We start from the raw sequence: 57,671 nt of genomic DNA on the forward strand, positions 1-57,671 counted from the left end.
TCGGTTTCAGCCGCAGCTGTGGCTATTATTGTTTTGCTGATTTCAAATTACATTATTGCCCATCGCCGGGTGATTGTGCCGCTCAATACACTGAAAACCCATATGTCAGTGCTTGGACAGGGGGATTTACACACCGCATTTCCACTGTCTGAATTTAATGAAGATGAGCTGGGTCAGGCTGCACAGGCTTTTCAGGAGATGAAACAAAATCTGACGCAATTAATCGTTGCTGTGAAAAGCAGTGTTGATAATCTGGAGCAAACTTCCGGGATGCTGGAAGAGAAAGTGAATTTTACGCATCAAAGCGTTGAAGTCCAGCAAGCTGAAATCAGCCAGATTGTTTCTGACGCGCAAAATCTGTCACTCAACACCCAAATGATTAATGAAGTCAGCGAACAAGCGCTGCAAAACAGTGAATTAACGAAAGAACAGGCTCAGCAGGGTGAAAAAAGTATTCTGGCTTCGGTTTCTGCGACCGATGAGATGTCACAACTGATTACGCAAACCAGCGCAGTGATTCACACTTTGTATAACCACAGCTCAGATATCGGCGTTATTTCTGATGTGATCAGTGATGTGACAAGGCAGACAAACCTGCTGGCGCTCAACGCTGCGATCGAAGCGGCCAGGGCCGGAGAAGCGGGGCGTGGTTTTGCTGTTGTTGCAGAGCAGGTTCGGGAACTTGCTCAGAAAACCCAGAGTTCAATTGAAGAAATTGGTGAGATTATTGATGGGTTACAATCGCAGGTGGCGGATGCCCAGACAATGATGTCTGACTGTCAAAATCACATTGAGACCAATCTGGTGCAGGTGACAAAAGCCGGGGAATCTTATCATCATATTGTCGATGCCTCAGAGTCTGTTGCTGAAATGGACGGAAAGATTGCAGCGCTGGTTCATGAACAAAACGGTTTATCGGTGCATGTGTCACAAAGTACCGCACGTATTTCTTCATCCTCAGTTCAGATTGAGCAGATTGCCGGTGAAACGGCACAGGCTTACCAGTCTTTGCGGGCTCAGACTGATGTGCTGAAAGACTATATCAATACATTTCATATTGCGCCTACAGCCTGACAGAAAACCGACCGGATTTGATGACCGGTAAACAGGATGAGTACCTCCCGTTCGCCGGGAGGTTTTTTTCGTCTGGCCAGCGGTGAATTCTGTATGATTGGCTATCATTATAAAATAAATGATAATTATGTTATTTTCTGCGGCGCAGCACCGACCACAAACATATAGCGAATCCGAATGTCTCGAAAGTTGACTCTTCCTGTTGCCATTGGATGGCTTTTAGCCAGTCGTATGGTTGTAGCCAGCAGCGAAACTATACCCAATCAGCGGGCTGCAACCGGACAGGCTGAAGCTCCGAAACCGTTTGTCATGGCAGCAACCCAGCCAGATCATACCCGGCAGGGGAAACTGATGAGCCTGATTTATCATGACCTGTTTCACCGGATAGGGGTTCCGCTCCGGCTGGTTCATTTACCACTGAAAAGGGCTTCACAAGAGGCAAATCAGGGTAAAATTGACGGTGAAGTTGGCCGGATTTATGAGTACAGCCAGATATACACGAATATGAGGCGGGTTGAATTTCCTGTCGTGCAGGTCTCTGCGGGGGCCTTTGCCCGGCGGATGGATAAAATCAAGCTCAATGATGGATGGGACAGCTTATATGGTACACCCTACAGTATTGGCTATCAGCGGGGCATTGTGTCCAGTGAAGTGAATCTGAAGAAGCGGGTTCCACCGGGGCGGTTAAGCCCGGCAACCAGTGTTCAGCAGGGGATTTTAAAACTGAAATACGGACGAACGGACCTGTTTGTTCACTCGCATGGCATTGTCGCCGATAACTATCTGACTCAGGAGGAGTTTAAAGATATTGAAGTGATTGCGATTATGCAGGTGGTTCCGATATACCCTTATGTCTATAAGAAACATCAGGCAATGGCTGCGGTGATGGCTGATACGCTGCAACAGATGAAACGTGAGGGGGTTTTATATCAGTTTTGTATGCAGGCATACGCTGAGTTGGCGGCCAATCATTGTTATCAGGAAGGCGGAAAATATTCTCAGCTCCAGTGGTGATCTGTTTTGTGATCCCTTTGGGTGTCAGCCGGAGAGCACTGCCTTCAGACTTAATCACTGAAATAGTCCGGATATTTTTGTGAAAACAATCAATTTTTTGCATGTGATATTGGTGTTGTATGTAAACCTGAAGTAACTTTATTGATATTAAGGTTAATTTTTTGTTGAGCAGAAAACAGTTCAGGTCGAGGGTGCGTATGGATATAAGCAGTATAGAACAACTGATTGGAAGACAGCCTTCGGATATAAAACCTCAGACAGCAGGACAAAGCAGCCGGATTTCTCCGGAGCGTGCGACCCCCCGTTCAGACTCCCGTAAGGAAGCACCGGCGGAATTACAGCCAGAGACGCATCCATCATTTCTGACGGAATGGGACCCGGCTGATCCCTCCGTACAAAAATCGACCCTGGAGATTGTCGATTCATTACTCAAATATCACAATATTGGTTTGCAGGCATCCCTGCACCACCGGGGACAGGAAGCTTATATCGCCCTGCATGATACGGAGAGCGGTCTTGAAATTAAGCGGATGAAAATTGAGGAAGTCCTGCGGGTCCTGGCCCGGACAAATCATCATATAGTGGATGATTCTGTATGATTTACAGCCGGAAATACCATGATTGAAATTCTCCCGAACTGGCATCCGATGCTGATACATTTTGCAATTTCGCTACTGTTTTTTACCGGTGCGGCACAGATTTTTATATGTATCCGTTCCCCCGGAGAACAACATCCGATCCATTTTGTGATGAAATGGCTTGTGGTGGGAGGTGCCATTTCAGTAATTGCAGCTGTGGGTTCCGGATTTCATGCCTATGAGAGCCTGTCGCTCGATGGGCCGGCACAGGCAGAAATGATGATGCACCGGAATTATGCACTCGGTACGACATGTGTTTTTCTGGCAGGTGCCATCATCTATCTGTTTTTCTCCTCATCTTTACGTTCTCTGGCCTGTCTTTGTTTTATTCTGGCATTGCTGCTGGTCACGATTACAGGGTTTCATGGCGGGGAACTGGTCTTCCGTCATGGTTTAGGCGTGATGCCACAAACAGACCTTTTACCGGAAAGTGATGCCGTAAAGTGGTGAGACATCAGCGCGTGTTTATCTTTCACCGCAAAGGTTATCTGTTTGATTATACCTGACAGTTTTCATTCAGACGCCTGAGCAATTTGGCTGGTGTTCCGCCATATAAACAATCGGGTGGCACATCATCATTGACCACGGAGCCGGCGGCAATCACGGATCGGGCGCCAATGGTCACCCCCTGATTGATCACTACATTGCCGCCAATCCAGACATCATCTTCGACCACGATCGGTTTACAAAGCGTTTCCCAGCCCCGGCGCTGACGATAATCCAGCGAGTGTCCGGCAGTATAAAACTGTGCACTGGGCCCAATCAGGACATCATTGCCAATGGTAATCGGTGCGCCATCCAGCATGACGGCATTGATGTTGATGAAACTATGGCTGCCAAGGGAAATAGTTTGGCCAAATTCACAGAAGAAAGGAGAGCGAATCATACTGTCCTGGCCTATCTCTTTGAGTAAATCCCTGAGAATGGTGATGCGTGTCGGGTCATCTGTTGTCTGATTCAGCTGGCCTAATACGGCAGTCACGCCGCTGCGGAGTTGTCTGAGATGAATGTCGTTGCCATCGAATCTCTGGCCAGACATCATTTTTTCAATTTCTGTCATCATATTTTCCTCAAAATCACGGTTTACATTGATCTGAAAAAGGGATATTTGTACCAAAGCATACCTTGCTGCCCAACCTGAAATAATGAGATCTATCGCATATTTTATTCGTGTTGTCTGCAACAGGTTAATCACGACAGCAATATACAGGAGCTGAACAATGATCTTCAGAGAAATGGTGATTGCGGATTACCCGCAGGTGATGACGTTATGGTCAGCCACCGAGTCGATGTCACTGCGTGATGCCGATTCCAGAGAAAATATCGGTGCTTATTTATCCCGTAATCCGGGGCTGAGTTTTGTTGCCTGCCAGGGCTCTAAAATTGTCGGTGCAGTCCTGACCGGAACAGATGGTCGCCGGGGGTATCTGCAGCATCTGGCTGTTGATCAAACGCTGCGTGGCCAGGGTGTCGGTAAACAGCTGGTGAGATGCTGCGTTTCTGCGCTTGAACAGCAGGGGATTGCAAAAACACATTTGTTTGTTGCAAATGAAAATCTTTGTGCGCAGACGTTTTATGAACGATTGGGCTGGTACCCGCGGGATGAGGTCCGGATGTATTCGTTTAATGCATCGGAGCATCAGAATGTTTAACCGCATCACAAGCATACTCAGTGGCAAAGATAACGTGCTATACTCCGCTGCTGTTATCCCCGGCGCCTTCAGGTGATTTGGGGATAAATTATTTATCGTCAGTTTGATTGATATTGAGCTTTTCACTCACTAACCGGGGCCAACATGCCATTTTCCAGACTCGGGCTTTGCCAGCCAATTGTTCAGGCATTATCTGCATTGAATTACACCAAACCAACCACGATTCAGAGTAAAGCGATTCCAGTCATTCTGGAAGGGCGGGATTTAATTGCAGCGGCACAGACCGGCACCGGTAAAACAGCTGGGTTTATGCTGCCAATACTGGAGAAGCTTCGTCATGCTCAGGCACAGAAGAAAAAGCGGGTACGGGCTTTGGTATTGGTGCCTACCCGTGAGCTGGCGATTCAGGTTGCGGAAAATACGGCTGCATTTGCAAAAAATCTGCCACTCACTTGCCTTGCCATGTATGGCGGTGTTGATGAGCAAACCCAGAAAAACGCGTTGATTGAAGGTGTCGATATTTTGATTGCGACGCCGGGGCGTTTGCTGGATATGTACCGCCAGCGCGCTGTTTACTTCGAAGAGATTGAAGTTCTGGTCCTGGATGAAGCGGACCGGATGCTGGACATGGGATTCATTGACGACATTAATCAGGTATTTGACCGGTTGCCCGGAGACATCCAGCATGTATTATTTTCTGCAACCTTATCTCACCGGGTCCGTGATTTGGCAAAAACCGTGATTCAGGATCCGGATGAAATCAGTATTGCAGCCAGACAAGCTTCCAAGAAAAATATCGAACAGTGGCTGATCACTGTCGACAAAGATAAAAAATCAGCCTTACTCAGTCATCTGATTCTGGAAAATCACTGGGATCAGACACTGATTTTTATTGAGACTAAACATGGTGCGGCCAAACTGGTCTCTCAGCTGGAAAAAAGAGGCATTGCCGCCGAAGCATTTCATAGTGGCCGAAGTCAGGCCGTGCGGGCCAAACTGTTAGCAGATTTCAAATCAGGGGCTGTGAAATATCTCGTTTCGACCGGTGTTGCTGCCCGCGGGATTGACATTGAAGCGCTGCCAAGAGTGGTGAATTATGATTTGCCATTCCCGGCCGATGAATATGTTCACCGGATTGGCCGGACCGGGCGGGCAGGGGTTGCCGGAGAAGCGATTTCTCTGGTTTCAAAAGACAACTTTAAAAACCTTTGTATGATCGAAAGTCGTTTGGGACATTTGATTGAGCGGCGGGTGATTGAAGGCTTTGAACCGAAAAAGCCGGTGCCCCTGAATAAAAGACTGAATCCGTCCTCCTGAGCCTTTTTGGGCGGGTCACAGGGGACCGTTGAGACTCAGCGGTCCCGCATGCCGATGGTTCAATACCGGATAATCTGAACAAAAGCGAAATATTCGTTTCATTTACTCTTGATTATCCTTGTTTTGTGCCCGGCTCAGACCCCATTATAACATTCCCCGTTTTTTACTTTTTTCCTCAGATGATACCTGAATGATGCGCTCTTCCTTCCTTTCAAAGCAAGGGATAGCTCTGTTTTTACGCTTTGAATGCTGTGTATATCCGGATATTCAGAAAAGTGTGATGCGTCACAAAATAAACTCAATAATTCGTTTTAAATTGATTATGAAATATTTATTTCGTATAAAGAGTTTATCCGTTTCAGCATAATAACCGGAGTGTTAAGCAGGTGTGCTGCCGGGCGGCTCTTGTAAGACTGACGGTGAAACATTTACCGTCTCAGTTAAAGAGAGAATGATCACAACCTGATCCGCGGGTGTTGCTGCTACCCCGGGAATTGGTTTGATTCACACAATATAACAAATAAGGATGAGAGAAATGAAAGTGCTTCAGAATTTTATCAATGGTCAGATTTCTGAGAGCCAGAGTCATCGCTTTGGTGCCATTTATAATCCGGCTAATGGTGAGCAGATTCGTCAGGTTGTGTTGAGCTCTGCCAAAGAAACAGAAGCTGCAGTGGCAGCGGCTGAGCAGGCTTTTCCTGCCTGGTCCAAAACATCGCCGCTGAAACGGGCGCGTGTCATGTTTCGTTTTAAAGCATTGCTGGAACAGAATATGGATCGTCTGGCAAAAACTATCTCTGAAGAACACGGCAAGGTGTATTCAGATGCTGTGGGAGAAATTACCCGTGGCCTGGAAGTGGTTGAATTTGCCTGTGGTATTCCACACCTGCAGAAGGGAGAGCATTCTGCGAATGTCGGGACGGGTGTTGACAGCCATTCTCTGATGCAGCCTTTGGGCGTTTGTGCCGGAATTACGCCATTTAATTTCCCGGCAATGGTGCCGATGTGGATGTTCCCGATCTCGCTTGCAACAGGCAATACTTTTGTTTTGAAACCTTCCGAAAAAGATCCCAGCCTTGGATTAATTATGGCTGAGCTGTTGAAAGAAGCTGGTTTGCCTGACGGCGTTTTTAACGTGGTAAACGGTGATAAAGAAGCGGTCGATGTGTTATTAACTGATCCGCGGGTCCAGGCTGTGAGCTTTGTTGGCTCGACACCCATCGCCGAATATATTTACAGTACAGCTTCAGCCCATGGCAAGCGTTGTCAGGCACTTGGCGGCGCTAAAAATCATTGTATCCTGATGCCGGATGCTGACATGGATATGGCTGCAAATGCGATTATGGGGGCAGGTTTTGGTGCGGCCGGTGAGCGTTGTATGGCATTGTCTGTGGTGGTTGCTGTCGGTGATGATACGGCGGATACCCTGATTGCCAAACTGGAAGAGAAAATTGCGCAGATGCGGGTTGGACCCGGTTTAACCGACGGACCAGAAAACGACATGGGCCCGGTGATTTCAGCTCAGCATCAGGAAAAAATTTGCGGATATATCGATTCCGGTGAAGCGCAGGGTGCGAAAATTGTTGTGGATGGACGTGGTTATCAGGTGCCGGGACATGAAGCCGGTTATTTTGTCGGGCCGACTCTGATTGATCAGGTATCGCCTGAGATGACTATCTATAAAGAAGAAATCTTTGGCCCGGTACTTTCAGTGGTCCGGGTGAGCGATTATGAGACTGGATTAGCCTTGGTCAATCACCATGAATACGGTAACGGTACGGCTATTTTTACCCGTGATGGCGAAACGGCGCGCCAGTTTAGTGAAGATGTGATTGCAGGAATGGTTGGCGTGAATGTGCCGATTCCTGTCCCTATGGCATTTCATAGCTTTGGCGGATGGAAACGTTCCATTTTCGGGCCACTGAATGTACACGGTAATGATGGTGTTCGTTTTTATACCCGTATGAAGACCGTCACCAGTCGCTGGCCGGCCAGTGTGCGTCTGGAAAAACACACCAGCGCATTTGTGATGCCGACCATGGATTAAGAGCGTGGAATAAACGCTTTACTGATTTCCAGAGATCAATTTTTCAGACGTCAATGCCCGGATAAGCTCCGGGCATTGTTTCAAATCATTATTTCAGCTAAGCGCTTATTGTAGCTGGCTGAGCCATTGATTGGACTTAAACCACTTGTTGTAAATACGATCATAAGTCCCGTCACCTTTGATCTGTTTCAGGTAGTTATTCAGCAGGTTGACAAAATCACTGTCTCCCTGACGCACAGCCCATCCCAGAGGTTCAAATGTGAAAGGCTGGTCCAGATGAATCACTTTACCCGGATTTCTGGCAGAGTAGACGGCGTTATAAGAACCATCGTAGACAAAAGCATCGGCTTTATTATTTGCAACCTGAAGGGCAGCATCTGCGGAGGTTTCGAAGAGATTCAGTTTCGCTTTGGACAGATATTTCTTTGCAGCTTCGGCGCCAGTCGTTCCCAGTTGAGCTGAAATTGTATATTCAGGGGCGTTTAAGTCACGGTAAGATTTGATTTTTCCTTTGAGAGACGGAGAAATCAGGACGGTCTGACCCGCCTGAAAGTAGGCGTCAGCAAACGCAACACTCATATTGCGTTTCGGTGTGATGGTCATCCCGCCAATAAAGTCACAGCGATTGGTTTGCAGTGCCGGAATAATGCCGTCCCACCCGGTGTTCACCGGGACAAATTTGACACCCATTGAGCGTGCCATGTGTTTTGCAATATCAATGTCGAAACCAATAAAACGACCGTTTTTACTGGTCATTTCAAACGGAAGGTAGCCAGCTTCAAAGCAAAACTTAAGTTCGCCGGATTTAAGAATGCCTGAAATCGTTGATTCACTGGCTGTGGCAGGTAAAGCTGATAATGTTGCACTACTGATAGCCAGCAGTACGAGAGAATGACGAATTCCTTTTTTTAATTGGTCGGATTTCATTGTTTTTATACTTCCATAGATATGCAGATAATGAGAAAACATGGCGTCACATCATCATCCCGTTGTGTTTACTGGTATCACAGATGATTCACGGACATCTGGTGATCATACCGGCAGTATGAGCCGGGTATGCATCATCGAAGAAAAAAGCCGAAAGTTCAATTCTTTATTTTTATATCTTATCTGTTTATTGACTGAACTATTGATTGAAATGTGTTTTGATAAGTTTACATATTTCGCACTTAATTAATTTTTAAATTAACAGTAATTCCTCTATACAAGCACTGCGATTGATGGCATAATTCGTCTCACAAAATGATTGAATATTCAATCTTCTGAAAATAAAAAAACATCAAAAAAATTATATACTAACAACGTCAGATTGGCTTACCCTCCGGGGTAAGCCTTTTCATTTTCCGGATACCGGCAGGTATAAAAAATGCCCTCTCAAGCCGGGCATTTCATCATCATTGTGTCAATGATTCAGTCTTCAAAATTATGCAGCAGTTTGTATTTTAATTGTTTCTTACCCGCTTCCAGCACTTGAATTTTAACACCTCTGAAGGTAATGATATCCGACTTGGCGAGATCAAAAGTAATGCTGTTTGCTGCGGTGGGTACGGCTGTGCTGTTGATATATTCGCGGTATCTGATGCTGATTTTTTTGCCGTCTTTATGCCCGTTATAGGTCAGGGTCCGGACAATATTTTCTCCGCGGTCTGAGCCCACATCTTTTTTGGTATAGTCACCCCGGGCGCAGCTTTTCTTCCCGTGTCTGGTGATGAGACAAATATCTGCCCCTGCTTTTTTCTCAACCGATATCGCTTCTACTTCATCTGCAGATTTGGCTTTAGTGATGCCATAAGGCAGGAAAAAGGTGTGTGCTTTATCGTAGCCCATTTGTTTATATGCTGTCGCAATGACTTTATAGTTTGAGATCTGAATATCTTTGTTGACGATCAGCATTTTTTCCATCGCAACTTTCCCTTTTTCGACCAGTGTCTGCCCCAGAGTCGCGGTACTGATAGTCCCGATAGCCGGTGACTCTGGATTTCTGATCAATAACTCGGGGCCATTATATGGCACGGATGCCCATGCAGCATTCCCGATAAGAAAGAAAATACAACCTGATAATGATAATACGAGATTCTTTTTCATATTTGTTCTGTTTTATTGTGGTTTGACGTTGTTGTTCAATTTTAAGCATATGCAGAAAAAATAACAGCTTCCGCTTTCGGTTAAGTGATATTGGTGGAATAGTTCGGCAAATATTGGGTGATTTGATTTATTGAGTCATTTGATAATTGCTGGTTTGTTGTCTATAAAAAAATGAGGCCCGAGACTATATTGGGCGGCGCTTCCAGCTCACATCCTTTGGAGTCACAGATGATATCACTGACGAAACGTTTGATTCATTTCTTCTTCATCCCTTTTTTACTTGTCATATTGATATCGACGGCTGCTTTTGCATCAACTTACCGGTTTGCCTTGTTCGCTCCGAGAAATGATCCTTTCTGGCTGGGAATGGAAGCGATGATGCAGGCTACCTGTGCGGATTTGAAAGTCGAGTGTGAAGTGTATTATTCCTATGATAATCAATATGAAATGCTGAGGCAGATGGAAAGAGCAATGACAGGTAAAAATAAAGTTGATGCGATTATATTCCAGAACTTTAAGTTGCTCGGCGCTCAGTTTATTAAGCTGGCAGAGAAACACAAGGTTGCTGCTTTTTTACTGAATGCCCCATTATCAGCAGCAGATTATCAGGTGATGGGCAAACCCAGAGAGAAATATAAATTCTGGTTGGGAGAAATGCTGCCGGATGATGAGTGGGCGGGAGAAGAAGTGGCCAATATTTTAATTGATGCTGCAATTCAAAAAGGAAAGCTGGAAAAAGAAGGGAAAATTGGTTTAATTGCGATTAATGGTATTACCTCAGACGGTGCGGCAATTGAGCGGATGAAAGGCCTGAATAATGCACTGCGTAAGCGCAATGATGTTATTTTGTATCAGGCGTTCAATGGGTACTGGGAGTCAGAGCAGGGCAGAAGTAAGTTTTTGCATGCTTATGGCCGTTATCCGCAGACCGATGTGGTGTGGGCAGCCAGTGACAATATTGCAATTGGGGTGGTGCAGGGAATTGAAGCGTTAGGCATGACGCCCGGTGTTGATGTGTTGACCGGAGGGATTAACTGGTCAGCTCAGGGAATTCAGGCGGTTGAAAGTGGTGTTTTTGAAATGAGTATCGGTGGTCACCTGATGGAAGCTTCCTGGAGTGTTATCATGCTATATGATTATTTTCAGGGGATTGATTTTAATTCTGAAGGTGTGAGCTTCAAATCGGGTATGTATGCAATACGTCACGATGAAGGACAAAATTTTCAGCAAATATTTTCGCGGAAAAACTGGGGTAAAATTGACTTCCAGCGCTTTTCGAAGCACTACAATCCGGAACTGAAAAAGTATCGGTTTGATGTGCAGAATGTGCTGGAACAACTGAAAGAATTGGCTCAGCCACAGGATCAGTAAGCAGATCCAAAGCGACAAAATATGTCTCAATAGCTGGTTTCAAGTGCACGGATAATTGTGCTGCTGTTATATTCGCTGTTCAGGCATTGACTCAGCATTTTTTGTAGTTCAGCTTTACTGGTTGGCTTTGTCAGGCGGCCATCCATCAACTCCTGAATCAGCTGCAACTCTTTTTCACCTGACTCGCCGGATAAGGCAATCACCGGTGTATCCGGTGAAAGAGCTTTTATCTCTGTTGTCGCTTCAAAGCCGTTCATAACCGGCATTTGGATATCCATGATGACTAAATCCACCTGATTATGACGGAAAATATCCAGCGCCGTTTTACCGTTATCTGCATGCAGGATCTGATAGCCAAGCTGTTGAACAAACAGCTGAACCAGTGTGCGTTGCATTTTATTATCATCGACGACCAGAATCGTTTTTTCTTTGGCGCGGTGATGAACATCAGGCTCCGGATTATCTGCCGGAATGTTATTTTCATCGCCTTCCTGCCCTGCTTCATCCACTGAGGCTTCCAGAGGCAGGGAAGGGAAAATTAAGTGGAACTCAGTATATTGTCCATATTGAGAATAGCATTCAATTGTGCCGCCAAAAGAATTCATCACCCGCTTACAATAACTTAGCCCGAGGCCGCTTCCACCCTGCTTGTGGTAGCTGTAAAAATCTTCAAAGATTTGTTTCAGTACATGTTCGGGAATCCCGGGCCCGGTATCTCTGAAGATCACTTTATTCTGTTGCAGGCTCTGGTGAGTACTGATTTCCAGAGTGCTGGCCGGATAGGCTTCAAAATAGTAAATCGCATTTCTGAGCAGGTTGAATACGACAAAATTAAATAGTGTATCATTCGCCCGGACAGTGAAATCATGTCCGGTATGAAGGTGAACTCTGGAGCGAATGGCTTTTGATTCAAATCCAAATTGATTCATTGCCTGCAATAATAACCGGCTAATTGAAGAGACAGTCATGGACTCCTGCGCCAGAGGGGAGTGAGAAACTTCCCGCAGAATCATATTGATCAGTTGCTTGCCGCGGCCGATGGTTAACTTTCCCTGATTGATTTCATCCGTCAGGACTTCTCTGGGCCGCTGATCATCGATCTTAATCTGTAACTTTTCAAAATGGAGCTGGAGCTGAGTGAGCGGGTTGCGCATTTCGTGGGCAATAGAATGGGCTAAAGATTGCGCCTGCTTAAGCTGGAGATCGGCATTAATATAGAATTGAGCTTCTCTGAATACTTTTTTTAATGCTGTGATTTCTTCTGCTGAAAATAACTTACCATTGTTTTTATGGGTTGAGATAAGGTAATGAGAGACCGTATCAGCACTGTTAAACATTGGCATAATAAAAGCGGCATCATTTTGATTCATTTTTTTATGCAGTTTATTTAATGTCTCTTTTCCTTTGGTTGTATTAATTTTGTCTAATAATTCTTCCAGAATCAGAATGTCATTATTTTTCGAAAAATAACGATCAAATAGTTCGTTATCGGGTGATTTTTTTACCAGCTGCATTCTGTTTTCAGGAACATTTAACAGATGGGCTAATTTTTCCAGAGCATCATGAGGTGATGTTTTAAATTCATCGATGAGTTGATGAATTTTTTCTGATGGTGTTTGATTGGATCGATAAAATATTAAACTAATATATGGCTTTACCTGTATAAGAATTGTTTTCCAAACTAATCCAGTAATTAGTGTATATAAAATGATTATATTAAAATGATTGCGATCTATCGTGATAATTGTTACTAGAGGTAAAAAAAGTATTATTCCAGTGATAATATTTGATAGTAGGAAATATAGCATGTATCTACTGCTATAAAACCGAGATGTAACTAATGCATATCCCATAAAAATCATTTCAGTTACAGACATCACAGGGGGTAGCCATGTTAAAGAAAAATCACCAAAAAATACAGCTACTAATCCTTGTATAATGGCCATGGATGTCATAAATATAATCATTCCCATGATCATATAATTTACTTTGGCTTTTTTTAGTTGATTGCTGTTATTTCTAATAGATAATAAATTAAAAAATGTAAGTGATATTAAATAAATTATCATTAATATAAATATCTTGCCATGATGACCAAACTGTAGAGTGAAGTCACTGACATTACGTATATAAACATGTTGTACTGTTAAACTTGGAATAATATTTACTAGCAAAGCATAAAGAGATAATATAAAAGATATGAAGTATACTTTTATCGATACTGGTATTTTAGTATATTGTTGCTTAACTTTACATGAAAATAAATAGGCAGATAGACATGTGAAAAAAGCTGATATATTGGCAATAATAGCCATTGTCTTAGCTATTATCTCTGGATTCTTGATTAAATATCCAGTATGGAAATAGGTATTTGATAAGACCCAAACAAGTATACTGATAGAATAATAGAAATAGTAAACATAAAATGAATTCAATATTTTCACATGACTGGATTTTAGACGAATAAATATATGAGATATCCATAAAATAATGAGTAATGCAACTATAATAAGCTCAATTGCTTTAGGGTACATTAAAATGTTATCGATTATACTGTCCATAAATGTTATCTCAGCTATCCGAAGTTGGTTTTAAATTCCTTTTTTGTAAGTAGTATATCCTCTTATATTCTTTATAACTATATTTATTAAACTCATTACATAGGTTTTCAATAAGCCATAAACCTTTATGTGTCAGTTTTCCGGTGTCACAGAGATCCTTTACACCAATATGTAGAAAGTTATTATTACCTAATTTATTATAAAATGCTAGTGCCATTTCTTGCTCGAATACCACAAATGCAAGTGCAATGTTTTTTTTATTTAGTTGCTTAAGAATGTTTTTTTGTGTTAAATAAAGTATATATGATTTTTCAAATATATTTCCACTTACTGTAAGTCGAATGACTTCACATATACGGCTTTTATCTGATATTATATTTATAAGGCTCTCTTCAAAAGTTTTAATTGTATTAAAGGTACATTCTTTATTTTTATCAATAGATATAATATTTTCTATATGTGATTTTATTTTCTTGTCAGAGCATAATTTCCATGATGATTGAAAAAAAGGTGAAAAGAATAACCATTTATTTTTGTCATTCCATAGATTTATTTTAGCAGTTGATACAATTAAATTGAGCTTTTCCACTTTAGTGGGTAATGACATAATGAAGTGTGTTCCGTAAGAGGACATGTCTAAAGAAAATAATATTTCATACCATTTTTTTTCTTTTATACACGTGTATAGATTAATAATTAATAATGCATCTGATAGTCTCATTGGGAATGGTTCATATAATGTTAGGTATAAAGAGTGATTTGAATGAACATCAGAAATTATCTCACTACTGTAACTCTCTTCATTGTAATTAAATTTTTCAACTTGTATTATATTATCGATACTATATTTTTTTTGTATTTGATAAATTTCAAATTCGCACCAAAATTCAGCGAGATTATCAAATAGTTGTAATGCTTCAGTCTCAATTTTTAATTCGTGTTTGGATAAAGAATGCTCATCTATTTTATCTGGAAGAAGTTGATATTCTGGTGAACCTAATTTATGAGCAAGATTGAAATTGCGTATCCCAGGTATGAATATATCAAATTGTTTGATACGGGTCGTAAGTATACGACTGATAAAGTGTCTGGTACTAGTTGTAGCAAGCATGGCTACTTCTCTAAAAAGACCTAATTTTTTCTGTTCCAGATCGAAATTATCTTCAAGTTCTTTAGTGACTAATGTCCGATTCATCATAACCTTTTTGATGTTATAGATAATATCTGACGATAATATCACTTTGGTTGTATATCGACGAGTGGAAAAGTGTGCTGTTTCGCAGGAATGCGAACTTTTTTATTCTGAATGGCGTTTTATCCGGCGATTTAACGTCCATCTCATTGAAATGACACCACGTTAACAGACGATAGCATTGCTGGTTGATTCGCAGAAGCGAACCCTGAAAGTGAGTCTTTTATGTTTTTGCCGGTGATTGACTTTACGATATTTTATGATGAACCAAGTTGAAAACTATGGGTTGAAACACTGTCAATGACCCGTTTGATGATATATATGAGGCATATCATTGATCTGGATAAAATAAAAATAATTGATAGAAAATACTGGTTAAACCAGTGATATAATTAGAGTTTTTATTTACCGGATTTGATCTGGATTACGCTCCTCAAGCATGAATATGCTACCATGCGACCAATTCGAAAATATCTGAATTGCTTCTCTTGATATGGTTCACTTGATATGGATCGTGGGATGAATGATTTGCTTTTGCTATTTTTAGTTGGTGTCAGGCTGAGTGTATCAGAAGCCGCAGATGGGTAAAAATTGAGGATGTTGATGATAAATATCATAATCGATGGCAGGCAATATCAGGTTGAGCCAAACCAGTCGTTGCTGAGCGCCGCAGAAGCTTGTGGCATTGAGATACCATCATTGTGTGGCAGTGATGGTCTTTCGGGCTGCTGTCTGTGCGAAGTTGAGGTAAAAAATTCCGGTACGGTAAAAGCTTGTGAGACATCTCCGGCTGAAGGGATGTCTGTTATCACATCATCACCAGCTTTGTCGCGCCGCCGAAAACAGAATCTGGAAGACATTCTGTCACGTCCTGATATCAATTGTGCGGTGCCTCCTTGTCAACAGGCATGTCCGGCGTTGGTTGATATTCAGTCGTACCTGTATTTCATTTCCCGGGGTGACAATGCAAAAGCCGTTGATGTGATCCGGAAAACGTTGCCGATGCCACTTTCTATCGGACGGGTTTGTCCGGCCTTCTGTGAAGCTAAATGTTTACGTAATCAAGTGGATGAGCCTTTAGCGATTCGTTTTCTCAAGCGCCATGCCGCAGACAAGGTGCTCAGTGGCAGTCACCCACTTGTTCCTCAGCCTAAACCTGAAAAGAAAAAGCATATTGCGATTGTTGGTGCAGGTCCGGGGGGATTGAGTTGCGGGTACTTTCTGACCAATGAAGGCTATGCGGTGACGGTGTTTGAGGCGATGCCAAAAGCCGGTGGGTGGCTGCGTTACGGGATTCCTGAATACCGCTTACCGAAAGCAATCCTGGATAAAGAAATTGATATCATGTGCACGAACGGGATGAAAATTGAATTAAACCAGCGGCTTGGTTCTGACTTTTCTCTCTCCGCTCTCAGCCAGGATTATGATGCGGTCTGTTTAGCGATTGGTGCATCTCAGGCCAGTGAAATGAATTATCCCGGCAGCGAGTTACCCGGTTGTTTTCTTGGTGTTGATTTTCTGAAAGATCAAATCATGGAGAAGCAGTTTGCTGTGGGTAAAAAGGTCGCCGTGATTGGTGGCGGCAATACGGCGATTGATTGTGCCAGAACCGCGTTGCGATTAGGCGCTGATACCACGCTGATTTATCGCCGGACCAGAGAAGAAATGCCGGCAGAAACCTATGAAATTGAAGAAGCTGAACATGAAGGTGTCCATTTTTATTTTCTGACCAATCCGGTGGAAAATATCGCGGATGAAACGGGCAGGGTTTGTCAGGTAAAACTCGAAAAAATGGCATTGGGTGAGCCTGATGCTTCAGGGCGGCGGAGACCCCGTCCAACCGGCGAGTTTTTTATGGATGAATTTGATACCGTGATTGCCGCTGTTTCTCAGAAGACCGATATGAGCTTCATTGAGAATGAAAATAAACTCGAATTGCCGCTGACCCGGTGGAATACATTGACGACTGACAACGACAGTATGTTCACCGGTGTGGCAAATATCTTTGGTATCGGAGATTTCAGACGCGGGCCGGCAACAGCGGTTGAAGCGATTGCTGATGGACGCCGGGCGGCACAGGGAATTGATGCTTTCCTTGGCGGAGACATGGAAAAGCTGTACACAGACTCTTTTCATTCAAGAAATGTTGACCGGATTCATTTGGTTCGTGCTCAGCATGCAGATAAGCTGAAAGATGTCATCAGAAACCGGATGGGTCGTCAACCCGATAAAGAGGTTGAACAGGCGCTGCAGAAGTTCTTCCGGGCCAGAATGCCTTCACTACCTCTGGATGAATGTAAGCATACATTTGCAGAAGTCGAACTTGGTCTTTCCGGGCAGGCTGCAATGACAGAAGCACAACGGTGCCTGAGTTGCGGCTGTATGGATGGGAATGCGTGTAAACTACGCCGGTATGCAACAGACTATCAGGTGGATAAGTTAAAAATACAGCAACATCATCCGTAATTTTTGGGGATGCAGGTATGTTGAAGCTATAAACATGTTGAAGCTATAAAAATGAAAATGCCGCCTGATATTTTGGCGGCATTTTTATGTCAACAATATTTCTATATCAAGAATAATGTTTTCACCTGCGACAATCAGGAATCTTTTTTGCAGGTTTCTTTCGTCAGGTATTGATCCACCATCAACTGACCTCTGGGATTGCGCATTTTAATCCGGTAGCTGATACCTGCATCAAGATTGGCCTTTGTTTCCTTTTGCTGACAAAACTCTTTGGTACTTTGACTGAGCACAGTCTGAATTGGCTTGGCTCCGGTTTCACTTTCGTTGTAAATCATCATCAGTTCAATTGTTTTACCGTTAGCGCTTGCCCTCATAATCGATAAAGGCCCGGATTTAACCGGTAATTTGGACTGGATGATATTGGCACGATTGGTAGCCAGCAGATTGAGCTGGTCTTCCTGATTGGTGTTGCTGCTACATCCGAATAGAGCGGTCGTTAAGCCGAGTGCGATGATTAATTTATTCATAATTAGAATACTTTTTTAAATGGTTTGACAATGACAGACTGGTAAACCCCAGCTTTGAGGTAAGGGTCAGTATCCGCCCATGCTTGTGCTTCTTCAAGTGACGGGAATTCGGCGATCACAGTTGAGCCGGTAAATCCTGCCTCACCAGGATTTTCAGCATCAATTGCCGGCATCGGTCCCGCTGTCAGCAAACGCCCTTCATTCCGGAGTTGCTCTAACCGTTCCAGGTGTTGCGGGCGAGCATTCATCCTTTTTTCCAAAGAGTTTTCAATATCTTGAGAAAAGATTACATACCACATTTCAATATCCTTATGCAAAAAAAGATCAACTGACCCTTACTTCTGTCCCATAAATAAAACAACAGGGTGATAGTTTTGTTGTTAGTCTGCCGTAATAAGCGATGGCTGTGATGAATGAAATCAGTTTATGCACGCGCATGTGTGTCCCGGACAATCGCTCTGGGCCGTCCGTTACTGTCTATCGCAACATAATTAAACGTTGCCTGACATACCTGGTAACGTTCATCGACGCCCTGCTCGTGAACAGGTTTTACCCAAACCTCAAGTTCGATTGACATGGAGCTGCGGCCAATGCGTGCACATTCACCATAGCAGCAGACCACGTCACCAACCCGGACTGGTTTCTGAAATGTGATACTGGAGACAGATACGGTGACGATCCGTCCGTGTGAGATTTCTTTAGCAAGAATTCCGCCAGCTAAATCAAGCTGAGACATAATCCATCCACCAAAGATATCGCCATTCGCATTCGTATCCGCTGGCATAGCAAGAGTGCGGGAGAGAAGCTGGCCTTTTGGTGTGTTTACTTCTTTAGTCATGCTTTATTGTTCACTGTTTGTACTTTTCGGGAGTTTTGTATAGATATAAAAACCGGTGAGGACGGTATAGAGCAGGGTGGCAATCAGCAGGCCGAAGACCTTAAAGTTAACCCAGACGTCCAGAGGAAGACGAAAGGCAACATAAACATTGATTGCAGCACATGCTGTGAAAAAGCCAACCCAGGCCCAGTTGATTTTCGACCAGACATGATCAGGGAGCTCAATTTCTTTACCCAGCATACTTTTAATCGCTGATTTACCCATCAGGTGGCTCGCTGCCAGGCCAATAGCGAAAATCAGGTAGATAATCGTCACTTTCCATTTGATGAAGTTGTCATCATGCAGGAAAATCGTCATTCCGCCAAACACAGCGACCAGCACAAAAGTGATCAGCTGCATCTTTTCGACTTTTTTAAACCAAAACCAGGTAACAACAATCTGAAGTGCAGTCGCGATAATCAAAGCACCGGTTGCAACATAAATATCATAGAATTTGTAGAGTGCAAAAAAGACTATCAGGGGAATAAAGTCAATCAGCTGTTTCATAGTCAGGTTTATCCTTAATTAATATTCCCGACAGTCTATCTAAATTTGACGATGAGCTGAATAGCCTTTGTCTGGTAATCTGTGATTTTATGTCTGTGTGGTCGTTTTAAAATGTTACGTCTGTTGTCTGATACTCATTCCGGCAACGAAAAGAGCCACAGCGGACTGTGGCTCTTTTCGTTGATTCTGTTAATCGTGTTTTCAGAACGATCAACCTTCCTGTTCTGCGATGGCCGGCTCTTCAGAAGAAACGGGTTCATCACCAATCAGTGCATCAACAATCACAGCACAGGCTGCGTCACCGGTGATATTCAGCGCTGTACGGATCATGTCAAAAATCCGGTCCAGAGCAAACAGAAGGGGTAACCCATCAATAGGGATACCGGCGGCAAGCAGCACTGCAACGACCAGAAATGAAGGGCCCGGTACGCCAGCCTGACCAACTGCACCCAGTGTTGCTGTCAGGATAATTGCAATATAGGCACCAATGCCCAAATCAACCTGGAATAACTGTGCAAAGAAGACGGCAACCAATCCGTAATAAATTGCGTTACCGGACATATTGATGGTTGCTCCCAGTGGCAAAACAAACGACGCTGTAGAGTTTCTGACGCCCAGCTCATTCTCTGTGACATCCATCGTCACGGGTAGCGTTGCCATCGAAGAGGCTGTAGACAGGGCAACAGCCTGTGGTTTTTTCATCACAGAGATAAACTTTCGGGCAGAGGTTTTGGTAAAAATCTGAATCATCAGCGGGTAAACAACAAAACCGAAAATCAGGATAGCAGCGACGTAGACAACAAAAAGTTTAAAGACGACGGTCAACGCACTGAAACCAAATGTGCCTACTGCTTCAGCCATCAGCCCAAACACACCAATTGGCGCAATGACCATGACTTTATTAATCATCCATACCATGGCATCCACAATGGTATTGACACCATTCATGAGCGGTACACGTTTTTCTTCACTTTGTCTGGATAATGCAATACCAAAGAACAGGCAGAAGACCAGAATTTGCAGGATATTGGCATTATTTAAAGCCTGAAAAACGTTGGTTGGGATCATGCCGATAACAGTCGCCCAAAAAGTAGGCAGTTCACCTTTAGATGCATATTCAGTGGAGAACATGCCTTCAACGCTTGATACGTTTACACCGATACCGGGTTGAAAAATCTGACCCATGATCAGCGCGAGCGCGACGGCGAGAGCTGAAGTTACTGCAAAATAGCCGAGGGTAATTCCGCCGACTTTTCCGGCAGAATGGCTGTTGCCCAGTCCGGCTGCACCTGAGATTAAGGCAACGGCGACCAGAGGGATCACCAGCATCTTAATCAGGTTGATAAATATTGCACCGAGCGGTGAAAACATTGCCGCATCATGTCCCATGGCTCCTCCGATCACGGAACCTAAGATCATCGCAATCACGACCTGAACACCAATGTTCGATAGCATATTCTTTTCTTTTAACACTTCCATAACCCCTGTGTTATAAAATTTTAAATTCCTGGTTTAAATCTCTAACATTTAGAGATTCAATGGATAATTATTCCAGATGTGTTTTTACACTGATATGTTAAGCCGATCAAGGTAAAGCCGGATAAAATGTGTCGTTGGCATGAAAAAAAACGCAAACGTTTGGCTGCCATATGCGTCTCAATGCTTTTTGATTATTTATCCGGTTTTTGTGGGATTTTTTTCATGAAAACAGTATGTGTATTCAATCGTTTTTGTGAATAAAAACGGCTTCATTACTGAAGCCGTCGTTAGGGTGGGATGTGGATTGGTAATGAATATTTATTTTAGTGTGGCTTGTTTCATTTCAGACACAAATGCTTTGAGTTTTTCAGTGAGTACCGCGCTGTCAGCCTGATTAGATTCGATAATTTTGACGACGGCTGAGCCTGAAATTGCACCGGCAGCACCTGAATCCAGTGCTTGTTTGACCTGAGATGGTTCAGAAATACCGAAACCGAGCAGGGCGGGTGGTGCATTATACTGTTTGAGTGATGCCAGAAGTGAGTCGATCGGCATGTTTGCTTTGGTTTCTGTGCCGGTGACGCCACCACGGGAAAGCAGATAAGTATAGCCCTGGCTCAAAGTCGCAACAGATTTCAGCATGGCTTCATCGGCAGTTGGCGGGGCAATGAAAATAGGGGCGATGTTATATTTCTCAGCCGCTTCGACAAACACCTGGCCTTCATTAGTCGGTACATCGGCAATCAGAACGGAGTCAACACCGGCTTGCTGACATTGCTGGTAGAAATGATCGATACCCCGCGCATAAACCAGATTCGCGTACATCAATAAACCGATGGGCAGGTCAGGGTATAATTCGCGCATTTTTGCGATCAGAGAAAAGCAGATGTCTGGTGTGGTGCCGGCATCAAGGGCCCGGATATTGGCTCCCTGAATGGTCGGACCGTCCGCTGAAGGATCAGAAAAAGGCATGCCCAGTTCCAGCGCATCCGCACCCCCTTCGGCTAATGCTTTCATCACTTCGAATGACGTTTCCGGATCAGGGTCGCCAATCGTGACAAATGGCACAAATGCGCCCTGGTTTTTTTCCGCAAGCTGTTGAAATAGTTTTTCGTAGCGGCTCATTACAGCTCTCCTTTTTCTTCCAGAATTTTGTGGACAGTGAAGATGTCTTTATCTCCTCGTCCGGATAAGTTGACGATTAAAACCTGTTCTTTTTCCGGTTCAGCTTGTGCCATTTTGAGGGCATGTGCCAGGGCATGAGAAGATTCCAGAGCGCCGATAATGCCTTCATGACGGGCCAGTTCTTTAAAGGCATCCAGTGCTTCATCGTCAGTGATGTTGACATATTCGGCTCTGCCGGTTGCATTTAGATGGGCATGCTGTGGACCGACAGACGGAAAATCAAGTCCGGCGGAAACGGAGTAAGATTCTTCTACCTGACCATTTTCATCTTGCATCAGAGGCGCTTTCATCCCGAAGAAGATACCGGTTTTGCCATGTTTTAGTGGTGCGCCGTGCATCGGTGTGTCAATTCCCTTACCACCAGGCTCTACACCAATCAGACGAACATCTTTTTCATCAATAAAATCAGCGAACATGCCAATGGCGTTGGAACCTCCGCCGACACAGGCGATGACTGCATCCGGCAGACTGCCTTCCCGGGCAAGAATCTGATTTTTGGTTTCTTCGCCAATAATGCGCTGGAATTCGCGGACAATCGTCGGGAATGGGTGAGGCCCGGCCGCAGTGCCCAGCAAATAGTGCGCGGTTTCATAAGAGGCTGACCAGTCACGCAAGGCTTCATTGCAGGCATCTTTCAGCGTGGAAGACCCTGAATGAACCGGAATGACTTCTGCTCCCATCAGGCGCATTCTGAATACATTCGGACTTTGGCGTTCAACATCTTTTGCGCCCATATACACCCGGCATTTCAGATCCATCAGTGCACAGGCGATGGCCGTTGCAACACCATGTTGTCCGGCGCCTGTTTCGGCAATGATTTCGGTTTTTCCCATGCGTTTGGCCAGCAAGACCTGTCCGAGAACCTGATTGGTCTTATGGGCACCACCGTGAAGTAAATCTTCACGTTTCAGATAAAGTTTGGTTTTGGTACCTTTCACCAGATTACGTGTCAGTGTTAATGCCGTTGGGCGTCCGGCATATTCCTGAAGTAAGGACATGAATTCAGACCGAAATTCAGGGTCCTGCTGTGCATCAATGAATGCCTGTTCCAGCTGATCAAGTGCCGGAACTAAGATCTGGGGAACGTATTGTCCTCCGTATTCGCCGAAATATGCGTCTAATTTAGACATAGCTGTGATTCCTTGTAATTCGTTAACTGCTTTTGTTGCGATGGTGTTCAGTAATTTCGGATTTGCTGAAAAGCCTGTTGTATTTTTTCAGGGTCTTTTAAACCGGGTGCAGATTCAACACCTGAGTTGAAGTCTAATCCGGTGCAGCCGAGAGATGCGGCCTGTTGAGCATTATCAGGAGATAATCCGCCTGCCAGCATCACGTCTTTTGTCCGGGAGAGTTGCGTCCAGTCGAACGTTAAGCCGGTTCCGCCGGACTGATTGCCGGATTTTGTGTCGTACAGGTGACGGTCTGTGTGATGTTCAAGCGGCTCGGGGATATTTTCTCCTTCTCCGACACCATACGCTTTCCATATCGCGATTGATTTATCGAGGACGCTGCGAAGCAGGTTGACGTAGGCCTGATCTTCGTGACCGTGCAGCTGAACTGCACTCAGAGAAAGCTGATGGGCAATCTCACCTATCGTCTCCACTGGCATATCGCGAAAGACACCCACATATTTTAGCGGGGCTGCTGCGATCACTGTTCTGGCTTGCTCCGGGGTGACATAACGTGGTGAGGCTTTGACAAAAATCAGTCCGCCATAGACAGCGCCTGCCTGCCAGACCTGCGCCGCATCCTGGGCACGGGTCAGACCACATACCTTATTTTCACCCAATGTGACCCGGCGAACTGCCAGCTCAAGGTCTTCCTCTGCCATTAAGGAGCTGCCAATTAAAAAACCGTTGGCGTATTGTGATAAATCCCGGACCTGTTGGTTGGTATAAATTCCTGACTCGGAAATGATGGTGATACCTTCCGGTATTTTAGGTGCCAGTTGCCTGGTGCGGTCCAGATCTGTGGTTAAATCACGCAGATTCCGGTTGTTAATCCCGATCACTTTGGCTTCCAGAGCAAGAGCGCGTTCCAGTTCTGCTTCATTGCTGACTTCTGTCAGTACGCCCATATTTAATGAGTGCGCCACATCGGCCATTTCACGGTAAGCTTCGTCGTCTAACACCGACAGCATCAGCAAAATCGCATCGGCACCATAGTATCGGGCAAGGCTGACCTGATAAGGGGCCAGCATAAAATCTTTACATAAAACCGGTTGGGTGACCTGATTGCGTATCCGTGGTAAGAATTCAAGATTGCCCTGAAAATATTTTTCGTCAGTCAATACCGAAATCGCATTTGCGTGGTTGCGGTAAACGGAAGCGATTTCATCAAGGTTAAAATCTTCGCGGATCAATCCTTTTGACGGAGAGGCTTTCTTACATTCCAGAATAAAGGCAGTCTTACCGGTATTCAGTGCGTCATAGAAACTCCGGTCGGATGGAGAAAGTTCATCCTTAAATGTTGCCAGTGGCTGTGCGGCCATCCGTGCTTCCAGCCAGCATTTTTTGTCTTTGACGATCCGGGTCAGTACTTCTGCCATGTCGGTATGCCGGGTGGAAATATGTTCTGAGAGTTGCTTGTCCATGTGATAATTACCCTTGCGCTGCAAGTTGTTTAACCAGGTGAAATGCCTGACCGGTTTGCATCACATCCATTGCTTTCGCGGCATTTTGTTTCAGGTCTTCCTGACCAAAGAGACGCAATAGTAGCGCAACATTGACAGCAACCGCAGACATTTGTGGTTCAGAGCCTCTGCCGGTCAGAATATTTTCTATAATCAGACGATTTTCCTCCGGTGTACCGCCTTCAATTGATGACAGCGGGAAGGTATTCAGGCCAAAATCGTCAGGAGTGAGTGTATAGCGTGTGATTTGCTGATTGTGTATCTCTGCAACCTGTGTTTCACCATGGATGGCGACTTCATCGAGCCCTGAGCCATGAACAACAGCCGCGCGTTTCATTCCCATCTTCAGCATGGTTTCTGCAATGGGCTGAATTAAAGCCGGGTCATACACACCCATCAGTTCAATATTTGGCCGGGCCGGGTTAATTAACGGACCAAGAATGTTAAAAATGGTTCTGGTTTTTAATGTCTGGCGAACCGGCATTGCATGGCGGACACCGCCGTGATACTGGGGCGCGAACAAGAAAGCGACGCCCAGTTCATCCACCGCTTTACGGGTATTTTCCGGAGTCATTGCCAGATTGATGCCAAAGGCATCCAGCAAATCGGACGAGCCGGATTTACTGGAGACGCTGCGGTTACCGTGTTTTGCGACTTTTACGCCGCAACCGGCAGCAACGAATGCGGCTGTTGTCGAAATATTAATGGTATTGGCGCCATCGCCACCGGTTCCGACAATGTCTGCAAAGTCATAATCAGGCCGGGGGAAAGCGACGGCATTATCCAGTAATGCCTGTGCAGCACCGGATATTTCCTCCGGGGTTTCGCCTTTGATTTTCAGCGCTGTCAGTAATGCAGCCATCAGGATCGGGTCCATTTCACCGCGGATAATCTGTTCAAATAACCGGTATGATTCCTGCTGTGTCAGCGATGTTTGCGCATACAGTTTATCAATAATTGCTTGCATGATGTTGTCCCTATAAATTCTGTTCAGTCGACATATTCGAAATGAGAAGCAGCAGATTACTGCAGTGCCCAGACGATGGTATTTTCCAGCAACTGTGCGCCGTGGGTTGTCATAATTGACTCCGGATGGAACTGAAACCCGCAGACTTTATCCTGTTCATGAATTACGGACATGACCAACCCGTCAACTTCTGCTGTAACGGTCAGACTGTCGGGAACCTCTGTTGCGACCAGAGAGTGATATCTGGCAATTGTCAGCGGCGAGGGTAAGTCCTGATAAACCTGATGGGGCTGATAGGTCATCATTGAGATTTTTCCGTGTACAATTTCACCAGCACCCGCGACGGTCCCCCCATAAGCTTCCACGATCGCCTGATGGCCCAGACAGATACCAATGATTGGGACTTCACCTTTCAGGGTCTGAAGCAGCTCGGGCACAGAGCCCGCTTCTGAAGGAATACCGGGGCCGGGTGATAATACGACAACGGGTGTATCTGCTTCCCGGACTGCCGATATAATCCGGGAGGCTTGAATCTGGTTACGATAAACCGTGACCTGATGACCCAGAGAGCGGAATTGATCAACCAGGTTATAAGTAAACGAATCGAAATTGTCGATAAAGATAATGTGAGCCATGGTTCTGATCCTTTATTTACCTGATGAAAGCGTGTGTGCGGTTTGAATTGCTGAAATGACAGCCTGAGCTTTATTCCGGGTTTCATCCGCTTCGGCCTGTGGATCGGAATCGTAAACAATACCAGCACCGGCCTGTACATTCGCAACACCATTTTCAACATAGGCTGAGCGAATGACGATACAGGTATCGAGATCACCTTCACCAGTGAGATAACCAACGGCACCGCCATAGCTGCCGCGACGTTCTTTTTCTACAGAGCGAATCAGTTGCATTGCCCTGATTTTAGGTGCACCGGTCAGTGTGCCCATATTCATACATGCCTGATAAGCGTGTAAGGCATCCAGATCTGAACGTAACTGGCCAATCACTCTGGATACAAGATGCATGACATGGCTGTAACGATCGACTTTCAGCAAATCGGCAACATGTCTTGAACCGGCTTCAGCGATGCGGGCGACATCATTCCGGGCCAGATCAACCAGCATCATATGTTCAGCGTTTTCTTTCCGGTCACAGCGCAGGTCCAGCTCAATACGGCCATCCAGATCCAGATTAATTGAACCATCCGGATTTTTGCCCCGTTGACGTGTCCCGGCAATCGGATAGATTTCAATCTGGTTTGTGCTTTGATCATATTTCAGGGCACTTTCCGGAGAGGCGCCAAACAAAGTGAATCTTTCATCCTGCATGTAAAACATATAAGGACTTGGATTGTTATCTTTGAGCTTTTTATAGGCCGTCAGTGGGGAAGGGCAAGGCAGACTGAATGTCCGGGACGGCACAACCTGAAAAATATCTCCCCGGACAATATAGCCTTTCAGATCTTCAACAATGTCACAATATGCCTGATCGGAAATCGAAGGGGTGACATCTTCAGAGCTGGGTGGCAGCACTTTGGGCAGTTCTTTTAAATCTTCACACTGATGACTGATGTCGCTGAGCCTTGCCGTGATTTTTTCTTCCGTGCTGGTCACCGGATTAAACAGGGTGCCGCGAACCTGGCAGGTTTGTGTCTGGTGGTCCACAATCATGAGTGTTTCAGCTACGTAGAAAACATAATCGGGACACTTGTTTTTACCTTCGACATCACCCAGTGGTTCAAAATTTGCCACTAAATCATAGGCAAAAACGCCGCCCAGAAAAATGGCGTATCGATCAAGGCCTGTCCGGTCAAAGCTGTGCTGAACCAGGCGCAGTGCATCAAAGGAGGAAGATTCGCGTAACCGGCTGTCTTCGTCCAGTGTCAGGTCCGGAGCCGAAAAGAAAAGAGACAATTCATGCGCCGTCTGTTCGGTTTGGATTTCCGTTTTAATATTTTTTGCCAGATGGCTGATCAAAGCCTGACCATTTTCTGTCAGGGCCTGAAAGGTGACTTTGTGTCCTGTACATATGATCCGCACTGCGGCATCGATGAGCAGTAAGCTTTTTAAATTTGCTTTTGAATCAATTTCTGCGGATTCAAGCAGTAAGCTGTCCGTCTTTTTTTCACACAGCGTATGAAACAGAACCGTTGGATCTGCGTGATAAGGCATATTTTTCGTGAGCAGGCGGATATTGCCTAATTTATTAATATGTATGGTGTTATTCATTTGATAACCCTTAAGTTCCTGACATCACATGGTTTAGCCGTGGTGATGTATTGCTGAACATTGTTATATTTTGCTGAACATTGTTATATTTCGGTGAAATTCGTTGTTTGCTTCTGGAGTCTGTTGCCGGGGTTTAGCCCATAAAACAAAAAAGCCCGCAAATTGCGGGCTTCTCAATGGGGTCAGATCGAAAGGCAGCCCGCCGTAAGAACAGGGTAATACGCCACCAGCTACTCATCAGACTGGAGGTCGTCATATGTGCATGTGTATATTTCAGATTCATCATGAATTCCTGTAACATGGTGCGGCCTGTATTGGTTTCTGTGTATTCATTTATGTAATTGCGTACTAGTAAACTAGTTCGGTAGTAAAAAGTCAAGCCTTTTGTGGGTAAAAATAAAAATGAAAATAGATTTACATAGCCATACCACCGCTTCTGATGGTCGATTGTCGCCGGAAGCTTTGGTTGACAGGGCCATTGAGCATCGCATTGATGTTCTGGCGATCACCGATCATGATTGTGTGGATGGTTTAGTGCGGGCGTCGCAATATATCCACGAACATCAGCTTTCACTCTGTCTGATTCATGGTATTGAATTCTCGACGGTCTGGCAGAATAAAGATATTCATATTGTCGGATTAAATATCGACCCACAGCATCCTGCATTGCTTGCGTTAATTCAGGCGCAGCGGGCACGACGCCAGGAGCGGGCCCGTTTGATCGCCAGCCGGCTGGAGAAAGCAACCCGTCCGGGAGTGTTTGATGAGGTTTCTGCGATAGCTGGTGATGCGATGGTGACCCGTGGACACTTTGCCATGTGGCTGGTAGAAAACGGCTACGTTAAGTCGATGCAGCAGGTGTTCAAAAAATATCTGAGCAGAAACTGTCCGGGTTATGTGCCGCCTGACTGGTGCTCAATGAATGAAGCGATCGAAGCGATTCATATGGCAGGCGGACAGGCTGTTCTGGCGCATCCAGGACGGTATCAGTTGAGCGCTAAGTGGCTGAAACGTTTAGTTGAAGCATTTCGTGATGCTGGCGGTGATGCGATGGAAGTTGCTCAGCCACAACAAGGAACGCAGGAAAGGCGCAATTTGGTTAATAATGCGCTACACTACGGCCTGTTAGCGTCTCAGGGGAGCGATTTCCACTATCCATCTCCCTGGCTGGATTTAGGCCGAAATCTGTGGTTGCCTTCTGATATTGAACCTGTATGGAAAGATTGGGATTTTTTCCCATTTGTAAGCGTCGTTAATGACGAGGAGTCGTAATGAGCCAGTATTTTTATGTCCATCCTGAAAACCCGCAGGCCCGGTTGATTAACCAGGCGGTTGCTATTGTACGAAATGGTGGGGTGATTGTTTACCCGACAGACTCAGGGTATGCATTAGGATGTCAGCTGGAAAATAAATCCGCTTTGGAACAAATTTGCCGGATCCGGCATTTGAATGATAAACACAATTTTACGCTGTTGTGCAGAGACCTGTCAGAGTTATCCTTGTATGCCCGTGTTGATAATACCGCGTTTCGTCTGTTGAGAAATAATACGCCCGGACCTTATACCTTTATCTTTAAAGGCACAAAAGAGGTGCCAAGACGCCTGATGAATCCCAAAAGAAAAACCATTGGCATCCGGGTTCCGGATAACCGGATTGCACTGGATTTGCTGGAAGCTCTGGGCGAACCTCTTATGTCAACATCATTAATTCTGCCTGGTAAAGAAGTGACTGAATCTGATCCGGAAGAAATCCGCGATTCACTGGAGCATTCTGTGGATGTGATTCTCAATGGTGGCTATCTGGGAGAACAACCGACAACTGTGATTGATTTTAGTGAGGGTGAAATGATCGTGCAGCGACTTGGGGCGGGAGATCCGGCACCATTTGAATTGTGATGCTGAGTCGTTATATTCAACCGGTTAACTAACTATTTTTATACACTATAGCGAATCAAAACAGATGCTTTTTCACTTGTGATTTGAGATAATGCGCGGCCGCGGTAAAAGGCCGTATTTTTATTCGACGTCTGAGAAGACGACACAGCAAGGTAAATCAATGAGCGAAAAGTTACAAAAGGTTTTAGCAAGAGCTGGCCATGGCTCGCGTCGTGAGCTGGAAACACTGATCCGTGCCGGACGGGTGAGTGTCGATGGTAAAGTTGCAATTTTGGGTGAGCGTCTGGAAGATGAAGATGCGACAGTCCGGATTGATGGACATACTGTTTCTGTTAAAGCACATGAAGAAGTAATTTGCCGCGTCCTTGCTTATTACAAACCTGAAGGGGAACTATGTACCCGCCATGATCCGGAAGGGCGACGAACCGTCTTTGACCGGTTGCCGAAAATCCGGGGCTCCAGATGGGTTTCCATCGGGCGACTGGATGCCAATACTTCAGGATTGCTGTTGTTTACCACTGATGGTGAATTAGCCAACCGGCTGATGCACCCAAGTCGTCAGGTTGAACGGGAATATCTTGTCCGTGTCTTTGGCGATGTGACTGAAGAGATGATTAAAAACCTGGTCAATGGTGTCGCACTCGAAGATGGGGAAGCCCGATTTGAAGACATTGTGTATGCGGGTGGTGAAGGGATGAATCATACCTTCTATGTTGTCATTAATGAAGGTCGTAACCGGGAAGTTCGCCGGTTGTGGGAATCTCAGGGAACTACGGTTAGTCGTCTGAAGCGGGTTCGTTATGGAGATATCTTCCTGGATAAAGCATTGCCTCGTGGTGGCTGGGTTGAGCTGAGCCTGAAAGAGGTGAATTACTTACGCGAACTGGTGGAATTAAGGCCAGAGCAGCGTACGATGATTGATGTATCTAAAGATAATACATCCCGCAAGCGGGAGCGCTCAAGAAGCCAGAAGATTCGCCGGGCGGTGAAACGTCACGAAGAACGTATTTCAAGTCCCAAGGGAAGGGGCGTTAAAGGACGCTCGTTGAAAAGAACGTAATGATTTCCTCTACTCATATTGTTTAAATAATAAAGGGCGATTGTTTTATCGCCCTTTATTATTTTTATTTAAAGATAAATTTATTATTAAAAGATCATACTTTTGGAATAAGAATATATATTTTATTGATAAATTGAATTTTTTAAAAAATAGTGTTTTATTTTTTCTTCAACTCAGATACATTGTACTTGTTTTGAACGGTGTTCAAATTAAATGCAATTTAATCTGATAAGGAAATAACATGAAATACTTAAAACTGGCATTATTACCCCTTTCTTTAACTGTTGCTGGTTCCGTTTTTGCCGGTCAGTGGTCAGATCCTGTCCGGGTGACCGGGTTTGATACGCAGAATGAGATTGTTTCTTTCTCTAAACAGCTCCTGAATATAGTCTGTGAAAGTACCGGACAAATTGCGACTTATGCACCATCTGTTGCTGGTAACACAATCGATGATTTCACAAAAACACTGATGCTTGAATCATTTAAGAATGATCAATATATCTCAGTATATATCGATTCGTGCCGCTCTGATGGTGTGGCTTATATTACAGGCGTGAAAACATCGGCAACGCCTTCTGATGATTTTGATCCTGATGCGCCTGTTTCTGACCCGGATTTGTAAGAATATTTAGTCGCTGTGATAAGGTGCAATGATAGATTGCACCTTTTGACGATAATGTCGCGGAAGGTTATTCATCTGCCAGACCGATCAGTGTCAGCATGGCGTTGGGGACTTCAACGATGGGTGGCAGCCATGCTAATTCCCCTGTCTTTTGATTGACTCTGAAAATAACGACAGAGTTGCTGAATTCTCCCGTGACAAACATCCACTGTCCATCAGGTGTTAAGGTGATATTCCTGCAAGACGGTGTGTAGGCCGGCTCGCTGGCCATGAGTTTTAACTCTCCTGTTTTCTGATGAATTGAAAATACAGAAATCACCGCAACCCCTCGGTTCAGAACATATAAAAAGCGACCTGAAGGGTGAATTGTCAGGTCTGAGGCATTGTACATCTCCTCCGAACATGTTTGTCCTGTCACGTGTTTTTGGCCCGTGAGACTATCCAAAATTTCCTGAATACATAGCTTTTCCTGAATACATGACTTTTCCTGAATATATTGTGTTTCCTGAATATATAGCTTGCCTGTGCGGGTGTCGCATCGATAGCGGCTAATACCGGGCCGGAGTTCATGGGTCACATAAACAATATCGAGTGAAGGGTGAAAAGCTATATGTCTTGGTCCTGAACCCGGAGCCACAGAGATTTGCTGCTGGCAAAGAAGCTTGCCAGAAATCGGGTGACGCTGATACACGCTAATCTCATCACGGCCTAAATCAGTGATGTATACAGCGTCATTTTTTGGGTTGCATCCAATCCAGTGTGGATGAGGGGAAGTCTGACGTCCGGGATGCAAACTATGGCCTGTAAAGTGAATTTCGTGCCGGGTTCCGCTGAGATGGCCGGAGTCATCTAATGGATAAATCCCTGCTTTGCCGCTGGTATAGTAAGCGACGAGCAGAAACTTTCCCTCACAATCAATGCTGCAATGCGCTGCACCTGCCGGTACATCGATTTGATTCAATAAAGAGAGTTCACCCCCCTTCGCTAGACCGTAAGCATGAATTTGTCCAAAACCTTCTCCCCGGAGTACTGCATATAAAACAGGATGCTTTGGGTGTTGAGTGAGGTATGTGACGCTCAGTGGCGCCGTGACGACTGATTGATGTATATGATTTAAAGCTTGTGTTTGTGATGAAAAGTCAGCGGAAAAAATCCCTGTTTTTCCGGCTGCTATCCAGCAGCGGTAATTTTTTCTTTCAGCCGAAGGGTAAGGTTGGTGACAGTACATTCTGTGTTGAGCCATTTCCTGATTGACCGGATATGATTATGTTGCCGGAAATTGCGCTAAAGTTGAAGTGGAATATATCTCTATCCGGGGGGCGTTTGTCTATACCTGAACTAAAGAGAGTTTGATGAATTTTGAATCACCAGAAACCCATATTTTAATGATAGAAGTAAAATTTATCCGGTGGTTTTTTTGTGATTTTTACTTTAATTTCAGATATTAATAATACAATGTTTTATTCTCTCTGATACAATCTCTTTTTTAAATGAACAATGTTTTATTTTTTATTGTTCAGTATTGATTTATTATTTATTTCACAAAGGAAAACAAAATGAAATCAGCTAAGTATGTACTAATCCCTTTACTTTTTACATTCGCAACTTCTGCATTTGCCGGAGAATGGACGGATAAATTAACGGTTACCAGTGTGTCTGAATACATTGATCCACAAACAGGAGGAGGGGATGCTGAAGTGTCTTTCAAGTCCTCACCAACAACGACTGCTTGTCCTGTCACGGCCAAAAGTTTGACTATTGCTAAGGAGTATTCTGATGAATATTCACAAAAAATGTCTGACAAGCTGACGAAAGCGTTAACGCACCACAAAAAAGTACAGGTGTATACGGATTGTCGCTATGGAGATGCTGCTATTTATGGTGTCAAAATCACAAATGATTTTGCGCTTTAAACTTTCTGACTTTCGTTCAAAATCGTGTCGTTCAACGTGATGTTGAAACTGTTGAATATAAAAAGTGCAACCAGTATTGGTTGCACTTTTTTACGTGTGAAGCTTTACTTCTCTGTCGGGAAATCAGAGATCAAGCTGAATGGTTTTAGTGGTTGAAGCACCCTCGTTATCTGTCACCGTCAGTAAAACATTGTATTGTCCGTGAGAAGTGAAAGTTTTTGAGAAAGACTGACCATGTTTGACTTCACCATCAGGCAATGTCCACTGGGTATCAACGATACGACCGCCTTGATCCCAGCTGGTAGACCACATTGAAACTTTCAGGTTATGTGCGACATATCTGGCCTGAGCGACTGGCGCTTTATTGGGATCTGTTACTGTGACCCATCGATTGAGTGTCTTGGTGGCACCCTGATCATCTGTCACAGTCAAAGTTACCCGATAAGTCCCTTTTTGTGCATATGTCCAGGTTGGCGATTCTTCAGAACTGGTCTGTCCGTTACTGAAATCCCAATGATAGCTGACAATCTTACCGTCGCTGTCTGAACTCAGGTTTGTTGCAGTGACGGTCAGATCGTTTACTTTCAGATCAAATGCTGCCTCTGGGGCCGTATTCGGTGTCGATGTTCTTGAAATTTTGATTAATCCATATTCATCATTTTCACCTTGTTCCAGCACATCAATTTGTAAACCCAGCTCTAATAATAAACGGCCGGCGTCTGGCTGTTCCGGATCACTGTAGTCTTTACTATCAGCAAAGTCAGGCGTTGCAATCAGACTGCTGTCTTCAAGGATATCCCCACTACTGTTCTTCAATGTAAGCGGGGCCTGATCTTTCAGAGAAAATGCTGCATCACGTACCTGATAACGGGTTTGTGCTGCGGTGCCGCTGTCAGCCCAGACCAGGGCATTCTGGTCTGCATCCACCACACCGATCCAGCCTTTGCCCGGATGCTCTCCGACCCAGTTGTCAGTCAGCGATTCATCCACGTACCAAATTAGCAGACCGGGTTCGAAGGACATGATTTGGCCACCAAATCGATTGATGTGACCCAAACCAGCATCAACGCCGTTATGACTTCGCCATTGCAACAGATAGTAATGATCTGCCAGATGGTATCCATTGTTCAGACGGAACCCATCGAAGGTAAAGCTTGGTGTACTTTCAGCGTCATCAATCACGGTTGTTACGCCGTCCGCATCCAGTGCAAGGTTGTCCAGATAGAAACCGGCCATTGCCAGACCGCCATCGGTGATATATTCAAAACCAAGTTCAATTTCTTGTCCGGCCCACTGAGATAAATCGAATTCAGCATCGACCCAGCCATCAGATTTTCCTGAAATTGCCGGGACCAGTCCGGTTGTTTGTGGGTCATCCATCGTGGTGATATTACCGGTGATAGACTGACCATTGACTGTCACCCGGGCAAAATCGTAATCTTTTTCGATTTGATACCATGCTTTAAACTTCAGCGTGACTTTGGATGCCGCCGGGATGGTGAAAGTCCGGGTCATCTTATTGTTCAGGCTGTCCCCTTTATCTGAATAGAAATCATACTTGCCTTCATAGGGTGGCAGATCTTCGATTTGTTTTTGGGGCAGGGGGATTTTGATCAGATTCTGATGATCGGTGTCGGTTGTCTGACTGAGCTTAATGACTTTTGCGTGTTTATTTAACGCATCAAGTGAGATTTCCGTATCGTCGGTCCAGTTGCCACCAACGGCATCCTGCAGGAATGCTTTACACCATGCTGAGAAGGATGTTGGTTCTGTTCCCGGAACAGTTCCTCCCCAACTGCCTGAGGACATGATAGACCAGTAGGAAACAGGTTCACCTCTACCGGTATATTGCGTGTCATATTCATCCGGCAGTCCCAGATCATGGCCGTATTCGTGCGAGCAAACGCCTGCTGCAGCATCAATTGGCTGCATTGTATAATCGTAAGCCGCATATTGCCCGTCAAAACGTCCGGGAACTGTACTCTGAGTGCCTTTCAGGACGTAGAACTGACCCAGATTATGACGGTGTGACCAGATTGCGTCTTCTCCAAGCGCACCACCACCTGCTTCTTCCCCCACTGAAGAGTGGAAAACCATCAGGTGATCGATGACGCCATCCGGTTCCCGGTAATCGCCGTCATTGTCGTAGTCATAACGATCTTCAATATCATAATCTGCCAAATTTATATTTGGATCTTTTGCAAGTTGGTCAAGTGCTTCCCGAACCAGTTGCTGTGGGTTGAGATCATTACCGCCTGATGCAGTGTGACCACCATAGTATGCGGCATTGTGAGAGGCGTGATACCAGCCCATCACCTGACCGGATACACCATAGCTGTCGCCCGACTCCTGATGATAGTACTGACGCATTGAAATCAGATTCTGGCCATCCGGACCTGTGTAGCCTGAATCAGAAAACAGCAGCTTTTGATAGTGATCGGGTGTGTAGCTTTGATAGAACATGTCAGTTAACTCTGGGGTTAACTGATTATCATCCCATGGTAAATCAGGAAAATCGATGAGTAATGCAAGTACTTTATCGTTACGCTTTTTACTGATATCCAGTGCAAAAACATTCAATTTGTTGCGGCCATTTCCAGCCTTCATCGCTTTCAGAACTTTTGCCCGGTTCAGCAGTGCTTTTTTGTCAAGTTGGGCATCACCTTTAAAGCCATGATTAATTTTTTTTGCGAGGTATTTTCTTAATGCTTCATGTTTGACCGCATCTGATGCGTGACTGTCAACAACACCTGTACGAACAAGCATTTCAATCAGCTTTTCCTCATTCACAACGCCCATATCTGCAGGCGCATTTGCGTGAACATAACTACTGACACCAAAACAGGTCATCATTGCCGTTGCCAGCAATGTTTTCCTCATTTTTATCATTTTATTATCCTTCTTTATTGTGTTTACTATAGCCAACAATGCCCGTTATTCCGGAATGAATAATTAAATAAGCAAGGCTTCGTTGTATGCGATGTTATTTTTTATGAGGTGCAATGCACGTCTTAAAAGAATTTGAATCAGGTGCTTCTGATGGCGATTTATCTTTACGTGCTTTTCTGTTCAGATAAATACGCAATGCTTCTTGCTGTTCATCGTAGCTTAATCCTTTGCAGATTATTCCACGTTGAATAAGTGACTGAAGTAACTTCTCATCCTGAGGTGGTGAACCGGAATAAACCGGAGGCGAGAGAATTATAGCCAATAAAAATGCGATCCTTGCTTTCATATTGAGTGTAATTTTTGTAATCATTTTTTATAAAATATATTCATCTTCACAAAAATTCAATCAATATTTAAATTTAAATTTTCTTTCATAAATCAGAATAATTCATTTGGTTTTTCTGGTTTATTTTATTCTTTTAATGATAAGTTTATGTTTAATTTTTTGGGGAGGAATGGTGCTAAATGAATGTTTGCGATAAAGGCAATACGAGAGTGTAAGGATTAACTTTAAATTTATTTATGATGGAAAATAAATTTATCTATTGATGCTTTTAACTTTTATTGAATGAGATCAAATCGGATTTTACTGTATTGTTTTTTCATGTTTTTATTATTATTTTTTTTTGTGTTTTGAATGCGAATCACGAACTGTGAGTCATTGAAGAGAAAAAAGATATATAAAACTATATCTGACAGAAAGAATGATTTTAATTTGAAGTGATGCAAACGATTACTTAAATTAATATTTTATTTCATTCTGTATGAATATTCATGTTTTTGTTATGTTATATGATAACAAATAAGGTGCCGGGAAGAAAAGGTATACCAGAAATACAGAGATATATCAGAATATATCTCCAAGCCATCTGAAGATGCAGCTGGCTTGGAGATAGAAGGTTACAGCGTTTGATTTAATGCGTAATAACGGCCCTGACGTGCCATTAAAGTCTGATGATCCCCGTATTCAATGATTTTACCCTGTTCAAGTAAACAAATTGCGTCCATACGGGCCAGTTCTATCAAGCGGTGAGTGATAAAAATAACGGTTTTATCGGTAAAATGAGACCGGAGTAATGACATGATTTGATATTCGGTCTGTTTATCCAGCCCTTCTGTGGGTTCATCCAGTAACAGAATCTGTCCCTGATGCAAAATAGCCCGGGCGATGCCCAGTCGTCGCTTTTCTCCGCCGGAGAGTTGACGTCCGCCTTCTCCGAGCCAGCTATCCAGCCCCGCAGATTCATCGAGTAGTTTGTCCAGTCCGACGCGTGATAATATATGAGTTAACTTCATATCATCTGCATCAGGGTTGGCAATTAAAAGATTATCCCGCAATGTGCCATTCAGAATATCGACTCTTTGACTGACAATACTCATTGATTTTCTCAGGTCACTTTCATTCCACTGCCTTAAATTTGTCCCGGCAATGGAAATGGTCCCTGATTCTGGATCCCAGTAGCGTGAGATGAGCTGAATTAAAGTAGACTTTCCTGAGCCAGTCTGACCTACTATTGCTATTTTATGTCCGGCAGGAATGTGCAGATTGATCTCTTCCAGAACGTGATTCTGGTTTTGATGATAAGAGAAGCTGACATTTTCAAAGTGGATATCAAATATGCCATTATGCTGCGTGGGCTGCGTTTGGAATATCACTTCAGGCGTCGCCGAAAGTACTTCATTCAAACGACGCGCTGATGTCATCGTTTGGCCGAGATACTGGAATGCACCTGCGATTGGCATTAACAGCTCAAAACTTGCCATAGTGGCAAAAATAACCATGGCAATCATCGGGCTGGGTGGGGCAGTTCCTACACCGTTACCGACAAACCATAACATGAGGACCAAAGTCCATCCGCTGGCAAGCATTAACAAGGCCTGAGCAAATCCGGTATAAAGCGCATGGATATATTGATTTTTGAGCATTTCTTCCTGTTTCCGGAAGATGTTTTGCCTGTACGCGGGTTCTGCACCAAAAATCACTAATTCACTGTAGCCCTGAATCCAGTCAAGTAATGTAATCCGCAACTGAGACTTTTTCCGTGTCAGCCCGGCACCATTTTTTTGCCCGAGTTTATAAAACAGAACCGGCCATGATAAAAGCAGTATCAGCAGAATACCGCCCAACAATAACGCGACCTCAAGATCAAACCAGCTCAGAAACAGTGTCAGCACAACGATTCCCATTGCCCCAATGAAAACCGGGCTGATCAAACGCAGATAAACGTGATCCATTGCATCAACGTCTGCGACAAGACGGTTCAGAATATCGCCATCGCGCAGATTCGCAGCTCTGCCGGGGATCAAAGGTGCCAGTTTTTCAAAAAAGAAAATCCGCAAATCAGCCAACACTTTAAAAGTGGCATTATGGCTGACGACTCTTTCGCCCCAACGTCCGGCAGTCCGGCCGATTGCAAAGCCCCGTACAAACGCGCTCGGAAGCATGTAGTTGAATGTTTGCCGGGCGATAGAAAGGCCTGCAACAGATGCCGCAGAGAGAAACCATCCTGAAAGTGTCAACAGGCCGATCGATGCACATAATGTCAGAAAGGCCAGAATCATGCCCAGAGTTAATCCGAACCAGTGTTTTTTATAAAGCTTTAAAAATGGAATCAGTTCACGCATCAGGGTTTTCTCCGGTTTGTTCTCCATACATGGACAGACTGGACGTAAGCATTGATTTAAACAGGCCATCTTCCTGACTGAGTAACGCATAGTTTCCTGACTGAACAATCCGGCCGTCCTGAAGAACCAGAATTTGATCAACCGACTGTAACGGTGAAAGCTGATGCGTCACCATGAGTGTTGTTCGATCCTGAATGCAGGATGCCAGGCCTTTCATCACGAGTTGTTCGCTGGAAGCATCCAGGCTGGCCGTGGGTTCATCTAACAGCCAGAATCTGCCATTTTGCAGCATGGCCCGGGCAAGCGCTAAGCGTTGTGCCTGGCCGACTGATAAACCACCGGAACGATCCTGAATTTGATAGGTCAGCCCGTGATGCCGGACAAATTCAGCGGAAAACGATTGTTCCAGAATCTGATTGATCCTGTCATCAGAAACATCCGGTTTACCCAGAGTTATATTGTCTCTGATCGTGCCATGCACCAGCAGCGGGTTTTGTCCGACCCAACTGATATGTTTACGCCAGTCTTCATGGGAGAGTTGATGTAATTCGATGCCGTTGATTTTTAATTCACCCCGGTAGGGCATAAAGCCGAGAATTGCCTGCACAAGCGAGGTTTTACCGGCTCCACTTGGGCCGACTAATGCGGTTGTTTTTCCCGGATTTAGTTTGAATGATACCGGACCAACCAGTTTTTTTCCCTGTGGACTGTATACCTCCAGTGCTGTGGCTTCAATTGTCAGCGTCTCTGTATCCGGGAGTTGCTGAGATCCCGAACGAATCTCACTGACTTCATAATCGAGAAACTCCACAATACTTTCCGCAGCACCAATGGCCTGTTGCTTCGCATGATAGAAGGTGCCCAGATCTCTCAGTGGCTGGTAGAATTCAGGCGCCAGAATCAGAACAAATAAACCGGTAAATAATGTAATTCCCGTGCCGTAATAACCAAAGTCCAGTTCCCCGATATAGCTGAAGCCAAAATAGACCGCAGTGACCGCAATAGAGACCGAAGTAAAGAACTCCAGTATAGCCGATGAAAGAAATGCGACCCGCAATACGTCCATTGTTCTCAGGCGAAAGACTTCGGAGGCGGCCCGCAAATGTTCAGCTTCGGATTGAGTCCGGTCAAACATCCGGATAGTGGTCATTGACTGTAGTCTGTCATAAAAATGGCCGGATAAGCGCTGTAGTGCTTTAAAGTTTTTTCTTGCTGCGTCCGCAGCTTTTATGCCGACCAGTGCCATAAAGAAAGGGACAAGAGGCGCTGTGAGCAGAAAAATTAAACCGGCGGCCCAGTTAACCGGAAATACCACGACAAGAATGACAAAGGGAATCAGAACCGCCAGAGACATTTGCGGCAGATAGCGGGCGTAAAAGTCCTGCATATTTTCTACCTGCTCAAGAATCAGGGTTGCCCAGGCACCGGCAGGCTTGCCTTTAATCACCGTTGGTCCCATCTGCCTTAATTTATCAAAAATGAGCTGGCGGATATAAATTCTGATCTGTTCACCACATCTGAATCCGGCAATTTCGCGGGCCCAGGTTAACCCTGCACGGATAGCAATGACTCCGGCAAGCCCGAGAAAGTGGGGGATAAGTGTGACTTTATCGGCGTGTTCAATAATCAGCTGATGAAGAATCGAAGCAAGAAGTGCAGCCTGACCAAGCAGGAATATACTCGATAATACACCCAGCCCAATCGAGATAAGCAGCCAGCGTTTGGCAAGCTTGCTTTGTTGGCGAAGCCAGGCATTTAAACTTTTTTGTTTATTTTTATCCATCGTTGAAGGCTTTTCATAAGAATGACAGGTATTCCCCGTGTCTGTTGTATCCGTGTATTCATAAATACACTCATATTTCTATGACCGGGGATAAGAATAAAGGCGTATTATACAAAATAAACCCCGGTGTGGACACAACCGGGGGACTTGTCTTTGCGTCGGTGTGAGTTATTTTCGGCTGGATTATTGAGGCTGATTATCAAGAAAACGCTCAGCATCCAGTGCAGCCATGCAACCTGTTCCTGCTGAAGTGATGGCCTGACGATATTGGTTATCCATCACATCGCCTGCAGCAAATATGCCCTCAATACTGGTTTGAGTGGCGTTACCATTCAGCCCTGAATTGACAACAATATAGCCGTTATTCATTTTCAGCTGATTGTGGAAGATTGCTGTATTTGGTTGGTGTCCAATCGCAATAAAAGCACCCATCACATCAAGGGTTTCAGTTTGGTCTGATTTTGTATCTTTCAGACGTACACCCGTTACACCCATGTCATCTCCAAGAACTTCATCTAATGTGCGATCGGTGTGGAGAATGATGTTGCCGTTTTGCACTTTATCCATTAAACGATCAATCAGAATTTTTTCTGATCGGAATGTATCACGACGATGAACCAGATGGACTTCCTTCGCGATATTGGACAGATAAAGCGCTTCTTCAACGGCTGTATTTCCGCCACCAACCACCGCTACTTTCTGGTTACGGTAAAAGAAACCATCGCATGTTGCACAAGCAGATACACCTCTGCCTTTGAATGCTTCTTCAGATTCGAGTCCGAGATATTTTGCCGAAGCACCTGTAGAGATAATCAGTGCATCACAACTATAGCTTTGGCTGTCCCCTTTGAGTTTGAAAGGACGCTGAGAAAAATCGACCTCATTGATATGATCAAATACTATTTCTGTCTCAAATCTTTCTGCGTGTTCTTTGACATTTTCCATGAGTTGAGGACCTGTCAGGCCTTCATTGCCTCCTGGCCAGTTTTCAACTTCAGTTGTTGTGGTCAACTGGCCACCTTGTTGAATACCGGTGATTAATACCGGGTTTAAATTTGCCCGGGCTGCATAAATTGCAGCGGTATAGCCAGCCGGACCTGAGCCAAGAATAATTAATTTTGAATGTTTTATATCGCTCATGTTTTTCTCATCGGAAGTCATGTTTACCATGGGGGGGATTGTAGGAGATTAGCGCATTTATGAGAAGAGTGTAAAAAAGCATATTATGAAAGAAATGGTTATACACAAAGACTGAAAACAGATAAAAAATGTCAGTTTATTCAGTTTTCATTCCGCAGCCCATCGCCTGGATCATTCCGCTTATTCCCTTTTGAAAATAAACACATTGCTGATTTTTTAACTGACGATCCCTTGGTTGTGATGAATATTAATTGTGTTTATATGCATAATTTATCATATAGGATGAAATAGGCTGTTACTACGATTTATCAAAAAAATCTGTGATCTGTGATTAATTTTTAATCAGACTTAACCGTACTAAATTCTATAATTCTCTTTTCTTATCATGTGGTTAAATCACAAATGTTGTCGCTGTTGATGACTTTTATATCCATTTGTCTGATGAAAAATTTGATAGCTAATCAATAAACACAAAATATGCAGTTATTTTTATACAAACATATTGAATGAGAAAAGTTATGCATTTATAAAAATAGTATGTCTTAACTTGTTGTTAAGGCATCAATAAAAACTAGTCATAAAAATGACACTAATTTTTTCATCCTGAACAGGGTGGGTTAGTGTTGAAACAGGAGACTTCTCAATGAAGAGAAAACAGCGAAAATTGAACCGCATTATTCCTCTTCTTCTATCAGTTGGTGCGGTTTGTTCCGCTACTGCTGCTCAGGCAGCATGTGAATATAGTTTGACAAGCAGCTGGCCAGGTGGCTATCAGGCGACGGTTAAATTAACTAACGATGGAAGTACAGACATCAGCTCTTGGGAATTTGGTGTGGCTTTCCCGGACGCAACGACAATCACTAATGCTTATAGCGGTGATATCAGTGGCTCTGGTCCGTACACGATTTCTAACAGCGCATGGAATGGTACAATCAAAGCAGGTGAAAGCTTGTCTGTGACACTTATGGGTGCCCCAGCAGGTTCTGCTGCAACAACACCTGAATTGAGTGGCGATCTTTGTTCCGGTTCCACAATTCCGGGAGATGACAACACCGCACCTGATGCAAAAGTGACCGTGAGTGCAACGAAAGGTGAAGCACCTCTTGAAGTTTCATTTGATGCATCTGCGTCAACTGATCCTGAAGGGGATGCACTGACTTACAGCTGGAACTTTGGAGACGGAAGTACGGGTACTGGTGTTTCACCAAGCCATACTTATACCAAAGCAGGTACTTTCACTGCGAAAGTCACTGTAAGCGATGGCAAACTTGAAGACACAGCTTCTGTCACTATCACAGTTACTGATGGTAGCTCGACTGGCGGTTCTGAAATTACCCGCGTTGACAACCCATTTGCTGGTGCAACATGGTATGTGAACCCAGAGTGGGCTGCAAAAGCGAAAGCTGACGGTGGCTCTGCGATTGCCGGTCAAAACACATTCGTCTGGATGGACCGTATTGCTGCAATTGAAGGCACTGACTCTGCCATGGGCCTGAAAGCTCATTTAGATAATGCGCTGGCACAGGGTGCAGACTTGTTCACTGTTGTTATCTATGACCTGCCAAACCGTGACTGTCGTGCACGGGCATCAAATGGTGAACTGACCATTGCTGATGGTGGTATGGACCGTTATAAATCTGAATATATCGATCCAATCGCAGCTATTTTAGCTGATCCTGCATACAAAGATATCCGTATCGTTACATTGATTGAGCTGGATTCTCTGCCAAACCTTGTGACCAATATCGATGTACCTAAGTGTAAAGAAGCTGCTGGTGAAGGCGGTTATAAAGAAGGTATCACTTACGCTCTGAATGCGTTCTCACCACTGAAAAACGTTTACTCATATATCGATGCGGCTCACTCAGGCTGGTTAGGCTGGGATAGTAACTTCGATCCAGCTGTGAATTTGATTTCTGAAGTTGTAACCGGTACCGATGCAAGCTGGGATAGTATTGCCGGGTTTATTACCAACACAGCAAACTATACGCCAACAGTTGAACCTTATTTGCAGGAACCATACAAAAATGTTGGAAGCCAGCAGGTTCGCAGTGCAACTTTCTATGAATGGAACCCATACTTCGACGAAAAATCTTACGCTCAGGAATTCCGTAAGAAAATGATCGCCAAAGGTGCGCCTTCAACGATTGGTATGCTGATTGATACAAGCCGTAACGGTTGGGGTGGTGCAGATCGTCCAAGCAGTGTCAGTACTTCATCTGACTTAGATACTTATGTTGATGAATCACGTATTGACCGCCGTTTACACCGTGGTAACTGGTGTAACCAGCCAGGTGGTATCGGTTATAAACCATATGCGAATCCATACCCAGGTATTGATGCGTTTGTATGGGCGAAACCACCAGGTGAATCCGATGGTATCTCTGAGTCTGACTATCAGCAAGACCCGGATGATCCAGCAAAACAATACGATTCAATGTGTGACCCTGATTCAATGAACTCAGAGCCACATACCACAGCAACTGGCGCAATGGACAACGCACCTCACGCAGGTCGCTGGTTCTCTGCTGGTTTCAAAGTATTGTTGGATAATGCTTATCCATCACTGGATGCTGCAACAGGCAAACCAGAATAATCAAATTAAAAATAGTTTGATATAAATAATTTGATATAAAAATAAGTCATAAAGCGCCAACCGGTTTTATCTGGTTGGCGCTTTCTTTTTTAAGTGTTACATCCGGAAGCTGTTTTTTGACTGGCAGTCTGTGGAATGACAACCAAATCTCTCTTCTTTAAAGCTGTCTCTTGCCTCGTGGCGATTTATTCCGACACTATTCAATTCAGGTGATTCACAGCGAATCTGCGTCATGTGACCGGCGTTATATGTAGAGCTTCAGACGTTATATTTGCCGGGAAGATTATTTGGCTAAAGATCACGTTCCTGTGATTTGAAGCATAAATATAAACGTATGGCGACAAATAAAGTCATTTTATTAACATGTTTTTGTCAATAACTGATTTTTTTAGATACATATTCAGCAAATGAAATAGAGGTTACAGTGCTTTGTTGTCTATGTGCTGAAACGCAGGTATACAAGAAATGCAACGTCTAGTTCGCTATAGGCCTTGTAAAAATAATGAATGAAACAGGCATACACAATTTTCTGCAGAATAATTCTGTCGGGTAAATTGTTTGTAAATTTAGGAGATTTTTTATGACAAGAAGACAGCGTAAATGCAATCGCATTATACCTCTTCTTTTGGCGGTCAGTGCTGCATGTGGTTCAGTCGCAGCGCAGGCTGGTTGTGAGTTTTCGGTAAATGGTGATTGGCCTGGTGGTTTCCAGGGTGCAATCAAAGTAACTAACGATGGCAGCACTGATGTCAGCTCATGGCAGGTTGGAGTGAACTTTGCTGATGGGTCAACAATTCAAAATCTTTGGGGAGCAGACCTGACAGGTTCAAACCCATATGTTGCTAAAAATATGGGCTGGAACGGTACCATTCGTCCGGGTCAAAGTGTTGAAATCGGCTTTATCGGTGTCAAAAGTAATGCAAGTGCGGCGGCTCAGGCGCCTGAATTAACAGGTGAACTTTGTGGCACGAGCGGAGATACAGGCGGAACAACACCTCCTGCAACTGAAAATCATGCACCAAGTGCTGATCTTTCTGCGCTGGTGACTTCCGGAACTGTACCACTCAGTGTTGACTTCAATGCTGCGGGTTCATCTGATGAAGATGGTGACTCTCTGACTTATACGTGGGATTTTGGTGACGGTGTCACTGATGCGGGCGAAAATGTCAGTCATACATTCACTGAAGCGGGTGACTATACTGTGAAGCTGACAGTGAGTGACGGTACATTAAGTGATTCAGCCATGACAGTCATTCATGTTGCCGATGAAGCAGGTAATACTGCACCATCAGCAAAAGTTTCAGTCACTGCCCGTCAGGGTACAACACCATTAGAAGTTACATTTGATGCTTCTGCTTCAAGTGATCCTGAAGGTGATGCTTTAACTTACAGCTGGAACTTTGGTGACGGCAGTACTGGTACTGGTGTTTCACCAAGTCATACTTATACACAAGCAGGTACATTCACTGCAAAAGTTACAGTGAGTGATGGTAACCTGACCAGCACTGCATCAGTCACAATTAAAGTCACTGATGAAGATTCTAAAAATGAAATCACCCGTGTTGACAACCCATTTGCTGATGCAACATGGTATGTGAACCCAGAGTGGGCTGCAAAAGCGAAAGCTGACGGTGGCTCTGCAATTGCCGGTCAAAACACATTCGTCTGGATGGACCGTATTGCGGCAATTGAAGGCACTGACTCTGCAATGGGCCTGAAAGCTCATTTAGATAATGCGCTGGCACAGGGTGCAAACCTGTTCACTGTTGTTATCTATGACCTGCCAAACCGTGACTGTCGTGCACGGGCATCAAATGGTGAACTGACCATTGCTGATGGTGGTATGGACCGTTATAAATCTGAATATATCGATCCAATCGCAGCTATTTTAGCTGATCCTGCATACAAAGATATCCGTATCGTTACATTGATTGAGCTGGATTCTCTGCCAAACCTTGTGACCAATATCGATGTACCTAAGTGTAAAGAAGCTGCTGGTGAAGGTGGTTATAAAGAAGGTATCACTTACGCTCTGAATGCGTTCTCACCACTGAAAAACGTTTACTCATATATCGATGCGGCACACTCAGGCTGGTTAGGCTGGGATAGTAACTTCGATCCAGCTGTTAACCTGATTGCTGGCGTTGTAACCGGTACCGATGCCGGATGGGATAGTATTGCCGGGTTTATTACCAACACAGCAAACTATACGCCAACAGTTGAACCGTATTTGCAGGAACCATACAAGAATGTTGGCGGACGTCAGGTCCGTAGTGCAACTTTCTATGAATGGAACCCATACTTCGACGAAAAATCTTACGCTCAGGAATTCCGTAAGAAAATGATCGCCAAAGGTGCACCTTCAACGATTGGTATGCTGATTGATACAGGTCGTAACGGCTGGGGTGGTTCTGAACGTCCAAGTAGTGCAAGTTCTTCATCTGATTTAGATACTTATGTCAATGATTCACGTATTGACCGCCGTTTACACCGTGGTAACTGGTGTAACCAGCCAGGTGGTATCGGTTATAAACCATATGCGAATCCATACCCAGGTATTGATGCGTTTGTATGGGCGAAACCACCAGGTGAATCCGATGGTATCTCTGAAGCTGATTTCCAGAAAGATCCGGATGATCCAGCAAAACAATACGATTCAATGTGTGACCCTGATTCAATGAACTCAGAGCCACATACCACAGCAACTGGCGCAATGGACAACGCACCTCACGCAGGTCGCTGGTTCTCTGCTGGTTTCAAAGTATTGTTGGATAATGCTTATCCATCACTGGATGCTGCAACAGGCAAACCAGAATAATCAAACTGAACAATTTGATATAAGCGATAAAGTGATGCCAGCTGACTTTGGTCAGCTGGCATTTTTACATGATCAGGAGGAGTGAACTTCAACTTCGTAAGATGTGAATTTCCGGATATTAATCACACCCGTATCAAAGATCAGGTACTGGCCTTTGATTCCCTGCAAGATGCCCGATACTTCCGGGTTTTTATCAAAATTGTGAGAAACAATTTTGGTCGGATGGTTGTTCACGGGAAACCGGATATCTGTAATGGATGAATCAAGCGTTTCGACAGCATCTTCACCATACTTTTCTCTGATTGCTACGATAGTCTCTTCAACTTCCGGAAGCAGTTCTTTAGCCATTTCTTTTAAGGGAATTGGGTCATTGTCTCCTTTTAAAATTGCCCGCCAGTTGGTTTTATCTGCAATATGTTTTGCCAGTTCAACTTCAATGAGCCCTGATATATGTCGGGTTTTGACTTTAAACAGTGGTAGCCCCTGTGTCGCCCCTTGATCGATCCACCTGACAGGTATTTGAGAGTAGCGGGTAATGCCAACTTTCAGGCTGGAGGTATTGGACAGATAAACATAGTGGTCAACCATACAATGCGATTCTGCCCAGTCTGGCTCCCGGCAGGTTCCCTGTTCAAAATGACAGGTTTCCGGTTTCATAATACACATGTCACAACTGGCCAGCTTTGTCATACAGACATAGCAATGCCCCTGAGCATAACTTTTTTTGGTTTTTTTTCCGCATGAGCTGCAATAAATATTTCCTGAATAGATCAGAGTCAGTTCCTTGCCAATCAGCGGATTGAGAGGTAACAGAGCATCACCAACGGGGAGCTGATATTGAACAGGACTGTCTGGTGTTGAATGCAGTTTACTTAATACACCTTGAATCACAGAAGACATGACATTACTCATTTATAAAAATAGATTTGTGGCAGGATGTTAACAGAATTCAGCGTGAGGTGAATTATTTTTCCTCCTGTGTATCCGTTGTGACCGGCAGGGGAGGCTGGACCGGATTTTCATCGACAATGATGGGTTCTTTCGGACCAAGGAATTTGGGTTTCGCGTTAAGAATGAATAAATCCAGCACTGCTTTGACCCGGGCAAAAGCTTCTCTCAGTCTGATTTTTATCCCGGAGCCATGTGTCAGACCCGGTACAGCAAAGCAGGTTGCATCAATATCCCGGTGTTTGGCAATAAACAGCGCTCTCTCACAATGAAATTGTTGTGTAATAATTAAAAAGTGATTGGTATCAAATATTTTTCGTGTCCGGACAATGGAATCAAGTGTTCTGAATCCGGCATAATCCAGCGCGATCTTCTGTTCCGGAATACCGGCTTTCAGCAGATCGCGTTTCATTGTCCAGGGCTCATTGTATGAACGATGGGCATTATCACCGCTTAATAAAAACTGGTGAATCTTTCCTTCCCGATAAAGACGGATTGCAGCATTAATCCGGTGGGTATAGTAATCATTTAATGTTTTGCCAAGATACTTACTGGTTCCAAGTACGACGGCGACTTTAAACGGAGGAAGGTTTTCAGAGTCTGTGACAATATGATCCTGAGTTTGCCAGCTGACCCAGCGATCAATAAGTAGTGTCAGCATCCCGATGATTATCAGGGTCATGCTCACCATTTTAGCCATACGTGACCAGGAGTAGCCAGAAAGAAAGCTGGCCACTGTGGCTTTAGTTTTTATATATGTCGGTTTTTCTGTGCCCATAAACCTATGCCAATAAAGCTAGCGACGACAAGTAAAAACATCATACCTTTTTCGAGGTGTTCGAGTATCTGTGCGAGGTCAGGGCTTAGTTTTACAATGATGAATCCGTAGCCAAATGCATTAAGGACGATAAATGCAAAGGTACGGATAATGAAGTGTTGATTACCAAGTGCCTGACGTAAAAAAGAATTGATTTCTCCGCCGAGCATCACCAACAGACATGCAATGAATGCTGTGGATATTTCACTGAGATAAGGAGCAATATATTGCCCGGCAGGGTTGAAAAACTGAATCATACGACCATCTCTTTAAAAAAATAAAGCCTCTTCATTTATAAGAGGCTTCAGTTTATATCCGGACGCGCATCAGATCCATAGATTGCACACCGGAAATTCAGACATATTTACGACTGGCTCAGAAAGCCACACGCTTGTAATGGCGGTAGGCTGGCTGCCAGAAGTTACGTGAAATCGATTGTTCCAGTGCTTCGTCAGTGATCTTTTCAGCAACCCCTTGTTCAATAGCCTTTTTAGCTACAGCAAGCGCAATTTTCTTGGAAACAATATGTATTTCTTCAAGTGGCGGCAGAAGAGGCCCGGTTCCGTTCAATGCCATTGGAGAACATTCTGCCAGTGCACGGCTGGACTCCATTAACATTTCATCGGTGACACGCTTTGCATTGGTTGCAAGTACACCTAACCCAATGCCAGGGAAGATATAGCTGTTGTTACACTGAACAATTGAATAAGTGGTGCCGTTCACAGTCACTGGATCAAAAGGGCTGCCCGTTGCCACAAGCGCTTCACCATTTGTCCAGGCCAGAATATCACTGGGTAATGCTTCAACACGGCTGGTTGGGTTAGATAGCGGGAAAATAATCGGACGCGGACAATGCTGATGCATTTCCCGGATAATTTCTTCGCTAAACAGGCCTGGAGCACCAGACACACCGATCAGCACGGTTGGTTTCGCTTCTCTGACTACGTCAAGTAATGAATAACCGTTAGCAGATTCTTTCCATTTTTTGGTGTTTGTTTTTTTCTGAACCAAACGCTGTTGGAAATCAAGCAGATTCGGCATACCTTCCTGTAAGAGGCCCCAGCGATCAACCATATAAACCTGGGAGCGGGCCTGTTTGTCACTAATGCCTTCAGAGACCATTTGAGCAATAATTGCTTCCGCGATACCACAACCGGCAGAACCTGCGCCGAGGAAGGTTACACGTTGCTGAGACAGCTTACTTCCGGCGGCTTTACAAGCGGCAAGAAGCGAACCGACGGTGACTGCAGCGGTTCCCTGAATATCATCATTGAAGCAGCAAATCCGGTCTTTGTATCGCTCCAGAAGTGGCATCGCATTTTTTTGTGCGAAATCTTCAAACTGAATCAGCGTATTTGGCCAGCGACGCAAAACTGCCTGAATGAACTCTTCAACAAATTCATCATATTCTGCCCCTGTGATACGAGGGTGACGCCATCCCATATACATTGGGTCAGCAAGGCGTTGAGGGTTATTTGTACCGACATCGAGAACAATGGGTAAGGTATAAGCAGGACTGATGCCGCCACATGCGGTATACAGGGATAGTTTTCCGATTGGAATGCCCATACCACCAATGCCTTGATCTCCCAGACCAAGAATACGTTCACCATCTGTCACGACAATCACTTTGACATTATGGTTTGATGCATTGTTTAAAATGTCATCAATTTTATCCCGGTTCGGATAGGAGACAAACAGCCCGCGGCCCCGGCGGTAGATGTTAGAGAAATTCTCACAGGCTGCACCGACAGTCGGGGTATAGATGATAGGCATCATCTCTGTTATATGGTTCTGAACTAACCGGTAGTACAGTGTTTCGTTTGTATCCTGTATCCCCCTGAGATAGATGTGTTTATCTATGTCATTTTCAAAGTTGCAGTACTGTTGATAGGCTCGAACGGCCTGTTCTTCGATTGTTTCAGTTGCTTCGGGAAGAAGTCCGCCAAGGTTGAAAGATTGTCTTTCTTCTTCAGTAAAAGCTGCACCTTTATTCAATAGTGGGGTACTAAGAAGTGTTGAGCCAGCATATGAAATATATAAAGGGCGTTTTTCGTTGTTCATTTTCTGCCTTTGTTATGAAGGATGAAGGGAGCCTGAAATTTTACGGAGAGTCTGATGTGTTGTAAATGGCTGAAACGATAAAGCGTTAACTGAGTAAATATTCATTAAGGGATGGCGAACTGGATGACGCATTGAAATGTTGTTTTCAAAAGAAAAAAATAAATAAAAAGTATACTGATGGTACTAATTTTGTTTGGTCTTTGTTACCAGGTCTTGACTGATATTCAGTTGGTTTAGCAAGAATCTGAATAACAGATTATTTTTTCATATCCAGTTGCATATCTTTATTAATGATTAATAGTTAATAGGGTGTTTTCACTTTCGTTGGGGGGAACGAAATGGAACAGTTGCATCAGGTTCGTGCAGTTTTTGACTACACCTCATTTTTAGAAGCGCTGACTTCAAAGAAATGGTCATTTCTTGAAGCGATTCAGTCCGTCTACTCATCCAGGCGTTTGACATCTTTTGTGTCAGCAAAAGTGAAACTCAGCCCGGAAGAGCGCCTTTGGCAAAATGCGATGCATTATTTATCAACGCATTATAGTGATGAGCTGAACTTGTTAACTTTGTTGAAAATTGCCAAATCAGAGGGGATTCACGAGTTAAAAATTATGATGCCGTATGCGTTGGAAGAATCACAACTACATGATATTGAGTCACATAGTGAATGTATTGTGCAGCTTATTCAGGAAATGGATGAGCTGAAAATTAAGTTGTAGTCAGAGAGCTTTACAGTATCGTTTCTGATAAACCCCGGATAATTTGAATGTTCAGATTGTCCGGGATTTTCAGAGAAGAGATGAGAAAGATTAAGCGATTAGCCCATAATCAGAAGCAAGCACATCGATAATTTCCTGTTTCGGATTTTCTGCTAAATGAATGGACTGCCCGGTGATTTTTTCTGCAATGCCAATGTATGTATCAGAAATATCCATGATCGCCTGAAGTGGCAGTGAATTTTCTTTTGCTAATGCTTCCCGTTCCGGCATCCGGTTTTTATTCAGGAGGATATCTGGATCCGGAAAATACTGAAGTAAAAACTGGCGGAAACCTTCTTTTGAATTTTCAACGATGTTGCCTTGGCGATAGCTGGCCTCGTCCCAGATTCTCGATGAATCAGGCGTACCGACTTCATCCATATAGATGAGCTTTTCCTGACCGGCAGCATTTTTGACATACCCAAACTCAAATTTGGTATCAACAAAAATTTGTCCAAGTTTTTCCAGCGACTGGCTGATGACCTGGAAGCCTTGCTTTAGCAAAGTTTCATATAGTTCAATATCCTGAGGTTGACTAAAATTGAATGCGGCATAGTTGTTTTCAATGTCACTGCGGGTAATATTGACGTCATCTGCTTCGGGAACACCCGGAATACCCTTCAGGATGCCTTTTGTTGATGGTGTCATCAGAATTTCCGGAAGTTTTTTGTCCTTTTCCAGTCCTTCAGGCAGGTGGATGCCGCAGAACTCACGTTCTCCTTTTTCATATGCACGCCACATTGAACCCGTAATATATTGCCGGCAAATTGCTTCGATTTTTATCGGTTTTGCTTTTTGCACGATCCAGACAAAGGGATGAGGAATGTCCAGAATATGACTCTCTGCCAGATCATTTTCTTTAAACAACTGAAACCAATGATTTGATATGGCATTTAACGCTGCACCTTTACCCGGAACACCATGAATACCACCTTCTGCATGCCAGATACAGTCAAAAGCAGAAATACGATCACTGATCACCATGATTGCCAGAGGAGCGTCAGGTGCAACATCATAGCCTTTTTCCTGAATAAGGCGACGGCTGTCACTATCGCTAAGCCAGTATACGGAACGGACTTTACCGCTGTGAACGGGTTTGTCTGTACGAATGGGAAGATCATCATTAATGGAAAGAACCTGATCTGCAAGACTCATATGGAATTCCTATTTAATCATCAAAACGATAAACAGTGATAATCCGGGTCTGCTTCGGTTGCGGCGCAGGCATCGTAGTCATGTCTTCACACGATCATGATAATCGCCACAGAAAACGATGAAAAAATGCAGCAGACCTCTGATTTCTCTGGTGAGCGCATCATACCAGAACTGGTGATGACTGCCAGAGAAAAAGCAAACGTTTGCTTTAGTTTCATCATCTTCTGTTCTTCATTTATGAGTGGTCGCAGGTTGTATACTTGACGGTTGGTTTATATTGTAAGTTTGCTCTTTTGGACAAATTCAGATGAGCAGTTTGGTTTATCGGCGCGTATTACAGACAGGTTACCTGAGTAATTGAGTCTATAATGAATCAACGTTTTTATCTTCAGGAGGAGTTGATGAAGCATTTTTTTTGGTGGGTCATATGTTTGTTATGCGGATGTACCGGGATGCCTGATTCGGTGAATCCGGTTCAGGGCTTTGATTTAAATCGCTATTTGGGGACATGGTACGAGATTGCCCGCCTGGATCATTCATTTGAAAAGGGACTCGAAAAAGTGACGGCCACTTACCGGCTGAGAGATGACGGGGGCGTTTCTGTTCTGAATAAAGGTTATTCACCCGAAAAGAATGTTTGGAATGAAGCCGAAGGACGAGCGTATTTTGTTCAATCTGCCGATATCGGATATCTCAAGGTTTCATTTTTCGGACCATTTTTCGGGTCATATATTGTCTTCGGACTGGATCATGAACAATATCAGTACGCATTTGTTTCAGGTCCCGATTTATCATATTTATGGTTGCTATCCCGTACGCCACATATATCACCGGAGGTCAAACAGGCATTTGTTAAAAAGTCTCAGCAGCTTGGGTTTGATACCTCAAAGCTGATATGGGTTCAGCAGTGATTAATGTAATGACTGACAGGTGCTGTGAGCGAAAAAGACTTCACACTGATGTTGTCTGGAGAGACGATTCAGACTGGCCTGTTGTTGTGAACTAAAATGGCCTGAAGCCATGATTGCACAGGCATTGCCTGAACGTATTGCTTTCATCACAACTTCGTATTCGTTCATGCACCTTGATGGTCTTAACTGGATGGTTTTCTGACATAGTTGAGATGACAGCAGCAGAGCCATTTCAGGCCGGGGACATTCTGTAGTGATTAATATCCACTGAGGGACGGATTTTAAAGACTCCAGCCGTTGGCTGATATGATGAAATACGGGAGAGAACGGATTTAAATCATAACTGACAGGATGAGTGAACTGGGTCCCTGATTTCTTTGAACGTCTCATAAACATATCGGCAACTCCGTAATACTGTATATAAATACAGTATTACGGATTCAGTGAATGATCAAGCAAAAAGTTGTCCGAATAATGAACAATATCCCCAAGTGACTTCAAGATGCTGTGAATCCAGCATCCTGAGGTCACTTGGGGATATCATCGGGTCGAGAATAAAAAGATCATAAAATAACCAGAAATAAGCATCAGGTGAGATAACCTGAGCTTGGTTCTGGCTTATCATTGATGTTTACAGGAGAACCTGATGCTGAAGCGATAAGAACCCATTCTTCTGGGGTGTATAGATGCAGGAAGGTTCAGGCTGGCGTTGGCAGGCGCTGAGATGAAGAAAAGTCAGACCGGATTTTTTTGAACGGTGCGGCTTCTTCTTCCTGATTGTAAAGACGAACATCCATACAGGCGAATTCATAACAATCCTTGCATGAACAATAAATTTTTCCGTCCAGATATTGGTGCGGTGTCAACAAGGCTGGTTGTTTACACCAATCACAGACACCTTCAATCATAAACATGATCTTATCCTCTTTATAAGTACACGCTGATCTTAATCGGTACAGGTGATGAAAATATTTAATTTTGATGAAAATTTCATGTATGCCGGAGGTCAAGTCATACCATTCTAAGTCATTTTCTGATCTGGATATATCTGGTACCGCAAATCGCTCAAGCTATGCATTCTTGTCAGGGGACAAGAAGTATCAGTTCTGTAATCGCCTCATTGTTTTACGTGAGCCAGAATAATTTTTAAAGATTGATTGAGTCGTTTCATTTCATCATCACTGCCTTTTAAATCAGGATGATATAGTTTGCTAAGCTGTTTATAACGCAGCTTAATTTGTTTCATATCCGGAATCTGTTTTGGGTGATAGCCGAATAAGGCACAGGCGAGTTCAAGTTTCTGAGATGTCGTGGTGGTAGCGGTTTTTTTATTGGATTGTACCTGGTGCTGAAGTTTTTTGACTTCCTGAAATAGGGCGGCGAGCTGTTGTTTCTGTTTTTTAATCGTTTGTTGTTGTTCCGAGAGTTTTTGAGTCTGAACACTGGTGTTTTTTTGATAGATCTTCTGTTTCTTCAGCAAAAGCTGTCTCAGGATGGCAACAATAAGCAGGAACAGCGCAAGAAAGCTCCCCCAAATCAGGCTGCTACCCACCAATGCGCCAGAACTTTCTTTTGCAGATACAGCGGGGGGAAGTTTTTCTCGTGCAGGTGGATTTTCTGACTGAACCAGTAAATTGTCTAACAATTTAATTTGAGATATCTGTCTGGCACGTTGCTGATTGAATTTCTTCTCTAAAAGCTGGCTGTAAAGTTGTTCAGCCTTGGGATCTTTTGTCGCTGCGACCCGATACCAGATCAGGGCCTGAGATTGTGCCGGTAATCCGGCAGACTGATGCTCAAATAACTGCCCCAGCCGGATTTGTGCCGATAGATGACCATTGGTTGCGAGCAGAGTAAGCCAGTAAATCGCTTGCTCATTATCCTGTGGGGTACCTTTTCCCGTCAGATAAGCTTCGGCAACCTCTGCCTGTGCCTGGGTATTGCCATTTTCTGCGGCCTGTTCAATCCAGTAAAAAGCCTGAGCCTCATCCTGTTCGACACCTTCGCCGCGCTGATACATTTGTCCCAGTTGATACTGAGCCTGGCTATCCCGTCCGATCGCAAGACTTTTCAGCGTCTCGAAATCAGAAGCACCGACAGAAAATGTCAGAATCAATAAGGAGAAGGTCGTGGTGAATTTCAAGCAAGCTCCTGCAAGAATACACAGGGGAAATCATTTCCCCTGAATTGCTTTACTTTTATTTTAGAGGAAGGATTTTAATTTCGACACGGCGGTTGCACTGTCTTCCCTGTTTATTCAGATTTGAACAAATCGGATGACGCTCACCAAGCCCCCGTGAAATCGCGCGGCCTGCCGCGACACCTCTTGAAACCAGATACTGGCGGACAGATTCTGCACGCTTTTCTGACAGCACCTGATTGGTTCTGTCACTGCCGGTACTATCGGTATGACCTTCAATGACTAAGCTGGTCTCAGGGTATTCAACTAAAATTTTAGCCACGCCATTCAATGTATTATGAATACTGTAATTCAGTTGATATGAGTTCGTATTAAATCCGATACCATTTTTCATAATCAAGCGTAATTCATTTTCTCCGACCCGCTGAACCTGTACGCCTGAATTGAGCAAAGATTGTCTCAATGCCGCTTCCTGCTGGTCAAAGTAATAGCCAATACCGCCACCAACAGCAGCACCACCGAAAGCACCGATAAGTGCATGTTGCCTGCGCTCTGTTGCGTTATCCCCGGTTGCTAATCCGGCAACTACGCCTGAGATAGCTCCGATAATAGCCCCTTTAGTCGCTGAATTGGTTTCCATTTCACCTGTTGTCGCATTTTGTCTTTGTGTCGCCTGACATCCTGTCAACAGAGCAGCAATCAGAAAAGCAGTCGTTACCTTTTTCAATGGAGTGTCTCCTCAAAAAACTGTGAATCTTTATAGTTAATATAGTAACTGAGAGTCTGTGTATAGATTATTTCAATAATTTTGGCGATTGTGCACCATCAATCGGACGGTTGACAGAAATTTTACGTCCTTTTTTCAGGCCCGTTTCATAATCCTCAGTCAAATTTTTCATCGCTTCTTTGAGTTGTTTTTTAAACGTTTCCCGATCAACATTTTTGAATTCCCGATCAATATAATTATTGATTTTGTTGCCGGCATCTTTGTCCGGAGAAATGATCGGAAGTTTTTCCAGAGCCCCTTCAATCCAACCGGAAATAAATGAATTGACTCTGCGTACAACCTCGGCGTTGGAAGTGCCGCTACCCGCGAAACTGTTACGGAATTGACCGGATTGTTCATTCATTTCACGGTAGATGACATCAAAGGCAAATGCAGCAAAGATTGCCCGATCAGCTTCACCGATAAATTCTACCCGTTTTAAACCTTTATGGTTGAGGAGAACGGCTTCGACACCAAAACGGGTATTGATACCGCGGATAATACGCAGAATATTGTTATTGATTTGAGTTGGCAGGAGATGGGATGACTGGGTTTTTCCCATTTTGATAAATTCAATATCATCTGTGTTCAGACCATACTTCAACATCAGACGGTGTGCCATTTTTATGGCACTGGCGGCTTCGTTGACGTTTGCTGAATTACCAAGCTCCAGACACTTTGCAATTTTTTTGAGGGCTTTTTCTTTATCCATTGACCTTAAAACGGGTTTGAATGCTATAGGCAAAGTCAAACATTCTAACGTCTCCGGTATGAAATGCAAAGGCAGTGTGCCGGTGACGCTGATAAATTGTCAAAGCTTCCGCACACTGCCGCAAAAAGTCAGATTTTATATACCGAGCTCATCAAGCAAATCGTTTGATGCATCATCATCGGG

Annotated in this window: 51 protein-coding genes (2 of these 51 running past the window's edge); 18 read left to right on the forward strand and 33 right to left on the reverse strand. The window is 44.2% G+C overall.

Annotation, left to right across the window (positions count from 1 at the left end; all coding sequences use genetic code 11):
- From OCV29_RS07710 to OCV29_RS07725, 4 genes are all read left to right on the forward strand, one after another.
- Window positions 1–1,074: the 3' portion of a methyl-accepting chemotaxis protein gene (locus tag OCV29_RS07710; protein WP_073605841.1), read on the forward strand. Its footprint begins 567 nt before the window's first position; the window shows 1,074 of its 1,641 coding nt (coding positions 568–1,641); the start codon falls outside the window, past its left edge; its stop codon occupies window positions 1,072–1,074.
- Between the two features lie 177 nt (window positions 1,075–1,251).
- Entirely contained in the window at window positions 1,252–2,088 is an 837-nt protein-coding gene (locus tag OCV29_RS07715) for a substrate-binding periplasmic protein (protein ID WP_073605842.1), read from the forward strand.
- A 197-nt stretch (window positions 2,089–2,285) separates the two neighbouring features.
- Entirely contained in the window at window positions 2,286–2,687 is a 402-nt protein-coding gene (locus OCV29_RS07720; RefSeq protein WP_073605843.1) for a hypothetical protein, read from the forward strand.
- An 18-nt stretch (window positions 2,688–2,705) separates the two neighbouring features.
- Window positions 2,706–3,176: a DUF2231 domain-containing protein gene (locus OCV29_RS07725; protein WP_073605844.1), complete on the forward strand. Its 471-nt coding sequence runs from the start codon at window positions 2,706–2,708 to the stop codon at window positions 3,174–3,176.
- 46 nt (window positions 3,177–3,222) lie between these two features.
- On the opposite strand, the gene OCV29_RS07730 is transcribed toward OCV29_RS07725, so the two are convergent.
- Window positions 3,223–3,786, reverse strand: coding sequence for a sugar O-acetyltransferase (locus tag OCV29_RS07730; RefSeq protein WP_073605845.1), 564 nt, complete (start codon window positions 3,784–3,786; stop codon window positions 3,223–3,225).
- Between the two features lie 160 nt (window positions 3,787–3,946).
- Here OCV29_RS07730 and OCV29_RS07735 point away from each other — a divergent pair, with 160 nt between their 5' ends.
- From OCV29_RS07735 to OCV29_RS07745, 3 genes are all read left to right on the forward strand, one after another.
- Complete coding sequence (locus tag OCV29_RS07735; protein ID WP_073605846.1) at window positions 3,947–4,378, forward strand: GNAT family N-acetyltransferase; 432 nt, start codon at window positions 3,947–3,949, stop codon at window positions 4,376–4,378.
- A 144-nt stretch (window positions 4,379–4,522) separates the two neighbouring features.
- Complete coding sequence (locus OCV29_RS07740) at window positions 4,523–5,695, forward strand: DEAD/DEAH box helicase (protein WP_073605847.1); 1,173 nt, start codon at window positions 4,523–4,525, stop codon at window positions 5,693–5,695.
- Between the two features lie 535 nt (window positions 5,696–6,230).
- Window positions 6,231–7,742, forward strand: a complete 1,512-nt coding sequence (locus tag OCV29_RS07745; protein WP_073605848.1) for a CoA-acylating methylmalonate-semialdehyde dehydrogenase — start codon at window positions 6,231–6,233, stop codon at window positions 7,740–7,742.
- A gap of 105 nt (window positions 7,743–7,847) precedes the next feature.
- Here the strand turns inward: OCV29_RS07745 and OCV29_RS07750 are convergent, their stop codons facing one another.
- Window positions 7,848–8,669 carry a transporter substrate-binding domain-containing protein gene (locus OCV29_RS07750; protein WP_073605982.1) on the reverse strand — a complete coding sequence of 274 codons (822 nt, stop codon included), beginning with the start codon at window positions 8,667–8,669 and terminating at the stop codon, window positions 7,848–7,850.
- 483 nt (window positions 8,670–9,152) lie between these two features.
- A complete protein-coding gene (locus tag OCV29_RS07755; protein WP_073605850.1) occupies window positions 9,153–9,827 on the reverse strand; it encodes a hypothetical protein in 675 nt (224 codons plus the stop codon).
- 228 nt (window positions 9,828–10,055) lie between these two features.
- Between OCV29_RS07755 and OCV29_RS07760 the strand changes: the two genes are divergently transcribed.
- Window positions 10,056–11,198, forward strand: a complete 1,143-nt coding sequence (locus tag OCV29_RS07760) for an ABC transporter substrate-binding protein (RefSeq protein ID WP_175561606.1) — start codon at window positions 10,056–10,058, stop codon at window positions 11,196–11,198.
- A 26-nt stretch (window positions 11,199–11,224) separates the two neighbouring features.
- Here OCV29_RS07760 and OCV29_RS07765 read toward each other — a convergent pair whose 3' ends face one another.
- On the reverse strand, window positions 11,225–13,759 hold the full coding sequence (locus OCV29_RS07765; protein WP_073605852.1) for a hybrid sensor histidine kinase/response regulator: 2,535 nt from the start codon (window positions 13,757–13,759) through the stop codon (window positions 11,225–11,227).
- Window positions 13,760–13,769: 10 nt separating this feature from the next.
- The gene (locus tag OCV29_RS07770) at window positions 13,770–14,957 is read right to left on the reverse strand and encodes an acyl-homoserine-lactone synthase (protein ID WP_139281703.1); all 1,188 of its coding nucleotides are present in this window, start codon (window positions 14,955–14,957) and stop codon (window positions 13,770–13,772) included.
- Window positions 14,958–15,554: 597 nt separating this feature from the next.
- Between OCV29_RS07770 and OCV29_RS07775 the strand changes: the two genes are divergently transcribed.
- Window positions 15,555–17,417, forward strand: coding sequence for an FAD-dependent oxidoreductase (locus tag OCV29_RS07775; RefSeq protein WP_073605854.1), 1,863 nt, complete (start codon window positions 15,555–15,557; stop codon window positions 17,415–17,417).
- Between the two features lie 134 nt (window positions 17,418–17,551).
- On the opposite strand, the gene OCV29_RS07780 is transcribed toward OCV29_RS07775, so the two are convergent.
- The 11 genes from OCV29_RS07780 to OCV29_RS07830 form a co-directional block, all read right to left on the reverse strand.
- A complete protein-coding gene (locus OCV29_RS07780) occupies window positions 17,552–17,944 on the reverse strand; it encodes a GspS/AspS pilotin family protein (RefSeq protein ID WP_073605855.1) in 393 nt (130 codons plus the stop codon).
- 2 nt (window positions 17,945–17,946) lie between these two features.
- Entirely contained in the window at window positions 17,947–18,243 is a 297-nt protein-coding gene (locus tag OCV29_RS07785; protein ID WP_073605856.1) for a YciI family protein, read from the reverse strand.
- Window positions 18,244–18,368: 125 nt separating this feature from the next.
- On the reverse strand, window positions 18,369–18,782 hold the full coding sequence (yciA, locus tag OCV29_RS07790) for an acyl-CoA thioester hydrolase YciA (protein ID WP_073605857.1): 414 nt from the start codon (window positions 18,780–18,782) through the stop codon (window positions 18,369–18,371).
- Between the two features lie 3 nt (window positions 18,783–18,785).
- On the reverse strand, window positions 18,786–19,328 hold the full coding sequence (locus OCV29_RS07795) for a septation protein A (RefSeq protein ID WP_073605858.1): 543 nt from the start codon (window positions 19,326–19,328) through the stop codon (window positions 18,786–18,788).
- Between the two features lie 210 nt (window positions 19,329–19,538).
- On the reverse strand, window positions 19,539–20,807 hold the full coding sequence (locus tag OCV29_RS07800) for a dicarboxylate/amino acid:cation symporter (RefSeq protein ID WP_073605859.1): 1,269 nt from the start codon (window positions 20,805–20,807) through the stop codon (window positions 19,539–19,541).
- Window positions 20,808–21,125: 318 nt separating this feature from the next.
- Window positions 21,126–21,932: a tryptophan synthase subunit alpha gene (gene trpA / locus OCV29_RS07805; RefSeq protein WP_073605860.1), complete on the reverse strand. Its 807-nt coding sequence runs from the start codon at window positions 21,930–21,932 to the stop codon at window positions 21,126–21,128.
- Window positions 21,932–23,122, reverse strand: coding sequence for a tryptophan synthase subunit beta (gene trpB / locus OCV29_RS07810; RefSeq protein WP_073605861.1), 1,191 nt, complete (start codon window positions 23,120–23,122; stop codon window positions 21,932–21,934). Before trpB ends, trpA begins: the two co-directional genes overlap by 1 nt.
- A 47-nt stretch (window positions 23,123–23,169) precedes the next feature.
- Complete coding sequence (gene trpCF, locus OCV29_RS07815; protein ID WP_073605862.1) at window positions 23,170–24,585, reverse strand: bifunctional indole-3-glycerol-phosphate synthase TrpC/phosphoribosylanthranilate isomerase TrpF; 1,416 nt, start codon at window positions 24,583–24,585, stop codon at window positions 23,170–23,172.
- A gap of 7 nt (window positions 24,586–24,592) precedes the next feature.
- Window positions 24,593–25,591 (reverse strand): anthranilate phosphoribosyltransferase, encoded by a 999-nt coding sequence (trpD, locus tag OCV29_RS07820; protein WP_073605863.1) that lies wholly within the window; start codon window positions 25,589–25,591, stop codon window positions 24,593–24,595.
- Between the two features lie 56 nt (window positions 25,592–25,647).
- A complete protein-coding gene (locus OCV29_RS07825; protein WP_073605864.1) occupies window positions 25,648–26,226 on the reverse strand; it encodes an aminodeoxychorismate/anthranilate synthase component II in 579 nt (192 codons plus the stop codon).
- Window positions 26,227–26,238: 12 nt separating this feature from the next.
- Window positions 26,239–27,816: an anthranilate synthase component 1 gene (locus OCV29_RS07830; protein WP_073605865.1), complete on the reverse strand. Its 1,578-nt coding sequence runs from the start codon at window positions 27,814–27,816 to the stop codon at window positions 26,239–26,241.
- A 402-nt stretch (window positions 27,817–28,218) separates the two neighbouring features.
- Between OCV29_RS07830 and rnm the strand changes: the two genes are divergently transcribed.
- The 4 genes from rnm to OCV29_RS07850 all read left to right on the forward strand — a co-directional run bounded on the left by rnm (window position 28,219) and on the right by OCV29_RS07850 (window position 31,393).
- Window positions 28,219–29,088: an RNase RNM gene (rnm, locus tag OCV29_RS07835; RefSeq protein ID WP_073605866.1), complete on the forward strand. Its 870-nt coding sequence runs from the start codon at window positions 28,219–28,221 to the stop codon at window positions 29,086–29,088.
- On the forward strand, window positions 29,088–29,711 hold the full coding sequence (locus OCV29_RS07840) for an L-threonylcarbamoyladenylate synthase (protein ID WP_073605867.1): 624 nt from the start codon (window positions 29,088–29,090) through the stop codon (window positions 29,709–29,711). Before rnm ends, OCV29_RS07840 begins: the two co-directional genes overlap by 1 nt.
- Window positions 29,712–29,871: 160 nt before the next feature.
- Window positions 29,872–30,771, forward strand: a complete 900-nt coding sequence (gene rluB, locus OCV29_RS07845; protein WP_073605868.1) for a 23S rRNA pseudouridine(2605) synthase RluB — start codon at window positions 29,872–29,874, stop codon at window positions 30,769–30,771.
- Between the two features lie 241 nt (window positions 30,772–31,012).
- On the forward strand, window positions 31,013–31,393 hold the full coding sequence (locus tag OCV29_RS07850; protein ID WP_073605869.1) for a hypothetical protein: 381 nt from the start codon (window positions 31,013–31,015) through the stop codon (window positions 31,391–31,393).
- 67 nt (window positions 31,394–31,460) lie between these two features.
- On the opposite strand, the gene OCV29_RS07855 is transcribed toward OCV29_RS07850, so the two are convergent.
- Entirely contained in the window at window positions 31,461–32,636 is a 1,176-nt protein-coding gene (locus OCV29_RS07855; RefSeq protein ID WP_084193505.1) for a lactonase family protein, read from the reverse strand.
- A 313-nt stretch (window positions 32,637–32,949) separates the two neighbouring features.
- On the opposite strand from OCV29_RS07855, the gene OCV29_RS07860 reads away from it, so the two are divergent.
- Window positions 32,950–33,306, forward strand: coding sequence for a hypothetical protein (locus OCV29_RS07860; protein WP_073605871.1), 357 nt, complete (start codon window positions 32,950–32,952; stop codon window positions 33,304–33,306).
- Window positions 33,307–33,429: 123 nt separating this feature from the next.
- On the opposite strand, the gene OCV29_RS07865 is transcribed toward OCV29_RS07860, so the two are convergent.
- From OCV29_RS07865 to trxB, 4 genes are all read right to left on the reverse strand, one after another.
- Window positions 33,430–36,195, reverse strand: coding sequence for an immune inhibitor A domain-containing protein (locus OCV29_RS07865; protein ID WP_073605872.1), 2,766 nt, complete (start codon window positions 36,193–36,195; stop codon window positions 33,430–33,432).
- 960 nt (window positions 36,196–37,155) lie between these two features.
- Window positions 37,156–38,880 (reverse strand): heme ABC transporter ATP-binding protein/permease CydC, encoded by a 1,725-nt coding sequence (cydC, locus tag OCV29_RS07870; RefSeq protein ID WP_073605873.1) that lies wholly within the window; start codon window positions 38,878–38,880, stop codon window positions 37,156–37,158.
- On the reverse strand, window positions 38,873–40,663 hold the full coding sequence (cydD, locus tag OCV29_RS07875) for a heme ABC transporter permease/ATP-binding protein CydD (protein ID WP_073605874.1): 1,791 nt from the start codon (window positions 40,661–40,663) through the stop codon (window positions 38,873–38,875). The genes cydC and cydD overlap by 8 nt, the downstream gene beginning before the upstream one ends.
- 183 nt (window positions 40,664–40,846) lie before the next feature.
- Window positions 40,847–41,803, reverse strand: a complete 957-nt coding sequence (gene trxB / locus OCV29_RS07880) for a thioredoxin-disulfide reductase (RefSeq protein WP_073605875.1) — start codon at window positions 41,801–41,803, stop codon at window positions 40,847–40,849.
- A 643-nt stretch (window positions 41,804–42,446) separates the two neighbouring features.
- Here trxB and OCV29_RS07885 point away from each other — a divergent pair.
- Together OCV29_RS07885 and OCV29_RS07890 are read left to right on the forward strand one after the other, a co-directional pair.
- Entirely contained in the window at window positions 42,447–44,399 is a 1,953-nt protein-coding gene (locus OCV29_RS07885) for a glycoside hydrolase family 6 protein (protein ID WP_073605876.1), read from the forward strand.
- A gap of 580 nt (window positions 44,400–44,979) precedes the next feature.
- Window positions 44,980–47,217, forward strand: a complete 2,238-nt coding sequence (locus OCV29_RS07890) for a glycoside hydrolase family 6 protein (protein WP_073605877.1) — start codon at window positions 44,980–44,982, stop codon at window positions 47,215–47,217.
- 72 nt (window positions 47,218–47,289) lie between these two features.
- Here OCV29_RS07890 and OCV29_RS07895 read toward each other — a convergent pair whose 3' ends face one another.
- The 4 genes from OCV29_RS07895 to OCV29_RS07910 form a co-directional block, all read right to left on the reverse strand.
- Window positions 47,290–48,117, reverse strand: coding sequence for a DUF2797 domain-containing protein (locus OCV29_RS07895; RefSeq protein WP_073605878.1), 828 nt, complete (start codon window positions 48,115–48,117; stop codon window positions 47,290–47,292).
- Between the two features lie 64 nt (window positions 48,118–48,181).
- Entirely contained in the window at window positions 48,182–48,943 is a 762-nt protein-coding gene (locus tag OCV29_RS07900; RefSeq protein ID WP_073605879.1) for a SanA/YdcF family protein, read from the reverse strand.
- Window positions 48,916–49,239, reverse strand: a complete 324-nt coding sequence (locus OCV29_RS07905; RefSeq protein ID WP_073605880.1) for a DUF3392 domain-containing protein — start codon at window positions 49,237–49,239, stop codon at window positions 48,916–48,918. Before OCV29_RS07905 ends, OCV29_RS07900 begins: the two co-directional genes overlap by 28 nt.
- A gap of 118 nt (window positions 49,240–49,357) precedes the next feature.
- Entirely contained in the window at window positions 49,358–51,046 is a 1,689-nt protein-coding gene (locus OCV29_RS07910; protein WP_073605881.1) for an NAD-dependent malic enzyme, read from the reverse strand.
- Between the two features lie 338 nt (window positions 51,047–51,384).
- Here OCV29_RS07910 and OCV29_RS07915 point away from each other — a divergent pair, with 338 nt between their 5' ends.
- Entirely contained in the window at window positions 51,385–51,765 is a 381-nt protein-coding gene (locus tag OCV29_RS07915) for a hypothetical protein (protein ID WP_073605882.1), read from the forward strand.
- A gap of 90 nt (window positions 51,766–51,855) precedes the next feature.
- On the opposite strand, the gene OCV29_RS07920 is transcribed toward OCV29_RS07915, so the two are convergent.
- Window positions 51,856–52,959, reverse strand: a complete 1,104-nt coding sequence (locus tag OCV29_RS07920) for a phosphoribosylaminoimidazolesuccinocarboxamide synthase (RefSeq protein WP_073605883.1) — start codon at window positions 52,957–52,959, stop codon at window positions 51,856–51,858.
- A gap of 86 nt (window positions 52,960–53,045) precedes the next feature.
- Window positions 53,046–53,180 carry a hypothetical protein gene (locus OCV29_RS07925; RefSeq protein WP_261887383.1) on the reverse strand — a complete coding sequence of 45 codons (135 nt, stop codon included), beginning with the start codon at window positions 53,178–53,180 and terminating at the stop codon, window positions 53,046–53,048.
- A 180-nt stretch (window positions 53,181–53,360) separates the two neighbouring features.
- Between OCV29_RS07925 and OCV29_RS07930 the strand changes: the two genes are divergently transcribed.
- On the forward strand, window positions 53,361–53,870 hold the full coding sequence (locus tag OCV29_RS07930) for a lipocalin family protein (RefSeq protein ID WP_073605884.1): 510 nt from the start codon (window positions 53,361–53,363) through the stop codon (window positions 53,868–53,870).
- Here the strand turns inward: OCV29_RS07930 and OCV29_RS07935 are convergent, their stop codons facing one another.
- From OCV29_RS07935 to OCV29_RS07960, 6 genes are all read right to left on the reverse strand, one after another.
- Window positions 53,871–54,266 carry a hypothetical protein gene (locus OCV29_RS07935; protein WP_084193507.1) on the reverse strand — a complete coding sequence of 132 codons (396 nt, stop codon included), beginning with the start codon at window positions 54,264–54,266 and terminating at the stop codon, window positions 53,871–53,873. It lies immediately after the preceding gene.
- A gap of 302 nt (window positions 54,267–54,568) precedes the next feature.
- Window positions 54,569–54,784 carry a hypothetical protein gene (locus OCV29_RS07940; RefSeq protein WP_073605885.1) on the reverse strand — a complete coding sequence of 72 codons (216 nt, stop codon included), beginning with the start codon at window positions 54,782–54,784 and terminating at the stop codon, window positions 54,569–54,571.
- A gap of 203 nt (window positions 54,785–54,987) precedes the next feature.
- Window positions 54,988–56,013: a tetratricopeptide repeat protein gene (locus OCV29_RS07945; protein ID WP_084193508.1), complete on the reverse strand. Its 1,026-nt coding sequence runs from the start codon at window positions 56,011–56,013 to the stop codon at window positions 54,988–54,990.
- A gap of 55 nt (window positions 56,014–56,068) precedes the next feature.
- Window positions 56,069–56,737: an OmpA family protein gene (locus OCV29_RS07950; protein ID WP_073605886.1), complete on the reverse strand. Its 669-nt coding sequence runs from the start codon at window positions 56,735–56,737 to the stop codon at window positions 56,069–56,071.
- A gap of 67 nt (window positions 56,738–56,804) precedes the next feature.
- Window positions 56,805–57,488 (reverse strand): DUF2786 domain-containing protein, encoded by a 684-nt coding sequence (locus OCV29_RS07955; RefSeq protein ID WP_073605887.1) that lies wholly within the window; start codon window positions 57,486–57,488, stop codon window positions 56,805–56,807.
- 135 nt (window positions 57,489–57,623) lie between these two features.
- On the reverse strand, window positions 57,624–57,671 hold the end of the coding sequence (locus OCV29_RS07960) for a DUF3334 family protein (protein WP_073605888.1). Its footprint extends 633 nt past the window's final position; 48 of the gene's 681 nt are visible here — the last part of the coding sequence; its start codon lies beyond the right edge, outside the window; its stop codon occupies window positions 57,624–57,626.

The sequence above is a fragment of the Vibrio aerogenes genome, from assembly GCF_024346755.1.
GTDB lineage: Bacteria > Pseudomonadota > Gammaproteobacteria > Enterobacterales > Vibrionaceae > Vibrio > Vibrio aerogenes.

Excerpts from the sequence above, each read along its gene's own strand:
- OCV29_RS07955 (WP_073605887.1), bottom strand. The coding sequence starts at position 57,488 with ATGGATAAAGAAAAAGCCCTCAAAAAAATTGCAAAGTGTCTGGAGCTT.
- OCV29_RS07755 (WP_073605850.1), bottom strand. The coding sequence starts at position 9,827 with ATGAAAAAGAATCTCGTATTATCATTATCAGGTTGTATTTTCTTTCTT.
- OCV29_RS07765 (WP_073605852.1), bottom strand. The coding sequence starts at position 13,759 with ATGGACAGTATAATCGATAACATTTTAATGTACCCTAAAGCAATTGAG.
- trpD (WP_073605863.1), bottom strand. The coding sequence starts at position 25,591 with ATGCAAGCAATTATTGATAAACTGTATGCGCAAACATCGCTGACACAG.
- trpB (WP_073605861.1), bottom strand. The coding sequence starts at position 23,122 with ATGTCTAAATTAGACGCATATTTCGGCGAATACGGAGGACAATACGTT.
- trxB (WP_073605875.1), bottom strand. The coding sequence starts at position 41,803 with ATGAGCGATATAAAACATTCAAAATTAATTATTCTTGGCTCAGGTCCG.
- OCV29_RS07735 (WP_073605846.1), top strand. The coding sequence starts at position 3,947 with ATGATCTTCAGAGAAATGGTGATTGCGGATTACCCGCAGGTGATGACG.
- OCV29_RS07785 (WP_073605856.1), bottom strand. The coding sequence starts at position 18,243 with ATGTGGTATGTAATCTTTTCTCAAGATATTGAAAACTCTTTGGAAAAA.
- OCV29_RS07800 (WP_073605859.1), bottom strand. The coding sequence starts at position 20,807 with ATGGAAGTGTTAAAAGAAAAGAATATGCTATCGAACATTGGTGTTCAG.
- OCV29_RS07840 (WP_073605867.1), top strand. The coding sequence starts at position 29,088 with ATGAGCCAGTATTTTTATGTCCATCCTGAAAACCCGCAGGCCCGGTTG.
- rnm (WP_073605866.1), top strand. The coding sequence starts at position 28,219 with ATGAAAATAGATTTACATAGCCATACCACCGCTTCTGATGGTCGATTG.
- OCV29_RS07720 (WP_073605843.1), top strand. The coding sequence starts at position 2,286 with ATGGATATAAGCAGTATAGAACAACTGATTGGAAGACAGCCTTCGGAT.
- trpA (WP_073605860.1), bottom strand. The coding sequence starts at position 21,932 with ATGAGCCGCTACGAAAAACTATTTCAACAGCTTGCGGAAAAAAACCAG.
- cydD (WP_073605874.1), bottom strand. The coding sequence starts at position 40,663 with ATGGATAAAAATAAACAAAAAAGTTTAAATGCCTGGCTTCGCCAACAA.
- OCV29_RS07775 (WP_073605854.1), top strand. The coding sequence starts at position 15,555 with ATGATAAATATCATAATCGATGGCAGGCAATATCAGGTTGAGCCAAAC.
- OCV29_RS07770 (WP_139281703.1), bottom strand. The coding sequence starts at position 14,957 with ATGATGAATCGGACATTAGTCACTAAAGAACTTGAAGATAATTTCGAT.
- OCV29_RS07830 (WP_073605865.1), bottom strand. The coding sequence starts at position 27,816 with ATGAATAACACCATACATATTAATAAATTAGGCAATATCCGCCTGCTC.
- OCV29_RS07855 (WP_084193505.1), bottom strand. The coding sequence starts at position 32,636 with ATGGCTCAACACAGAATGTACTGTCACCAACCTTACCCTTCGGCTGAA.
- OCV29_RS07860 (WP_073605871.1), top strand. The coding sequence starts at position 32,950 with ATGAAATCAGCTAAGTATGTACTAATCCCTTTACTTTTTACATTCGCA.
- OCV29_RS07850 (WP_073605869.1), top strand. The coding sequence starts at position 31,013 with ATGAAATACTTAAAACTGGCATTATTACCCCTTTCTTTAACTGTTGCT.
- OCV29_RS07920 (WP_073605883.1), bottom strand. The coding sequence starts at position 52,959 with ATGAGTCTTGCAGATCAGGTTCTTTCCATTAATGATGATCTTCCCATT.
- OCV29_RS07865 (WP_073605872.1), bottom strand. The coding sequence starts at position 36,195 with ATGATAAAAATGAGGAAAACATTGCTGGCAACGGCAATGATGACCTGT.
- OCV29_RS07915 (WP_073605882.1), top strand. The coding sequence starts at position 51,385 with ATGGAACAGTTGCATCAGGTTCGTGCAGTTTTTGACTACACCTCATTT.
- OCV29_RS07825 (WP_073605864.1), bottom strand. The coding sequence starts at position 26,226 with ATGGCTCACATTATCTTTATCGACAATTTCGATTCGTTTACTTATAAC.
- OCV29_RS07940 (WP_073605885.1), bottom strand. The coding sequence starts at position 54,784 with ATGTTTATGATTGAAGGTGTCTGTGATTGGTGTAAACAACCAGCCTTG.
- rluB (WP_073605868.1), top strand. The coding sequence starts at position 29,872 with ATGAGCGAAAAGTTACAAAAGGTTTTAGCAAGAGCTGGCCATGGCTCG.
- OCV29_RS07740 (WP_073605847.1), top strand. The coding sequence starts at position 4,523 with ATGCCATTTTCCAGACTCGGGCTTTGCCAGCCAATTGTTCAGGCATTA.
- OCV29_RS07715 (WP_073605842.1), top strand. The coding sequence starts at position 1,252 with ATGTCTCGAAAGTTGACTCTTCCTGTTGCCATTGGATGGCTTTTAGCC.
- OCV29_RS07890 (WP_073605877.1), top strand. The coding sequence starts at position 44,980 with ATGACAAGAAGACAGCGTAAATGCAATCGCATTATACCTCTTCTTTTG.
- OCV29_RS07795 (WP_073605858.1), bottom strand. The coding sequence starts at position 19,328 with ATGAAACAGCTGATTGACTTTATTCCCCTGATAGTCTTTTTTGCACTC.
- OCV29_RS07910 (WP_073605881.1), bottom strand. The coding sequence starts at position 51,046 with ATGAACAACGAAAAACGCCCTTTATATATTTCATATGCTGGCTCAACA.
- OCV29_RS07900 (WP_073605879.1), bottom strand. The coding sequence starts at position 48,943 with ATGGGCACAGAAAAACCGACATATATAAAAACTAAAGCCACAGTGGCC.
- cydC (WP_073605873.1), bottom strand. The coding sequence starts at position 38,880 with ATGCGTGAACTGATTCCATTTTTAAAGCTTTATAAAAAACACTGGTTC.
- OCV29_RS07885 (WP_073605876.1), top strand. The coding sequence starts at position 42,447 with ATGAAGAGAAAACAGCGAAAATTGAACCGCATTATTCCTCTTCTTCTA.
- OCV29_RS07760 (WP_175561606.1), top strand. The coding sequence starts at position 10,056 with ATGATATCACTGACGAAACGTTTGATTCATTTCTTCTTCATCCCTTTT.
- OCV29_RS07935 (WP_084193507.1), bottom strand. The coding sequence starts at position 54,266 with ATGTTTATGAGACGTTCAAAGAAATCAGGGACCCAGTTCACTCATCCT.
- trpCF (WP_073605862.1), bottom strand. The coding sequence starts at position 24,585 with ATGGACAAGCAACTCTCAGAACATATTTCCACCCGGCATACCGACATG.
- OCV29_RS07730 (WP_073605845.1), bottom strand. The coding sequence starts at position 3,786 with ATGACAGAAATTGAAAAAATGATGTCTGGCCAGAGATTCGATGGCAAC.
- OCV29_RS07745 (WP_073605848.1), top strand. The coding sequence starts at position 6,231 with ATGAAAGTGCTTCAGAATTTTATCAATGGTCAGATTTCTGAGAGCCAG.
- OCV29_RS07930 (WP_073605884.1), top strand. The coding sequence starts at position 53,361 with ATGAAGCATTTTTTTTGGTGGGTCATATGTTTGTTATGCGGATGTACC.
- OCV29_RS07895 (WP_073605878.1), bottom strand. The coding sequence starts at position 48,117 with ATGTCTTCTGTGATTCAAGGTGTATTAAGTAAACTGCATTCAACACCA.
- OCV29_RS07780 (WP_073605855.1), bottom strand. The coding sequence starts at position 17,944 with ATGAATAAATTAATCATCGCACTCGGCTTAACGACCGCTCTATTCGGA.
- OCV29_RS07905 (WP_073605880.1), bottom strand. The coding sequence starts at position 49,239 with ATGATTCAGTTTTTCAACCCTGCCGGGCAATATATTGCTCCTTATCTC.
- OCV29_RS07725 (WP_073605844.1), top strand. The coding sequence starts at position 2,706 with ATGATTGAAATTCTCCCGAACTGGCATCCGATGCTGATACATTTTGCA.
- OCV29_RS07750 (WP_073605982.1), bottom strand. The coding sequence starts at position 8,669 with ATGAAATCCGACCAATTAAAAAAAGGAATTCGTCATTCTCTCGTACTG.
- yciA (WP_073605857.1), bottom strand. The coding sequence starts at position 18,782 with ATGACTAAAGAAGTAAACACACCAAAAGGCCAGCTTCTCTCCCGCACT.
- OCV29_RS07925 (WP_261887383.1), bottom strand. The coding sequence starts at position 53,180 with ATGATGAAACTAAAGCAAACGTTTGCTTTTTCTCTGGCAGTCATCACC.